This is a genomic window from Streptomyces sp. NPDC058955, from assembly GCF_042741435.1.
Classification (GTDB): Bacteria; Actinomycetota; Actinomycetes; order Streptomycetales; family Streptomycetaceae; genus Streptomyces.
In genome coordinates, this window is the sequence record NZ_JBHYKM010000023.1 from 19926 (window position 1) to 60624 (window position 40699).

At 74.0% G+C, this 40699-nt stretch carries 34 protein-coding genes and 1 tRNA gene; 18 read left to right on the forward strand and 17 right to left on the reverse strand.

Annotated features, from left to right (window positions below; translation table 11 throughout):
• Positions 1 to 20: 20 nt before the first annotated feature.
• From ACFW1I_RS12010 to ACFW1I_RS12020, 3 genes are all read right to left on the reverse strand, one after another.
• Positions 21 to 1172, reverse strand: a complete 1152-nt coding sequence (locus tag ACFW1I_RS12010; RefSeq protein ID WP_384669046.1) for a glutamate--cysteine ligase — start codon at positions 1170 to 1172, stop codon at positions 21 to 23.
• A gap of 163 nt (positions 1173 to 1335) precedes the next feature.
• Positions 1336 to 2220, reverse strand: coding sequence for a lytic polysaccharide monooxygenase (locus ACFW1I_RS12015; RefSeq protein ID WP_384669048.1), 885 nt, complete (start codon positions 2218 to 2220; stop codon positions 1336 to 1338).
• A 226-nt stretch (positions 2221 to 2446) separates the two neighbouring features.
• The gene (locus ACFW1I_RS12020) at positions 2447 to 3280 is read right to left on the reverse strand and encodes a lysozyme (protein ID WP_384669050.1); all 834 of its coding nucleotides are present in this window, start codon (positions 3278 to 3280) and stop codon (positions 2447 to 2449) included.
• A 285-nt stretch (positions 3281 to 3565) separates the two neighbouring features.
• Between ACFW1I_RS12020 and ACFW1I_RS12025 the strand changes: the two genes are divergently transcribed.
• Positions 3566 to 4093: a MarR family winged helix-turn-helix transcriptional regulator gene (locus tag ACFW1I_RS12025; RefSeq protein ID WP_384669103.1), complete on the forward strand. Its 528-nt coding sequence runs from the start codon at positions 3566 to 3568 to the stop codon at positions 4091 to 4093.
• Between the two features lie 24 nt (positions 4094 to 4117).
• Here ACFW1I_RS12025 and ACFW1I_RS12030 read toward each other — a convergent pair whose 3' ends face one another.
• Entirely contained in the window at positions 4118 to 4900 is a 783-nt protein-coding gene (locus tag ACFW1I_RS12030; protein WP_384669051.1) for a hypothetical protein, read from the reverse strand.
• A 359-nt stretch (positions 4901 to 5259) separates the two neighbouring features.
• Here ACFW1I_RS12030 and ACFW1I_RS12035 point away from each other — a divergent pair, with 359 nt between their 5' ends.
• The 5 genes from ACFW1I_RS12035 to ACFW1I_RS12055 all read left to right on the forward strand — a co-directional run bounded on the left by ACFW1I_RS12035 (position 5260) and on the right by ACFW1I_RS12055 (position 11137).
• Complete coding sequence (locus tag ACFW1I_RS12035; protein ID WP_384669053.1) at positions 5260 to 8244, forward strand: nitrate- and nitrite sensing domain-containing protein; 2985 nt, start codon at positions 5260 to 5262, stop codon at positions 8242 to 8244.
• On the forward strand, positions 8241 to 8753 hold the full coding sequence (locus tag ACFW1I_RS12040) for a roadblock/LC7 domain-containing protein (RefSeq protein ID WP_384669054.1): 513 nt from the start codon (positions 8241 to 8243) through the stop codon (positions 8751 to 8753). The genes ACFW1I_RS12035 and ACFW1I_RS12040 overlap by 4 nt, the downstream gene beginning before the upstream one ends.
• Before the next feature lie 5 nt (positions 8754 to 8758).
• Positions 8759 to 9166: a DUF742 domain-containing protein gene (locus ACFW1I_RS12045; protein WP_384669104.1), complete on the forward strand. Its 408-nt coding sequence runs from the start codon at positions 8759 to 8761 to the stop codon at positions 9164 to 9166.
• A gap of 70 nt (positions 9167 to 9236) precedes the next feature.
• On the forward strand, positions 9237 to 9863 hold the full coding sequence (locus ACFW1I_RS12050) for an ATP/GTP-binding protein (protein ID WP_384669106.1): 627 nt from the start codon (positions 9237 to 9239) through the stop codon (positions 9861 to 9863).
• Positions 9864 to 9901: 38 nt separating this feature from the next.
• Entirely contained in the window at positions 9902 to 11137 is a 1236-nt protein-coding gene (locus ACFW1I_RS12055; RefSeq protein ID WP_384669055.1) for a styrene monooxygenase/indole monooxygenase family protein, read from the forward strand.
• Here ACFW1I_RS12055 and ACFW1I_RS12060 read toward each other — a convergent pair.
• The 4 genes from ACFW1I_RS12060 to ACFW1I_RS12075 all read right to left on the reverse strand — a co-directional run bounded on the left by ACFW1I_RS12060 (position 11110) and on the right by ACFW1I_RS12075 (position 14645).
• A complete protein-coding gene (locus ACFW1I_RS12060; protein WP_384669056.1) occupies positions 11110 to 12429 on the reverse strand; it encodes an NlpC/P60 family protein in 1320 nt (439 codons plus the stop codon). The genes ACFW1I_RS12055 and ACFW1I_RS12060 overlap by 28 nt on opposite strands.
• Positions 12430 to 12518: 89 nt before the next feature.
• Entirely contained in the window at positions 12519 to 12848 is a 330-nt protein-coding gene (locus ACFW1I_RS12065) for a hypothetical protein (protein WP_384669058.1), read from the reverse strand.
• A 37-nt stretch (positions 12849 to 12885) separates the two neighbouring features.
• Positions 12886 to 13608, reverse strand: coding sequence for a TetR/AcrR family transcriptional regulator (locus ACFW1I_RS12070; RefSeq protein ID WP_384669059.1), 723 nt, complete (start codon positions 13606 to 13608; stop codon positions 12886 to 12888).
• Positions 13609 to 13709: 101 nt separating this feature from the next.
• Positions 13710 to 14645, reverse strand: coding sequence for a diiron oxygenase (locus ACFW1I_RS12075; protein WP_384669061.1), 936 nt, complete (start codon positions 14643 to 14645; stop codon positions 13710 to 13712).
• A gap of 171 nt (positions 14646 to 14816) precedes the next feature.
• Here ACFW1I_RS12075 and ACFW1I_RS12080 point away from each other — a divergent pair, with 171 nt between their 5' ends.
• Positions 14817 to 15938 (forward strand): ferritin-like domain-containing protein, encoded by a 1122-nt coding sequence (locus ACFW1I_RS12080; protein WP_384669062.1) that lies wholly within the window; start codon positions 14817 to 14819, stop codon positions 15936 to 15938.
• Between the two features lie 106 nt (positions 15939 to 16044).
• Here the strand turns inward: ACFW1I_RS12080 and ACFW1I_RS12085 are convergent, their stop codons facing one another.
• From ACFW1I_RS12085 to ligD, 8 genes are all read right to left on the reverse strand, one after another.
• The gene (locus ACFW1I_RS12085) at positions 16045 to 17694 is read right to left on the reverse strand and encodes a penicillin-binding transpeptidase domain-containing protein (protein ID WP_384669064.1); all 1650 of its coding nucleotides are present in this window, start codon (positions 17692 to 17694) and stop codon (positions 16045 to 16047) included.
• The gene (locus ACFW1I_RS12090) at positions 17691 to 19082 is read right to left on the reverse strand and encodes an FtsW/RodA/SpoVE family cell cycle protein (RefSeq protein WP_384669066.1); all 1392 of its coding nucleotides are present in this window, start codon (positions 19080 to 19082) and stop codon (positions 17691 to 17693) included. Before ACFW1I_RS12090 ends, ACFW1I_RS12085 begins: the two co-directional genes overlap by 4 nt.
• A 66-nt stretch (positions 19083 to 19148) precedes the next feature.
• Positions 19149 to 20435: an ATP-binding protein gene (locus ACFW1I_RS12095; protein WP_384669067.1), complete on the reverse strand. Its 1287-nt coding sequence runs from the start codon at positions 20433 to 20435 to the stop codon at positions 19149 to 19151.
• Positions 20432 to 21181 (reverse strand): hypothetical protein, encoded by a 750-nt coding sequence (locus ACFW1I_RS12100; protein WP_384669069.1) that lies wholly within the window; start codon positions 21179 to 21181, stop codon positions 20432 to 20434. Before ACFW1I_RS12100 ends, ACFW1I_RS12095 begins: the two co-directional genes overlap by 4 nt.
• A 60-nt stretch (positions 21182 to 21241) precedes the next feature.
• Positions 21242 to 21997 (reverse strand): NUDIX hydrolase, encoded by a 756-nt coding sequence (locus tag ACFW1I_RS12105; RefSeq protein ID WP_384669070.1) that lies wholly within the window; start codon positions 21995 to 21997, stop codon positions 21242 to 21244.
• A complete protein-coding gene (locus tag ACFW1I_RS12110; RefSeq protein ID WP_384669072.1) occupies positions 21994 to 24213 on the reverse strand; it encodes a PBS lyase in 2220 nt (739 codons plus the stop codon). The genes ACFW1I_RS12105 and ACFW1I_RS12110 overlap by 4 nt, the downstream gene beginning before the upstream one ends.
• Positions 24214 to 24619: 406 nt before the next feature.
• Positions 24620 to 25540 (reverse strand): DNA ligase, encoded by a 921-nt coding sequence (locus tag ACFW1I_RS12115; protein ID WP_384669073.1) that lies wholly within the window; start codon positions 25538 to 25540, stop codon positions 24620 to 24622.
• Positions 25537 to 26421, reverse strand: a complete 885-nt coding sequence (ligD, locus tag ACFW1I_RS12120) for a non-homologous end-joining DNA ligase (protein WP_384669074.1) — start codon at positions 26419 to 26421, stop codon at positions 25537 to 25539. The genes ACFW1I_RS12115 and ligD overlap by 4 nt, the downstream gene beginning before the upstream one ends.
• Positions 26422 to 26471: 50 nt before the next feature.
• On the opposite strand from ligD, the gene ACFW1I_RS12125 reads away from it, so the two are divergent.
• The gene (locus ACFW1I_RS12125; RefSeq protein WP_384669076.1) at positions 26472 to 27467 is read left to right on the forward strand and encodes a Ku protein; all 996 of its coding nucleotides are present in this window, start codon (positions 26472 to 26474) and stop codon (positions 27465 to 27467) included.
• Between the two features lie 384 nt (positions 27468 to 27851).
• A complete protein-coding gene (locus tag ACFW1I_RS12130) occupies positions 27852 to 29354 on the forward strand; it encodes a M4 family metallopeptidase (RefSeq protein WP_384669107.1) in 1503 nt (500 codons plus the stop codon).
• A 135-nt stretch (positions 29355 to 29489) separates the two neighbouring features.
• On the opposite strand, the gene ACFW1I_RS12135 is transcribed toward ACFW1I_RS12130, so the two are convergent.
• Positions 29490 to 29561, reverse strand: a tRNA-Arg gene (locus ACFW1I_RS12135).
• Positions 29562 to 29730: 169 nt separating this feature from the next.
• On the opposite strand from ACFW1I_RS12135, the gene ACFW1I_RS12140 reads away from it, so the two are divergent.
• The 9 genes from ACFW1I_RS12140 (at position 29731) to rpmE (ending at position 40617) form a co-directional block, all read left to right on the forward strand.
• Positions 29731 to 30192, forward strand: a complete 462-nt coding sequence (locus tag ACFW1I_RS12140) for a response regulator (RefSeq protein WP_384669108.1) — start codon at positions 29731 to 29733, stop codon at positions 30190 to 30192.
• A gap of 144 nt (positions 30193 to 30336) precedes the next feature.
• Positions 30337 to 31299 carry an ArgS-related anticodon-binding protein NrtL gene (nrtL, locus tag ACFW1I_RS12145; RefSeq protein WP_384669077.1) on the forward strand — a complete coding sequence of 321 codons (963 nt, stop codon included), beginning with the start codon at positions 30337 to 30339 and terminating at the stop codon, positions 31297 to 31299.
• A 15-nt stretch (positions 31300 to 31314) separates the two neighbouring features.
• Positions 31315 to 32706 carry a diaminopimelate decarboxylase gene (gene lysA, locus ACFW1I_RS12150; protein WP_384669079.1) on the forward strand — a complete coding sequence of 464 codons (1392 nt, stop codon included), beginning with the start codon at positions 31315 to 31317 and terminating at the stop codon, positions 32704 to 32706.
• A 136-nt stretch (positions 32707 to 32842) separates the two neighbouring features.
• The gene (locus tag ACFW1I_RS12155) at positions 32843 to 34192 is read left to right on the forward strand and encodes a homoserine dehydrogenase (protein WP_384669080.1); all 1350 of its coding nucleotides are present in this window, start codon (positions 32843 to 32845) and stop codon (positions 34190 to 34192) included.
• A gap of 6 nt (positions 34193 to 34198) precedes the next feature.
• Positions 34199 to 35269, forward strand: a complete 1071-nt coding sequence (gene thrC, locus ACFW1I_RS12160; RefSeq protein ID WP_384669082.1) for a threonine synthase — start codon at positions 34199 to 34201, stop codon at positions 35267 to 35269.
• A 321-nt stretch (positions 35270 to 35590) separates the two neighbouring features.
• Entirely contained in the window at positions 35591 to 36508 is a 918-nt protein-coding gene (gene thrB, locus ACFW1I_RS12165) for a homoserine kinase (RefSeq protein ID WP_384669083.1), read from the forward strand.
• A gap of 430 nt (positions 36509 to 36938) precedes the next feature.
• Complete coding sequence (gene rho, locus ACFW1I_RS12170) at positions 36939 to 38942, forward strand: transcription termination factor Rho (RefSeq protein WP_384669085.1); 2004 nt, start codon at positions 36939 to 36941, stop codon at positions 38940 to 38942.
• Between the two features lie 208 nt (positions 38943 to 39150).
• Entirely contained in the window at positions 39151 to 40248 is a 1098-nt protein-coding gene (locus tag ACFW1I_RS12175) for an LCP family protein (protein WP_384669086.1), read from the forward strand.
• A gap of 144 nt (positions 40249 to 40392) precedes the next feature.
• Complete coding sequence (gene rpmE, locus ACFW1I_RS12180) at positions 40393 to 40617, forward strand: 50S ribosomal protein L31 (RefSeq protein WP_030761597.1); 225 nt, start codon at positions 40393 to 40395, stop codon at positions 40615 to 40617.
• The last annotated feature ends 82 nt before the right edge of the window (positions 40618 to 40699 follow it).

The window sequence follows — 40699 nt, forward strand, 5'->3', positions numbered from 1 at the left end:
ACCGGGGGCCTCGCCCGTGCTCAGGCCGGGGTCGTACGCCGCACGGCCTCGACGATCACCGAGGCCAGCGAGGGGTCGCCGGCGTGGGAGGCCCGCTGGAGGTCCGCCCCGGTGCCCCGGGCGAGCAGCCGCTCCACGCCCGCCTCGGCGCGCTCCCGGTCGCCCGCGTCCTCCAGGGCGGGGCGGACGTGGTCGAGCAGGGTGTGCAGCACCTCGCCGGCCGGGGCCGGCCGCCAGCTCCGCGGGTCGAGCAGCTCGCCGCCGAGCCCGTACCGGCTGGCCCGCCAGGCGGCGAGCCGCAGCACCACCGTCGACACCGGGTCGGGCAGCCGCCCCCGTCGCCAGTCGCGGGCCGCGGTCTCCACCAGCGCGCGGCTCAGCACCGCGAGCAGGACGGTGTCCTCCACGTCCAGGCAGACGTCGCCGACCCGGATCTCCACCGTCGGGTAGCGGCGGGAGAGCCGGGCGTCGAAGTAGACCATGTGGTCGTCGACCAGCACGTCGCTGGCGAGCATCTCGCGGGTGGTCCGCTCGTACGCCTCCACGTCCCCGTACAGCTCGCTCGGGCCGGACATCGGCCAGCGCTGCCAGAGCTGGTGGCGCCAGCTCGCGTAGCCGGTGTCGACGCCCTGGAAGTAGGGGGAGTTGGCGCTGAGCGCGAGGAGCGGGGCGAGCCACGGGCGGATCCGGTCGAGCACCGCCACCCCCTCCTCGGGCGAGCCGAGGTGGACGTGGACGTGGCAGGCGCAGGCGTACTCCTCGTCGACGAGGTGGGCGTACCGGTCGTGGATCCGCCGGTAGCGGTCGTCCGGGGTGAGCAGGGGGCCGAAGTCCACGGGCGGGGTCGCGAGGGCCGCGACCGCCACCCCGGCCTCCTTGGCCGCCGCGGCGGCGGCGAGCCTGGCCCGCCGCAGCTGGTCGGCGAGCTGGGGGGTGGTGGTGCAGGGGGCGGTGCCGATCTCCAGCTGCTCGGCGTACAACTCGGGCTTCGCCGGTTCCAGGCCCTCGGTGCGCGGCCCGGCGTCGGCGTGCCAGGCGGCGATCTCGGTGACGGTGCCGGCGACGGGCTGCGGGAGCCCGGTCTCGGGATCGACCAGGAGGAGCTCCTCCTCCACCCCGAACGTGCGCAGCCCTTCCCCGCGGTGGTAGATCCACCGCTGCTGGTTCCGCATGGAGCGCTCTCCTTCACGGGCGGACGGTGGTGCGCTGACGGGCGTTCGAACGTGCTTTCTCCAAGGGTGTCCACGAACGTCCCGTCTTCCACCCGTCCTCGCACAGATGGCGCGAAAACGCCCCCCGGAGGTGGACTCCGGGGGGCCAGGCGGGGGAGTCCGCCTAGGAGGCGGAGGAGCCGCGGCGGCGGCCCAGGAGCAGGCTGCCCGCGCCGAAGACGGCGAGCGCGCCCGCGCCGGCCAGGGCGAGCGGCAGGGGGGAGCCGGGGGCGGCGGTGGCCTCGGCGGAGAGCGCCGGCGGCTGCTCGTCGCCGCCGTGGCCCGCGTGGCTCACCGTGGACAGCTCGGCGCCGGCGGCCAGTTCGGCCTCGGTGGGCGCCTCGGCCTTCAGCGCGGTGGTGGTGGCGGCGGCCGTGCCGAAGGTGACGTCCGAGCAGCTGTAGAACGCCTCGGGGCTGTCGTTGCGCTGCCAGACCATGTAGACGACGTGGCGGCCGGTGCGGGCCGGCAGGGCGCCGGTGAAGGAGTAGTAGCCGTCGGTGGCGGTGCGGGTGGTGTTGTACACGGCGACCGGGGTGGCGTCGAGGTCGGACCACTTGAGCGGCTGCGTCGGGTCGAAGCCCGCCTTGGTGACGTACATGGTCATCGTGCCGGAGTGGGCGGCCGTGGCGCGGATCTTGAAGCCGAAGGCGCCGGCGCTGACGGCGGTGGCGGGCCAGTCGGTGCGCGCCCAGTCGAGGGCCCGGTACTTCTCGCGGTTGGCCGAGCAGAGCTTGCCGTCGGGGATGAGGGCCCGGTGGTTGCCGTCGGCGTTGGCGATGTTGACCTCGTTCCAGTCGTAGAGCGGCTGGGTGCCGGAGTCGGCGACGAGGTCCTTGCAGACCTGCGAGTCGGGGCTCTCGGGGCCCTCGGCGTAGCAGGCGGCGACCCGGCTCACGGGGTTGAAGACGGCTCCGTGGGCGGCGGCGGTGGTGGGGGTGAGACCGACGAGCGCGGCGGCGGCGGACAGGGCGGCGACGCCGGCGGCGGTGCGGCGGGTGGACGGCATGCGAGGGCTCTCTCTCGTGCGTGGGGGAGTACGGAACGAGCAACGCGCGCGGGGCGCACGGAAGTTGAAACCCGGGCGACCGGGGTAGAGACTCGCATTGGTCCATACCAATGGGCAAGGGGGTGGGCGGAAAAAGCCCCTGAGCACGCGGAACGGCGGCCCCGGGGGAGCCGCCGCTTCCCCGGAACCGCCGTGTGTCGTGTTCTTCGCGCGCGCTGTGCGCGCGTCAGCCGTTCGCGAGCGCCTGGACCCGCGAGAGGTCGCCGTTGAAGTGGTTGTGGTCGCCGACCGTCGGGCCGGACGAGGTGTACTGCCACATCGTGTAGTACGGCCAGCCGGCCGGGAGTTCGCCGACCTCGGAGGCGTACCGCGCGATCCACAGCGGGTTGGTCGAGGCGAAGCCGGAGTAGTTGCCGGTGCACTGCTTCCACCAGCTGGTCGCCGTGTAGATGACGGCGTCGCGGCCGGTGCGGGCCTTGTACCGGTTGAGGAAGTCGCGGATCCAGGTGACCATCCCGGACTGGGTCTTGCCGTAGCAGGTGGCGCCGTACGGGTTCCACTCGATGTCGAGGACGCCGGGGAGGGTCTTGCCGTCCTTGGACCAGCCGCCGCCGTTGTTGACGAAGTAGTCGGCCTGGGCGGTGCCGGTCGTCGTGTCCGGGGTGGCGAAGTGGTACGTGCCCCGGATCATGCCGACGTTGTACGAGCCGTTGTACTGCTGCGTGAAGTAGGTGTTCTTGTAGTACGTGCCCTCCGTGGCCTTGACGTAGGCCCACTTCACGCCGCTGTTCCAGAGCGTGGACCAGGCGACGTTGCCCTGGTGGCTGGAGACGTCGACGCCCTCCGTCCAGGTGGCGAGGGTGGAGACGCCGCCGGAGTCGGTGACGCCCCGGCCGTCGTGCTTGAGGACGCCCATGCCCATGTGGGCGGTGCCGCGCGCGGGGACCGAGGCGCGGGCGCCCGGGTCGACGGCGCCGGCCTGGCCGGCGAGGGGCAGGACGAGGGCGGTGGCCGCGAGGCCGGCGAGCAGGGTGGTGGAGACGGATCTGCGCACACGCATGGCGTGACTCCCGAGGGGGCGATGGGGGTGGTGTGGACATGTCAGTCACGTGCTCGACGGCGACTCTACGCACGTAGACAGCCGGGGTGGAAGAGGGCCTGGGTTCCGCCGTTGGTCTACTCCTGCGAAATACTGAAGGAGCTGCGGCGATGCCCGCCGGAGCGGGAAACTTTCAGCCGACGAAACACGCGTGGGAGGTGCGGCGTGCGCGCAGGCGGTACGGCCGGTGAAGACGGCGTCACCCCCGGGGAAACCCCCGGCGACCCCGGCGCCGGGGCGGCCGGAATCGCCGGAGCCGGGGCGGCCGGAACCGCCGGAGCCGGTACCGCCGGGGCCGCCGGCGGCGGTTCCCTCGGTGGCCTCTCGTCCGAGCGCGCCCCCGCCGAGCGGGAGTTCCTCGCGCTGGAGCGGGAGCTCGCCGTGTTCCTGCGCCGCGCCCGCGCCCAGTCCGGCGAGATGGCCCGCGAGGTCCACCCGGAGCTGGAGTCCTCCGCGTACGGCCTCTTCGTCCGGCTCGACGACGCCGGACCCCAGCGCGCCACCGAACTCTCCGCCTACTTCGGCGTCGGCAAGGCCACCATGAGCCGCCAGTTGCGCGCCCTCGAACAGCTCGGCCTGGTCGCCCGCGACCCCGACCCCGCCGACGGCCGCGCCTCCCTGGTCCGGCTCACCGACGAGGGCCGCGACCGCTTCCGGCACGTCCGCGACGCCCGCCGAGAGCGGTACGTCCGCAAGCTCGCCGACTGGGACCGCGCCGAGGTCGCCGAACTGGCCCGGCTGCTCCACCACTTCAACCAGCGCTCGGAGGGCTGAACCGGCGGGGCGCCCCGGCCGGGGTCAGAACGCCACGTACACGCCCGTCGCGTCGTCGTGGGTCTTCCACCGGTGGACGCCGCCCGCCGCCGCGTCCGCCGTCTCCAGCGCCCGCACCCGCTGGAGCAGCCCCGCCGGGCCCTCCTTCGCCAGGACCCGGGCGCACTCCGTCCAGTCGCCCGCGCCGAACAGCTCCACCCAGCGGCTCGCCCCGTCCGTGAGCGCCGCCAGCGCCCGCACCTCCGCCAGCGGGGTCGTACCGGTCACCGCCCGCTCCGCCACCGAGGGGTCCGCGGCCGCCGTGAAGAAACCGTCCTCCCGGTTCCGCAGCCGGTCCGTCGCCTCGTGCGAGCGCAGCACCTCGCGCGGGATCCGGTCCAGCCGGTCGTCCCGCACCGCCCGGACCGAGCCGTCCGGCGCCTGGAGCAGCAGCACCGAGTCGGAGAGGACGAGGTGGTCCACCGCCTCCGCGTCCCACCGCGCGAGGACCACGGTCGCCTGAGGCGTACGGGCGTGAGAAAGGTCACAGGTGTCCGCGTGGAGCTCCGCGGTGCGCCGGATTGCCAGGGACAGGATCTCGGACAGCGTCAGATCGGCACGGGAAGCGGACAGTTCGGTCAAAGCGCCGCCGAGCCGCGCGGTGAACCACGGCACCGTGTGCACACAACCGTCATCACCCCGGGGAGGGGTCACCCCGTCCAGGAGGACCAGCGTCCCCCCGTCGCCCGAGGCGGGCAGAGCTGCGGCGGCCCAGTCCTCGTTGGGGCGTTCGGGGCTGCCGGGGAGGGTGGCGACTTCGCTGCGCATGATGTCCAGTGTGCCCGGCTCGCGCGCGCTCTTCACAACACCTGCAAAGGGCCGAAAATGGCCTGTACCAACCAGCGGTGGCCCGTCCGGACGGCGGAACCGTCAGCTCCGGCGAGCTGCGGGCGGGCATCCTGCCAAAGCCCGCCCCGAAGATCCAGCCGGGGCCCCGCACACGCCCCTGGCGGCGGCCACCGGAAGTTGTTCGCCAACTCAGGAGTGTTGTTCACTCGTTCGGGTGGCGGAGCGGCCGATGCCCGTCCCCTGCCGAGAAGCGCTGGAATGGTCGGAAGCCGTACCAGGGGTGGGGGCGGAACCTCGTGACCGGCCGTCACCTCTGCTGTGTGGCGGACGAGTCAAGAATGCGAGCACCGGTGCAGAAGAAGCGGCCTCGGAGCATGAACGGCGCGCGGAGCCAGACCCCCGGTGAGCCGCCGGCCCCCGGCACCCCGTCGAACACGGGAAGCACGCCGTCCGCCGGAACCGGAGCCCCGGCCGGCACCGCCGCGCCCGCTCCCGGCGCGCCCGCGCCGACCCCCGGCGGCCGCACCAAGCGCGTCCGCAACCGTCTCGTCGCCGGTGTCGCCCTCGTCGGCGTCATCGTCCTCGGCGCCGGCGCCCCCGCCGTCCTCACCGCCTCCACCGAACTGAACGAGTCCCGGCGCCTGGTGACCCTCGCCGAACTCGACCGGCAGGCCGTCACCCTCGCCCACTCCCTCGCCGACGAGCGCGACGAGGTCGTCGCCTTCGTCGCCGCCGGCCGCGACGAGCAGACCGGCCCGAAGAAGGACCGGCGGACCCTCACCCCCGCCAAGTCCACCCGGGTCGACCGCCAGATCGACGAGATCCGGTCCGCCGCCCCGGACGCGCTCCGCCGCGAACTGGCCGGCATCGCCTCCGTCCGCCGCGCCGCCGTCACCGGCAAGGGCACCGCCCTGGAGGCCCACAAGGCGTACAGCGACGTCATCGCCAAGCTCCAGGACCTCGCCGAGGAGCTCGCCGAGCGGACCCCGCCGCGCGCCACCGACCCCGGCGTCACCGGCACCGGCCGCGCCCCCGCCGACCTCGGCCGCGCCGTCGAGCAGGCGTCCGCCACCCGCGGCCTCCTCCTCGCCGCGCTCGCCGTCCCGCAGCCCGAGCCCAGCGGCGACCTCCACTACGACGCCACCACCGGCACCTACGTCGCCGACGAGCCGGAGGGCAAGGAGGAGGCCGAGCGCGCCCGCGACCAGCTGAGCGCCGCCGCCCAGCAGGCCCGCGTCCGCGAACTCGCCGCCCTCGGCGACTTCGACCGGTCCGCCGGACCCGCCGCCCGCGACTCCCTCGCCGCGACCGTCGCCGGACCCGAGGTCAAGACCGCCGAACAGGCCCTCGGCCGGCTCACCGACCAGCCCACCCTCTCCGAGGCCGAGACCCGCACCTCCCCGTCCGGCCTCGACGCGGCGCTCTCCGCCCGCGTCGAGCAGATGCGCGGCGTCGAGTCCGCCCTCGCCGCCAAGCGGGTCGAACGGCTCACCGCCCTGCGCGACGACGACGTCACCGCCCTCGAACTGCGCCTCGCCTTCCTCGGCGGCTGCCTGCTGCTCGCCGTCGGCGTCTCCACCTACGTCGCCCGCAGCCTCACCCGGCCGCTCGCCGTGCTCCGCCTCGGCGCCGCCCGGCTCGCCGGCGCACCGGACCCGGCCGCCGAGGAAGCCGTCCGCTTCACCGGCCGCAACGACGAGTTCGCCCAGGTCGTCCGCTCCCTCAACACCCTCCACGGACAGCTCGCCGCCCTCGCCGCCCGCACCGGCCGGCTCACCGACGAGCGGGCCGGACTGGTCGCCGCCCAGGAGGCGGCCCAGGCCGAACTCGCCGCCCAGCGCGCCGAGCTCCAGGGCCGGATCGCCGTGCTCACCGCCGACCTCGAACGGCTCCGGGGCACCGTCCAGCACACCTTCGTCAACCTCTCGCTGCGCAGCCTCGGCCTCGTCGACCGGCAGCTCGGCGTCATCGAGAAGCTGGAGGAGCGCGAGCAGGACCCGGACCGGCTCGCCACCCTCTTCAAGCTCGACCACATGGCGACGGTCATGCGCCGCCACAGCGAGAACCTGCTGGTCCTCGCCGGACACGAGCACGTCCACGGCCACACCGGCCCCGTCCCGCTGGTCGACGTGCTGCGCGCCGCCGTCAGCGAGATCGAGCGGTACGAGCGGGTCACCATCCAGTCGCTGCCGCCGCACGCGCAGCTCGCCGGCTTCGCCGCCGACGACCTCAGCCACCTCGTCGCCGAACTCCTGGAGAACGCCACGGCGTTCTCCCCGCCGGACGCCGAGGTCCAGCTCTCCGGCTGGCTCCTGGAGACCGGCGAGGTCATGCTCTCCGTGCAGGACTCCGGCATAGGGATCCCCGAGCACCGGCGCGCCGACCTCAACGCCCGCCTCGCCGCCGCCGACCCGGAGGCGTTCGAGGGCGAGGGGCTCGGCATGCGGGTCGTCGCCCTGCTCGCCGCCCGCCACGGCGTCGGCGTCGAGCTGCGCGAGCAGAAGCCGGGCGGCACCGCCGCCGTCGTGGTGCTGCCGCTGCCGCTGCTGCCGACCGCGCCGCCGGCCGCCGTCCCCGAGCCGGTACGGATCGCCGGCACCGGCACCGTACCCGTGCTCAACCTCCCCGGCTCGGAGGCCGAGGCCAACTCGAACGCCCTCCCGTCCCGCAGCCGCGACCCGCTCGTGGAAGCGGCGGAACGCGCCTTCCGCGAGGCCGAGTCCGAGCAGCCCGCCCCGGAGCCCGAGCCCGAGCCCGAGCCGGCGTACGAGCCCGAGCCCGAGCCGGAGCCGGCGTACGAGCCCGCCCCGGAGCCGGCGTACGAGGCCGAGACCACGGCCTACGCGCCCGAGGCCCCGGCCTACCAGCCCGAGGCGCCCGCCCCGGAGCCGTACGAGCCCGTCGGGACCGCCGAGCGGCAGCCCGTCGAGTCCGTCTCCGAGACGACACTCCAGGTGCGGCTGCCCGACCCGCCGCCCGAGCCGGACCGCCACGAGCGGGCCGCCGAGCCGCCGGTCACGCCCGTACCGGAGCAGGCCGGGCCCGTCGACGACCCGCAGGTGCCCGGACCGCGGCCCGCGCAGTGGGAGCGCGTGACCGACAAGGGCCTGCCCAAGCGGACCCCGCAGGTGGTCCGCGCCCCCTCCGCGCCCACCGCCCCCCGCCAGGGCTCGGTGGACGCCGAGGCGCTCCGCCGCCGTCTGGGCGGCTTCCACCGCGGCGCCGTGGCCGGACGCCGCGACGTCGAGGCGGAGATAGCAGCAGGAAGCACCGCGCGCACAGAGGAGATGACGGGGGACACAGTCGAGGAGGCACGCAGTTGACCGCCACGGGAACGAGCACCACGAGCACCACCGGCACGTACGGACCGAGCACGGAGGCCCGCAACCTGCAATGGCTGCTGGGCAACCTCGTGGAGGAGGTGCCCGGCGTCCGCTCGGTCGCCGTCGTCTCCTCCGACGGGCTCCTGCTGCTCTCCTCCGACCCCGACGAGCGCCCGGACCCGGCCGCCGACGCGGCCGCCCGCCCCCGGGGCCCGCGCGGCTCCAGCGCCGACCTGGCCACCATCGTCTCCGGCATCGGCAGCCTCACCGTCGGCGCCGCGCGGCTCATGGACGGCGGCGGGGTGAAGCAGACGATGGTCGCCATGGAGGACGGCAGCCTCTTCGTCATGTCGATCAGCGACGGCTCGCTGCTCGGCGTGCACGCCACCCCCGACTGCGACATGAGCGTCGTCGCCTACCACATGGCGCTCTTCGTGGGCCGGGCCGGACACGTCCTCACCCCCGAAGTCCGCAGCGAACTGCGCAAGTCCATGGAGAGCTTCCAGTGACCTCGCTGACCGCCGCCGCCCACCGGCTGCCCGTCCGCGGCGAGGGGCGGCGCCCCGCGCGCGTGCGCCCGTACTCGCTGACCGGCGGCCGCACCCGGTTCGGGCACGTGCTGCTCGTCGAGACCTTCGTCGCCGCCCTGGAAGCGCCGATCGCCCGCAAGGTCCTCACGGACGGCGGCCCCGGCCCCCGCGGGCTGATGCCCGAGATGCGGGCCATCGTCGAAATCTGCCGCCGGATGCGGACGGTGGCGGAGATCTCGGCCCTCCTCAAGATGCCGTTGGGTGTCGTCCGGGTGCTGCTCAGCGACCTGGCCGACCAGGGAAAGATCCGTGTGTACGGGACCGGTCACGGCACCGGCCAGCCCGACCGCGCGCTCCTCGAAAGGGTGCTGAGTGGACTCCGTCGTCTCTGACGCCACCGCCGTCGACACCGCCGTCGACACCCCCGCCGCCTCCCCGGCGGAGACCGTCCCCACCGCCGCCATCCCCGCCCAGCCCGGGCCCGCCACCGGGGAACCCGACCCCGAGGACGGCGCCCAGGACTGGCAGCTCGACCACACCCGCGCCCCGATCGCGACGAAGATCGTGGTCGCGGGCGGCTTCGGCGTCGGCAAGACCACCTTCGTCCGCGCGGTCTCGGAGATCACCCCGCTCCAGACCGAGGCGCTGATGACCCGGGCCAGCGAGGAGACCGACGACCTCACCGCCACCCCGGACAAGCTCACCACCACCGTGGCGATGGACTTCGGCCGGATCACGCTCGACAACGACCTGGTGCTGTACGTCTTCGGCACCCCGGGCCAGCAGCGCTTCTGGTTCATGTGGGACGACCTCGTGCGCGGCGCGATCGGGGCGATCGTGCTCGCCGACACCCGCCGGCTCACCGACTGCTTCCCCGCGCTCGACTACTTCGAGAGCTGCGGCCTGCCGTACGTCGTCGCCGTCAACCACTTCGAGGGCACCGAGAGGTTCGAGCCGGAGGACGTCAGGGACGCCCTGACGATCACCCCCGAGGTCCCCGTGGTGATCATGGACGCGCGCAAGCGCTACAGCGTCGTCGAGACCCTGCTCGCCATGGTCGAGCACGCGCTCTCCGCGACGCCCGAGTAGCCGCCCCCACCTCCCCGTTCTCGCCAGGAGCTCCACCCATGCGGAAGATACTCATAGTCGGCGCCGGACAGTCCGGTCTCCAGCTCGCCCTCGGCCTCCAGTCCCACGGGTACGAGGTCACCCTGATGTCGAACCGGACCGCGGACGAGATCCGCTCCGGCCGCGTCATGTCCACCCAGTGCATGTTCGACACCGCGCTCGGGCACGAGCGCGACCTCGGCCTGAACTTCTGGGAGTCCCAGGCCCCGAGGATCGAGGGCCTCGGCGTCTCCGTCGCCGGCCCCGAGTCCGCCCGTCTCATCGACTGGGTCGGCAAGCTCGACGGCTACGCCCAGTCCGTCGACCAGCGCGTGAAGATGGCCGGCTGGATGGAGACCTTCGCCCAGCGCGGCGGACAGCTCGTCATCCACGGCGCGGCCGTCGGCGACCTCGACTTCTTCGCCCGCCGCTACGACCTGGTGCTCGTCGCCGCCGGCAAGGGCGAGCTGGTCTCCATGTTCGGCCGCGACGCCGACCGCTCCCCGTACGCCGAGCCGCAGCGCGCGCTCGCCGTCGCGTACGTGCACGGCCTCGGCCCCCGCCCCGAGCACCCCGACTTCGACGCGGTCCGCTGCAACATCGTGCCGGGCGTCGGCGAGCTCTTCGTGATGCCGACCCTCACCCTCGGCGGCCGGGCCGACATCCTCTTCTGGGAGGGCATCCCCGGCGGACCCGTCGACGCCTTCCAGGGCGTCAAGGACCCCGCCGAGCACCTGGCGCTGACGCTGGAGCTGATGGAGAAGTTCCTGCCCTGGGAGTACGCGCGCGCCACCCGGGTCGAGCTGACCGACGCCGGCGGCACCCTCGCCGGCCGGTACGCGCCGACCGTCCGCCACCCGATCGGCCGGCTCCCCGGCGGCGGCCTGGTCCTCGGCGTCGCCGACGTCGTCGTCGCCAACGACCCGATCACCGGCCAGGGCTCCAACTCGGCGTCCAAGTGCGCCGCCGCGTACCTCGCCGCCATCGTCGAGCACGGCGACCGGCCCTTCGACGAGGAGTGGATGCGGTCCGCGTTCGACCGCTACTGGAAGACCGGCGAGCCGGTCACCAAGTGGACCAACGCCATGCTGGCCCCGCCGCCGGAGCACGTCCTCAACCTGCTCGGCGCGGCCGGACAGCTCCAGCCGGTCGCCGACCGCTTCGCCAACGGCTTCGACGACCCGGCCGACTTCGAGCACTTCTTCTTCGACCCGGAGAAGGCGTCCGCCTACCTGGCCTCGGTCGCCGGAGCCTGACCTCCGCCGCCGGACCCCGTGTCGTACCCCTCGTCCGAGCCCTCCCGGGCACCCTCCGGGAGGACCGGCGGGGTGTACGAGGCCAGGGCCGTGCCGCCGGGATCCGGCCGTACGGCCCCGAGCAGCGGGTTCGCCGCGACGGGGGAGACCTTCACCCGCCCGCCCGGACGCGGGGCCTGCACGACCAGGCCCTCGCCCAGGTAGAGGGCCACGTGCGTGGCGCCCGGGAAGTACACCACCAGGTCCCCGGGGCGCAGCTCGTCCAGCGCCACCCGGGGCAGCCGCGCCCACTGCTCCTGGCTGGTGCGCGGGATCTCCCGGCCGGCCGCCGCCCAGGCCCGCTGCGTCAGCCCCGAGCAGTCGTAGCTGTCCGGGCCCTCGGCGCCCCACTCGTACGGCTTGCCCAGCTCGCCGACGGCGAAGGCCAGCGCCTCCGCGCCCGCCCGGGACGGGGTGAGGGCGGGGTCGAGGACGCCGGAGTCGAGGAGTTCGCGCTGGGCTCCGGCCGTCTGGGTCCGCTCCAGCTCGGTCAGGCGCGCCAGCTGCTCGGCGGAGAGCGAGGCGAGCAGCCCCTCGACCTCGGCGAGCTTCCGCCGCACCTCGTCCCGCCGGGTCCGCTGCCGCGCGGCGAGCGTCTTCTGCCGGCCGAGCGCGGTGCGGGAGGCGGTGGCCAGTGCGGCGGCCCGGCGCTCGGCGGCCTGGAGCCGGGGCACGGCGGAGGCCCGGTCGCGGGCCGTGCGGTCCATCAGATGCCGTGCGTCGAGGGCCGACTGGGGGTCCGGGGCGAAGAGCAGCCGCAGCGGGGACGCGTAGCCGGTCCGGCCCTGGTACTGCTCCCGGGCCAGCCGCCCCGCCTCGGCCCGGCCCCGGGCGAGCGCGGTGCGGGCGGTCTCCAGGTCGGCGGTGACCCGCCGGGTGTCGGCGTTCTGGAGCCGCAGCGCCTCCTCGGCGGCGTTGAACCGCTCCGTGGCCTCCTCGGTCTGCCGGTAGAGGGTGCGCAGCCGGGTGAGCAGCGTCGCCACGGAGTCCCCGCCGGGGGGCGCGAGCGCGGCGGCGTCGTCGGCCTCCGCGGCAGGAGCGGCTTCCGCCTCCGGTACGGGCTCCGGCACGGTGTCGGGGTCCACCGGGCCGACCGGTTCCGCCGCCGGGTCCGCCCAGGCGACGGGCGCCGATTCGGCGGGCGGATCCGCCGCGGGCTCGGGCGGCACGGGCACGGCCGCCGCCGTGCCGGTCAGGGCCGTCAGCGCGGCCAGCGCTCCCGTACAGACCGTGCGCAGCAGCCTTCGCGACACGTCACCACCACCTCCAGAGCGGGCTCCGGAGGCATCATGGCGCGTCGATTCATCCGATTACCGTACGAAGCGGGGCGCGCCCTCCCGGCTCACCCGTTCGGCTCTCCGCCGGGCGCACCGGGCTTGCCGGGGCCGTCGGGCTCGTCGGGCCGGGGGCTCGGCTTGGACCACGGCCACTTCAGCTCGCGCCGCTCGCGGCCCTCGGGGGCGTACTCGTAGACCCAGCCGCGCTGGAGGCCGAGCCGCTTGGTGTGGCCCGCGGGCTCGCGCCGGTACGTGTACAGCACGGGCGGCCGGCCGTCGTGGGCCGGCACCGGCACCTCGTACCACTTCGGCGGGTGGCCGGTCGCGCCGAGCAGGATGGGCAGCACCCGCCCGTCGAGCGGGCCGCCGCGGAAGGGGGTGTTCTCGCTTCTCACCCCACCAGTCTCTCCCGGCCGCCCCCGGCGCGGGCGGTCAGAGCAGGTGCGCCGCCTCGCCGGCGAGCGGCACCAGACGGCGGGCGAGACCGGCGACCGGGCCGTCGGGGGTCTCCTGGGCGAGCAGCCGCCGGACGACCGCCGCGGTTTCCTGGTCGCTCGCGGAGCTCGCCACCAGGAGCGCGACGAGGTGGTCGACCAGCCAGTCGCGCAGCGCGCCGGCGTCCGGCCGCTTGCCGTCGCCGAGCCAGAGGAGGGAGGCCGCCTCGACGGCCGCGATCCAGGTGCGGACCAGCATCCCGAGCCGCCCGCCCGGCCGCTCCACGCCCAGGTGGAGGAAGATCTGCCCGGCCGCGGCCCGCCGCACCTCGTCCACGATCGCCGCGGTGTGCGCGGTCTCGACGACGCTCCCGCCGCGCAGCAGCGCGCTGAAGCCGGCGTCGTGGCCGTCCACGAAGGCCAGGTAGCGGTCGAGGACCCGGCCGAGCCGCTCGGTGGGCGGGCCCTCCGGCGGCTCGGCGAAGCAGCGGTTCAGGGCGTCGGCGGAGGAGCGCAGGGCGGCCTCGTACAGCTGCTGCTTGCCGCCGGGGAAGTAGCGGTAGACCAGCGGCCGGGAGACCCCGGCGGCCTCGGCGACGTCGTCGAGCGACACGTCCTCGGGGGCCCGGTGCGCGAAGAGCCCGAGCGCGGCCTCCAGGAGCTGGCCGCGCCGCTCCTCGACGCTGAGCCGGCGGTACGCGGGGGAGGCGGCGCTCGTCATGCCCGCAGCGTAACCCCGGTACCGTCCGCTCCGGCGCCCTGGCCGGAACCCGCCCCTCGGCGGCCCCTGGGGCCCTGGCCGGAACCCGCCGCCTGCGTCCCTCAGGCCAGCAGCCCCGACGAGCGCCACAGCCGGCGGCCCGGGCCGCGCAGCACCCCGATGTCGTCGAGGAAGTCCGTCAGGCGCCGGGCGCCGGACTGCATGACCTCCCGCCGGTGCCCGCTCGCCCGCACCTGGGCGACCGCCTCCCGCCGGTCCAGGCCCACCGCGTCGTACACCGCCGGATTGACGAAGCAGGTGGAGAAGACCCGGGCGGCCTCGCCGCAGCTGAGCCGGGTGAACTCCCGCTCCCAGCGCGGCGCCGTCACCATCTGGCGGCGCAGCTCCTCGCGGGCGTACCGCACGTGCCGGGCCTCCTCCACCACATGGATCCGGGTGACCCCGCGCACCAGCGGCTGGACCCGCTCGTCCGGGAAGGTCAGCCGCTGCATCCAGTCGAGGATCTCCTCGCCGAGCAGGGTGGCGGCGAAGGAACCGGGCGTGGTGGAGACGGTCTTCAGGACGCGGGCGAGGTTGTGGTAGACCCGCGGCACCGGGTACTCGCCGGTCCCGCTCTTGCGGATCAGCCGGGCGAACATCATGGAGTGGCGGCACTCGTCGGCGATCTCGGTGAGCGCGTACCCCACGTGATGGCTGGTCAGCGACTTGTCGTAGATGTGCCGGACGAGCAGCTGCATCAGGATGATCTCGAACCAGATGCCCAGCGAGGCGAGCGAGGCGGCCTCGTGGCGGGAGAGCGCGATCCGCTGCTCCTCGGACATCCGGTGCCACAGCGGGGTCCCGTAGAGCGAGACCAGCTCCGGCGGCCAGTACCACTTCCCGTCCTCGAAGGGCGCGTCCCAGTCGAGTTCGGCGTCGGGGTCGTGGGAGTGCTTGCGGGAGGACTCCAGGAGCCGTTCGGCGAGCCGCTCGCGGTCGCGGAGCGGCCCCAGCGCGTCCCGCAGCAGGGTGAGGTCGGGCTCGGTGAAGGGGCTCATGGCGAAGACACCTCGTGGGCGGAGGGTTCGGGTTACCGTCGGTCACTCGCTATCAGACTGCCCGTCAGCAAGCCCGTCAATCCCTTCCGCACGACTTGTTGACGCTTCGTCCAGCAACGTGTGAGCCTGCTGACGACGGCTGACGTGCCGTCAGGCCGGAAGGAGTGGTCGATGTCGACGCACGAGCTCTACGTGAACCCGCCGTCCGGACCCGGCCGGGAGATCCCGGCCACCGGAGAGGCCCGCTTCTCCTGGGAGTACGACATGGCCGAAGCCGGCCGTGACCGGCTCCTCGCCCTCTACCAGAAGGGCAAGGACAAGCAGTGGGACGGCGCCCGCCGCATCGACTGGGACCTCCAGGTCGACCCGTACGACCCGCTCGGCACCCCCGACGAGACGCTCGCCCTGTACGGCACCCGCCACTGGGCCAAGCTCACCGAGAAGGACAAGGGCGAGCTGCGCCGCCACTACGCCTCCTGGAACTTCAGCCAGTTCCTCCACGGCGAGCAGGGCGCCATGGTCTGCGCCGCCCGGATCGTCGAGTCCGCGCCCGACCTCGACGCCAAGTTCTACTCCGCCACCCAGACCATGGACGAGGCCCGGCACGCCGAGATCTACGGCCGCTTCCTCCACGAGAAGATCGGGATGCTCTACCCGATCGACGACCACCTCCAGGCCCTCCTCGACGACACCCTCCGCGACTCCCGCTGGGACATGCCCTACCTCGGCATGCAGGTGCTCATCGAGGGCCTGGCCCTCGCCGCCTTCGGCATGATCCGCGACACCACCGACAAGCCGCTGCCGAAGCAGATCCTCGCCTACGTCATGCAGGACGAGGCCCGGCACGTGGCCTTCGGCCGGATGGCGCTGCGCGACCACTACAAGCAGCTCACCGACGCCGAACTGCGCGAACGCGAGGAGTTCGTCATCGAGGGCTGCTACCTCATGCGGGACCGGCTGCGCGGGGTCGAGGTCCTGGAGAACTTCGGCGTCGGGCGGAAGGAGGCGGAGGAGTTCAGCGAGCGGAACGAGTTCCTGCACCTCTTCCGGAAGCTGCTGTTCAGCCGGATCGTGCCCTGCGTCAAGGACATCGGCCTCTGGGGCGAACGCCTCCAGAAGGCCTACCTCGACATGGGCGTCTTCGACCTCGGCGACTCCAACCTCGACCTGCTGATGACCCAGGACGAGGAGATCGCCGAGCGGCTGGACGCGGAACGCTTCGCGGCGGAGGAGCGCGAGCGGGTCGCCGAGGTGGAGCGGGCGATCGAGGACGGCGCGGCGGAGGAGGACTGACGGTCCGGGGTCCGCGCCGCCGTGACGCCCGGCCGCCCAGCGCGGCCGGCCCGAGGGGCGGGCCGGGGGAGCCGGCGGGCGCGGGCCGGGAGGGCCGGCGCGCCGATCAGCCCGTACCGCTCGCTCCGGGCGCTCCGCGAGGGCGGGCGGGGGGAGAGGGCGGGGCGTCCGCCGGCGGGGTGTCGGTGGGGCGTGGGCCCGGGCGAGTGCCCGGGGCGCCCCGGGGGCGGGGCGGGGACGCCTGCTCCGTCGCTCGCGCGCCCCGCGCGCCCGGCGCGCCGGACGCCCGGGCCTCCGCCTCCAGGCGCAGCGCCTCCCGCATCACGTCCCGGGCGATCGGCGCCGCGCTGCCGCCGCCGCTGATGTCCGTACGGGACGCCTCCGCGTCCTCCACGACCACCGCCACCGCCACCGCCGGCCGGCCCGAGTCCTCCGCCTGCGCCCAGGCGATGAACCAGGCGTACGGGGTCCCCGTGTTGCCGAGGCCGTGCTGCGCGGTGCCCGTCTTGCCGCCGACCCGGGCCCCGGGGATCGCCGCGTTCGCGCCCGTCCCCTCGTCCACCGCCCGCACCATCAGCCGCTGGAGCTGGAGCGCGGTCGACGGGCTCATCGCCTGCCGGTGGGTGCGGCGCGGGGTGCGGTCCACGGTCGTGCCGCCGGAGGTCGTCGTCCGGTCCACCAGGTACGGCTGCGCGATCTCCCCGGTGTTGGCGACCGCCGCCGCCACCATCGCCATCTGGAGCGGGGTCGCCGTCGTGTTGAACTGCCCGATCGACGACAGCGCCAGCTGGTCCGGGCTCATGTCCCGGTCGAAGTTGGACCTCGCCACCCAGGACGGCACCCGCAGCGTCGCGTCGTCGAAGCCGAACCGTTCCGCCGCCTCCACCATCCCGGCCAGTCCGACGTCCACGCCGAGCCCGGCCATCACCGTGTTGCAGGACCACTGGAGGGCGTACGCGAGCGAGGCGTCCTCGCAGCCCCGGGCCTCGTTCGGCAGCACCTGCCGGGTGCCGGGCAGCACGAAGGGGTCCGGGGTGTCCGTCGGCGCGTCCACGTCCCGCACCACCCCCGAGTCCAGCGCCGCCGCCGCCGTCACGATCTTGAAGGTGGAGCCGGGCGGATAGGTCTGCCGCAGCGCCCGGTTGAGCATCGGCTGGTTCGGCGAGGTGGTCAGCCGGGTCCAGGCGTCCTTCACGTCCGGGCCGGTGCCGGAGAGCACGCCCGGCTCGTACGAGGGGGAGGAGACCAGCGCCAGGATCCGGCCGCTCGACGGTTCGAGCGCGACGACCGCGCCGCGCTTGCCGTCGAGCCCCCGGTAGGCGGCCTCCTGCATCGGGGCGCGGATCGTCGTCACCACGTCGCCGCCGGGGGAGCGGCCCCGGGTGAGGTCGTTCCACAGCGGCAGCGGCGCCAGCATCGGGTCGGTGCCGGCGAGGATCGCGTCCTCCGCGTGCTCGACCATCGTGGTGCCGTACGTCTGGGAGGCGTAGCCGGTCACCGGCGCGTACAGCGGACCCCGGCGGTAGGTCCGCTCCCAGCGCAGCTGCTGGCCGCTGTCCCGGGAGCCGGTCACCGGCTTCCCGTCGACGACGATCGCGCCGCGCGGCTCGGCCCAGCGGGCGATGGCGCCCCGCCGGTTGGCCGGGTTCGCGTCCAGCTCCCCGGCCTCGACCAGCATCACCCGGGCCGCGTTGACCAGCAGCGCGACGAGCAGCAGCAGGCAGAGCGCGGCGGCCCGCCGGATGTACCGGATCACCGGCCGGCCTCCACCCGGGCCAGCTCGCCGGTCTCGGCGGTCTCCGGCTGCGGGGCCCGCGCCGAGTCGCTGACCCGGATCAGGAGGGCGACGATCACCCAGTTGGTCACCACCGACGAACCGCCCTGCGCCAGGAACGGCATCGCCATGCCGGTCAGCGGGATCAGCCCCATCACCCCGCCCGCGATCACGAAGACCTGGAGCGCCACGATCGACGCCAGCCCCACCGCGAGCAGCCGCCCGAAGGGGTCCCGCAGCGCGAGCCCGGCCCGGTAGCCGCGCGCCACGAAGAGCGCGTACAGCAGGAAGAGCGCGGTCAGCCCGACCAGCCCCAGCTCCTCCCCGGCCGTCGCCAGGATGAAGTCCGACTTGGCGGCGAAGCCGATGAGGACCGAGTGGCCGAGACCGAGGCCGGTGCCGAGCATCCCGCCGGCGGCGAAGGCGAAGAGCGACTGGGCGAGCTGCCCGGGCCCGTCCCCGGCCCGGATGGAGGCGTACGGATCGAGCCAGTCCTCCACCCGGCCGTGCACGTGCGGTTCGACGGAGCCGATGAGGAAGGCCCCCGCGCCGGCCAGCAGCAGCCCGATCGCGATCCAGCCGGTGCGCCCGGTGGCCACGTACAGCATGATCACGAAGAGGCCGAAGAAGAGCAGCGAGGTGCCGAGGTCCCGCTCCAGGACGAGGACGCCGACGCTCAGCAGCCAGATCGCCACGATCGGCCCGAGCACCCGCCAGGTGGGGAACTGGAACCTCCAGATCCGGCGCCCGGCGTACGCGAGCGCGCTGAGGTTGGCCGAGAGGTACGCGGCGAAGAAGACCGCCAGCAGGATCTTCGCGAACTCCCCCGGCTGGAAGGAGAGCCCGCCGATCCGGATCCAGATCCGGGCCCCGTTCACCGCCGGGAAGAAGATCGGCAGGATCATCAGGGCGAGCGCGGCGGCGACGGAGACGTACGCGTACCCCTGGAGGGCGCGGTGGTCGCGCAGCACGAGGACGACCACGATGAACAGCGCGACGCCGAGCGTCGACCACACCAGCTGCGTGGTGGCCGCCTGGTCGCGGGGGGTCTCCAGGTCCAGCCGGTAGATCAGCACCAGACCGAGCCCGTTGAGCAGCAGGGCGATCGGCAGCAGGAGCGGATCGGCGTACGGGGCCCGGAACCGCACGGCGAGGTGCGCGAGCAGCGCGAGGAGCCCGAGCCCCGCCCCGTACCGGGCGGCGTCCGGCGGCACCGCCCCGTCGTGGGCCAGGCCCACCGAGGCGTAGCCGCAGACGGAGATGAGGACGGCGCCGAGGAGCAGCACCAGCTCCACCCCGCGCCGCTTCGGACCCCGGACACCGGGCGGCGGCGCGCCCGGGGGCGCGTCCGTGGTCCGAGGTGCGGTCATGGTCGGCAACGTAGCAAGCCGTATGCCGTATGTCCCTTTTGTGTGACGGTGTGCCGTGAGGGCTGTTCATCCCTCCGGGCCGTCGTCCGCGAGCCGCACGTACTCCGGCAGCCGGATCCGCGCCTCCGCCCCGCCGTCCGGGACGTTGGCGAAGGCGAGCTCCGCCCCGATCACCCCCGCCTGCCCCACCGCGATCGTCAGGCCCAGACCGTGCCCCTTGCCGCCGCTCTCGGTGCGGAAGCGCTGCGGACCGGAGGTGAGGAGGTACTCCGGATAGCCCGGCCCGTGGTCCCGCACGGTCACCGCCGGCCCGTCCACGGTCACCACCACCGGCGGGCGGCCGTGCCGGTGCGCGTTGGCGACCAGGTTGCCGAGCACGCGCTCCAGCCGCCGCCGGTCGGTCTCGACCTCCGCGTCCCGGACGATCCGCACCTCCGTCGCGGTGCCCGAGGCGCGCACCACCCGCTCGACCAGCGGCCCGAGTTCGTGCACGGCCAGGTCGACGGTCTCGTTGCGGGCGTCGAGCCGGGAGATCTCCAGCAGGTCCTCGGTCAGCCCCCGCATCGCCCGCACCCGGTCCCGCACCAGCTCCGCGGGCCGCCCCTCCGGCAGCAGCTCGGCGGCGGCCGACAGCCCGGTCAGCGGGGTCCGCAGCTCATGGGCCACGTCCGCCGTGAACCGCTGCTCGCTCTGCAGCTTGCGCTGGAGCGAGGAGGCCATGGTGTCGAGCGCCCCGGAGACCGTCGCCACCTCGTCCTGCGGGCGCCGGGGGTCCTTCGTCCGCGGGTCGTCCACGCGCGCGTCCAGGTCGCCGGCGGTGATCCGGCGGGCCACCTGCGCGGTCGCGTGCAGCCGGCGGGTGACCCGGGTGACGGCCGCGACCCCGACGGCCAGGGTCGCCGCGATCGCGAGCACCGAGGAGCCGACGATCGACCGGTCGAGGGCGTCGATGGTCCCCGCGCCGAGGCTGTGGTCGAGCCGGACGGCGAGCGCGTGCCCGTCCGCCGGGCCCGCCGCCCACACGGTGGGCCGGCCCTCGTGGTCGGCGATCATGGTGCCGCGCTCGCCGCGTGCCGTCAGCCGCCGCAGCGGCTCCGGCAGCCCGTCCGGGTCGAGCCCGGCGGACGGCGGCAGCGGCTCGCCCGCCTCGTACAGCCGGGTCACCTCCACCAGCCGGGCCAGCGCCTTCTCCCGGGCGTCCCGCTCGGTCTGCCCGGTCACCGAGACGTGCACCAGCGTGCCGAGCAGTGCGGCCAGCGCGCAGCACATCACGGCGATGAAGACCGCGGCCTTCCAGGTGAGCGTCGCGGTCCAGGCGGGCGCCCGGGGCCGGCGGGCGCGGCGCGCGGTCACGGGACGGGCTCCGGACGCGGCGAGGTGCTGCGCGGGGCCGCCGTCGGCGTGCGTACGGGCACGATCTCGTCGCGCGCCGGAAGCATGCTGTGCTGCCGCTCGTCCCACGACCACGCGGTGCGGTACTCGTACCCGGGGATCCCCGCCGAGGCGGCCCGGACGATCAGGTCCCGGCCCGCCAGCTCCACGCTGATCACCTGCTCGACCGTGGACATCACCCGGGTGAGCCCGCCCCGCTCGACGAGGTACACCCGGACGGCGACCTGCTGCTCGGGCATCCGGATCCCGACGATCAGCTCGTCCCGGCCGTTCCCCGTGAGGTCCCGGTAGTACGGCGAGAGCACCGGGCAGGCCGCCGGCGCGGTGTCGCAGGCGAGGATCGCGCGGGCGGTCTCCTCGTACATCCCGTCGCCGCCGGTGTACGTGTCGGGGTGGGCGGCCACCTCGGCCCGGACCACCGCGACCGGGTCCACGGTCCGCACGTCGGCGCCCCGCACGGTGATCCCCGGCACCCGCTCGGTGTCCGTCTCCCCGTAGTCGACGGGCGGGTCCGAGGCGGGCGGCAGCTCCGGCCAGAGCCGCACCGGCCCCACCGCCGTCTCCACCGGCCCGTCGCTCCGGAGACCGCCGTCGCCGCCGCAGCCCGCCGTCGCCACGCCGAGCACGGCGACGGCGGCGAGGGCACGGACGGCGGTGCGGACGCTCACGGGGCTCCCGGGTCGGAGGGGCGGTCTCGGAAAGACCATATGTCCAAATGGAGAAGGACATCCCTCTTCGGGGGTGGAGCCCGGCGGACACCGCGCCCGTCAGGGGCCGTCGGGGGCGGGCACGGGCACGGCTCGGCGGACGTCGCGTCCGTCAGGCGTCGTCCGGGGCGGGCGTGGCCTGGCGGGGCCGCGCCCGTCGGGGGGGGGCGGGGGGGGGGGGCGGGAGCCTGCGGCCCGGGGGCGGCGGCCGCGGGGGGGGGGGGCGGTGCGGGCGGGGGGGGGGGGGGGGGCCCCGCCCGCCGGCGGGGGGGGGGGGGGGGTGGGCGGGGGGGGCCGCCCCGGTCGGCCGTCGCCGGGGGTCGGCGACGGCAGCAGGCGCAGCGCGTCCGCGGCCGGCGGGGAGAGGGGCACGTCCGGCAGGTCGGGCAGCGGGACCCAGGCCACGGCGTCGGTGGAGCCGCCGGTCTCGGCGACCACGGGCACTCCGGCTTCGGCCTCCTCCGCGCACTCCGGCCCCTCCGGCCCCTCCGCCGCCTCCGCCCCCTCCGCCGGCTCGACGGCGTAGAAGAGCGCGGTCAGATGCCAGGTGACGCCGTCCCGCCGGACCCCGTAGCTCCGCGCGTCGAGCAGCCGGACACCGGCCGCCTCCAGACCGGTCTCCTCCCGAAGCTCCCGGACCAGTGCCTCGACGGGCTGCTCGCCCGGGTCGACGCCCCCGCCCGGCAGATGCCACAGGCCCGGCGCGAAGACCGGCGAGGCGTCCGACAGGCGCGTCAGCAGCATCCGCCCCTCGCGCACCACGAGCGCGTACGCCGACACCCGGGCCCGGACCCGGACCGGGGCCGTCCCGGTCACCCGCCGTCCCCCTCCGCCTCGGCGTGGCCCACTCCCTCCGCCGCCCGGCCCCCCGGGCGGCCCGCACCCTCCGCCGCCCGCCCCTCGCGCCACGGGCCCGGTCGTTCCATCCGGGCCAGGGCCGCGCGGCACAGGGTCAGGAGCTTCTCGTCCTGGTGGATGTCATGGCTGCCGGAGGCGCCCTCCCGGGCGTTGTGCCGCCGGCGGCGGGTCAGCTCGGTGAGGATCGGCAGCTGGGCCTCCGCCGCGGCCGGGCCCATCTCGGCGAGGCACTCGGCGATGTCCACGCGCGCGTGCCGGTTCTCCTCCCAGGCCGCGAGCAGCACCGGCAGCGCCCGCCCCGTCTCCCCGGACACCCGCCACAGGGCCGCCGCGCACCGCACCCGCTCCCACAGGTCACGCGAGGTCAGCCCCGGCCGCAGCGCCCGCGCCGCCCCGGCCGCCGCCGGGCCGATCGCGCCCAGCGCCTGCGCCGCCGCGCACCGGTCGGCGCCCGACGAACCCGGCCGCAGCCACCGCACCAGCACCGGCACCACCGCGTCCGCGTCGCCCTCGACCTCCCACAGCGCGCGCGCCGCCGTCGTGGCGACCGTCGCCGAGTCCGAGGCCAGCAGCTCCCGCAGCTCCGGTACGGCCTCCCGGGCCGCGGGCCCGAACGCGCCGAGGGTCCGCGCCGCCGCCTCCCGCACCCAGTCGCGCCGGTACCCCGGCGCCCCGCGCAGCACCCGCAGCACCTCGGGCAGCGCCTGGCCGCCCCGTACCGCCGCCAGCGCGTACAGCAGCGGCGCCGCCCGGTCGTACAGGTCCTCGTCCAGCTCCACCGCCGCCAGCCGCCGCCGCAGCAGCGGCGCGAGCCCCGCCGCGGCCGGCCCGAGGCCGTCGACCGCGTACAGCAGTTCCCGCCGCACCTCGCCCGGGCCCTGGAGCGCCCGCGCGAGCAGCGGCACGGCACGGGCGTCGCCGCTCCGCGCCAGCGCCAGCAGCGCGCCGTCCCGCCCGGTCCTGCCGGTCAGCTCCGCGAGGCCGCCGGAGGTCGCCGGCGCCCCGCCCGGCCCCCGCGCCAGGACGTCCGCGAGTGCGTCGGCCGCCGGGGCCGTCCGCTCGAAGAGCCGCTCCAGGAAGGAGGTGGCGGCCTCCCGGAGCCGCGCGTCGGGGTCGGCGAGCTGCGCGCCGACGAGCCGCACGACCTCCTCGTACCGCCCCCGCCAGAGCCGTATCAGCCCGCCGCACAGCCAGATCGCGTCCGACCGCTGCCCCGGGTCGGGGCTCCGCAGCTGCGCCACGATCAGCGCGATCCGGTCGTCCACCCGGTCGTCCAGCGCGCCGTGCAGGGTCCGCAGCAGCTCCTCCGTCCACGGCGTCCGCCGCCCCGCCACGTGCTCCTCCAGCAGCTCGCGCACCTGCCCCACGAGCGTCACCGGCATCCGCGCGGGACCCGGCTCGCCGCCCCCGTCGTCCGGCTCCGGCGCCGTCCGGATCTCCTCCAGGAGCTCCGTCACGCGCCCCACGATGTCGTCCGGGATCCGACCGGGGGAGCACCGCGCGAGCTGCGCCAGCGCCGCGAGCCGCAGCCCCGGGTCCTGGGCCGCCCGCGCCAGCCAGCCCAGCCAGTCGACGGTCTCGGCGCGCAGCGAGGCGTGCCGCAGCGCGATCCGCCCCACCGCCTCGACCAGCGCGAGCCGCACCTCGGTGTCCGGCTCCACGGTCAGCCGCTCCCGCAGCAGGGTCAGCACGCGCGCGGGGTCCGGGTGCAGCGAGGCCAGCGCCACCGGCGCGGCGAGCCGCACCTCCGGGTCGGCGTCGTCGACCAGGCCGAGGAAGACGTCGGCGCCGGCGGCGACGGCGGCGGCCGCCATCGCGAAGTTCGCGGCCGGGACGAACCCGGCGTCGTCCCCGCCGGGCCCGGCCGGCCCGTCCAGGTCGTCGTCCTCGTCGTCGAGCTCGATCCCGCCGATGCTGGTGAGCAGTTCGACGATGCCGCCGCGGTCCTGGACGACGGGATCCGCGACCAGTTCGAGCAGGAAGGGGATGCAGGCGAGCGTGGAGTCGTACACGTCGCCCTGGTGGTGGACCGCGCCGTACATGCCGTCGAGGCCGGCCTCCCGCTCGGCGGGGTCCGGCGAGGCGAGACCGCGGAGCAGCGCCGGAACGTCGTCCGCGGGGCCGTACGCGTGCCCCAGCGAGGCCCAGTCGACCTCCTCGATCCCCGTGAGCATTGCCAGGCCGCCTTCCCCGTGAGCCCTCTACCAGGCAGCAAGTGTGCACCACAGGAAGGACATCGACGCCGAACCGGCGCCACCCGCCCCACGACCGGGGAACGTTGCGCTCGGTTTGCGCCATGTACGGTGCGCGGACCCGCCGTTGTGCGCGAAAAGGCCCCCACGCGCGTGCATGAGGGCCGGGTCGCACGCGCGCGTGAGGGTGGGTTGGCGCGTGCGGGTGAGGGCGGGGTCGGCACGTGCGCGGGAGGGACCGGGGCGGCACGTGCGGGTGGGACCGGGTGGCACGCGCGCGTGCGGACCGGTTTGGCACGTACGGGTGGGGCCGGCCGAAGCCGCGGCGGTCGGCCGGCGGGGGCCGGTGGTCGCACGCGCGCGTGGGGCCGGTGGGGGAGCGGGCGTCTCACACCCCCTCGCCCCGGAACCGTACGAACGCGGGGGCGCCGGCCTGCCGTCCGGCGACCTGCCGCAGCTCCACCGCCAGCGGACGGGCGAGCCGCAGCACCGGACCGTGCTCGGGATCGGTCTCCGCCGTCAGCCCGCCGCCGGCCTCCGCGACCCGCGCCCCGGCCTGCCGCGCCTGCACCGGGGTCAGCCGGGGCACCGTCGTCAGCGTCCGCCCGTCCGGCAGCCGGACCAGCAGCGCCCGGGGCCGCCCGGCCGGCCCCACCAGCCCGATCAGCTCCGCGTCCACGGTCTCGGAGTGCCGCACCTTCCGCCAGGCCCAGGTGGCACCGGAGCGGTACGCCGAGCCCATCGCCTTGGCCACCACCCCCTCCACGCCCGCCTCCCGCAGGTCCCGGAACCAGCCGCGCGCGGTCTCCTCGTCGCCCGTCGCCAGCACCCGCTGCAGCGGCGGCCCGGCCTCGCTCAGCGCCGCGCCCAGCAGCTCCCACCGGTCCCGCAGCGGCAGCGCCCGGACGTCCCGGCCGGGCACGGCGAGCAGGTCGAAGGCGATGTACGAGACGGGCACCCCGGTCCGTACCCGGTCGGCGTGCGAACGCAGCAGATCGGTGAAGCTCAGCCGCCCCTCGCGGTACGCGCACAGCTCCCCGTCCAGCACGATCCCGGGCGGCAGCGTGGCCGCCAGCGCCGCCGCGATGTCCGGGAACTCGGGGGCGAGGTCGCGCCGGGACCGCGACTGGAGCACCACCCGCCCGCCCTCCAGGACGAAGGCGAGCGCCCGGAAGCCGTCGAGCTTGAGCGAGTACTGGAGCTCCCGCGGCGGCGGCGCCTGCGCCGGGATCTCCTCCACCGACCGCGGCCGCATGACGTCCACCGGCGGCACGAGCACGACCCCGCCCCCACCGGCGTCGCCGTTCACGGCACGCCCCCCGCCCGCCCCGCGTCGAACAGGGGCCCCAGCAGCTCCCCGTACCGCTCCAGACGTGGCGCGATGTCGCCCATCACGAAGGCCAGGTCCGCCGGGTCCGCGCACGCCTCGACCTCCTCCCAGGTGACCGGCGCGGAGACGGTGGGCCGCTCCCGGGCCCGGAGGGTGTAGGGGGTGGCGGTGGTCTTGGCGGCGGCGTTCTGGCTGTGGTCGACGAAGACCTTCCCGGCGCGCAGCGCCTTCGTCATCCGGTGCGTGACCAGCCGCGGCAGCTCCGCCTCCGCCTCGACGGCGAGCCGCTTCGCGTACGCGGAGACCTGCCCGGACGGCGTCGGCACCACCGGGACCAGCAGATGGAGCCCCTTGGCGCCGGAGGTCTTGGCGAAGGCGGTCAGACCGTCCCCGGCGAGCCGTTCGCGCAGGTGGAGCGCGACCCGGCAGCAGTCGACGACGGTGGCCGGCGGCCCCGGGTCGAGATCGAGGACCAGCCGGTCGGCGACGGCGGGGGAGGCGGCGGTCCACTGCGGGGTGTGGAACTCCACGACCAGGTTGGACGCCCACACCAGCGACGGCAGGTCCTGGACCATCACCTGCCGGGCGCGCGGGTCCTCGGTGCGCGGCACGGGCGTGGTGGCCACCCAGGCGGGCGTACCGGGCGGCGGATTCTTGGTGAAGAAGAGCTGCCCGCCGGGCCCGTCCGGATAGCGCAGGAAGGAGACGGGCCGGTCGCGCAGATGCGGCAGGATCGCGGCCTCGACGGTGGCGTAGTAGTGCAGCAGCTCGCCCTTGGTGGTGCCCGTGGCGGGGTGGATGACCTTGCCGAGGTTGCTGAGCGTGATGCGCCGCCCCGCCACCTCTGTGATGGGCGTCATACGATGAGACTCCCATGTTTCCCGCCGGACCGGTACGAAGGGGACGAATCGTGCGATCGATCTGGAACGGCGCCATATCCTTCGGCCTGGTCAGCATCCCGATCAAGCTGGTGAACGCCACCGAGAGCCGGTCCGTCTCCTTCCGCCAGATCCACGCCGCGGACGGCGGCCGGATCCGCTACCGGAAGGTCTGCGAGCTGGACGGCGAGGAGGTCGGGCAGGCCGAGATCGGGAAGGCGTACGAGGACGCCGACGGGACCATGATCCCGATCACCGACGAGGACCTGGCCGCGCTGCCGCTGCCCACGGCCAAGACGATCGAGATCGTCGCCTTCGTCCCGGCCGGCGACATCGACCCGCTCCAGATGGACGCCGCGTACTACCTCTCGGCGAACGGGGTGCCGGCCGCCAAGCCGTACACGCTCCTGCGGGAGGCGCTGAAGCGCAGCGACAAGGTGGCGGTGGCGAAGTACGCCCTCCGGGGCCGGGAGCGGCTCGGCATGCTCCGGGTCGTGGACGACGTGATCGCCATGCACGGCCTGCTCTGGCCCGATGAGATCCGCGCGCCGGAGGGCGTGGCCCCGGAGACCCCGGTGACGGTCCGTGACGCCGAACTCGACCTGGCGGACGCCCTGATGGCCACCCTCGGCGAGGTCGACATCAGCACCCTCCACGACGACTACCGCGAGGCGGTGGAGGAGATGATCGCGGCGAAGGCGGCGGGCGGGGAGGGCGTGGCGCCCCCGGAGCCGGGCGAGGAGGGCGGCGGCGGCCAGGTGATCGACCTGATGGCGGCGCTGGAGAAGAGCGTCCGCGAGGCGAAGGAGGCCCGCGGCGAACCGGCCGCGGTCACGGACATCACGAGCCGCCCGGCGAAGAAGGCCCCGGCGAAGAAGGCGGCGGCGAAGAAGACGACGCCCGCGAAGAAGACGGCCGAGAAGGCGACGGCGGCGAAGAAGACGGCAGCCAAGAAAGCAACGAAGGCGACGAAGGCGACGAAGACAACGAAGACGGCGAAGGCGGCACCGAGGAAGCGCACCGCCTGACCCCGGGACGCCCCTGAACCACCATCGGCCCCCTGTCTCCCTCCCGGAGACAGGGGGCCGAATCATGCCCGAACCGCACCCGTACCGCACCCGAACCGCACCCGTACTGCGCCCGCACCGCGCCCGTACCGCACCCGAACCGCGCCCGCCCCGCGGTCGGTTGACATGCCGCATAGCGGACAGCCCACGCCGTCCTTCGGACAACAGATGGTCAAATTCTTGTTGCATACCTGTCAAAGATCCCGTTCTCCTGGCACGCTCCCCTCCGCGTCACCCCCCACATGAACCCCCACGCGTTTCAGCGAAGGAGCCCGCGTGATCCGCCAGCAGTCCTCGCACCGCCGGACCGTCGTCCGCACCGCCGCCCTCGCCGCCACGGCCGCCATGGTCGTCGTCGGAGTCCAGACCGGAACGGCCGGAGCCGCGGTCGTCAACGAGACCGGCACCGAGGCCGGGGCCACCGCCCTCGTCCTCAGCGCCCCCCAGCGGGCCGCCGCGATCCAGCAGGCCCAGTCGTCGGCCGCCGCCACCGCCCGCGCGCTCGGCCTCGCCGACAAGGAGAAGCTGGTCGTCCGCGACGTCGTCAAGGACGCGGACGGCACCGTCCACACGCGGTACGAGCGCACCTACGAGGGCCTGCCGGTCCTCGGCGGCGACCTCGTCGTCCACCAGAAGAAGAACGGCGCCCGCTCCACCACCAAGGCGACCTCGGCCCGCATCTCCGTGCCGACCACCGTGTCCGCCACCGAGGCGCGCGAAGGCGCCCGCAAGGTGATCTGGGCGGCCGGCGGCAAGCCCGTCCTCGCCTGGGAGACCGTGGAGATGGGCCACCAGCACGACGGCACGCCGAGCGAGCGCCACGTCATCACGGACGCCGCCACCGGCAAGGAGCTGCACTCCTACGAGGCGATCGAGACGGGCGTCGGCAACACCCAGTACAGCGGCCAGGTCACCCTCGGCACCTCGCCCGGTTTCACCCTCACGGACGCCGCCCGCGGCGGCCACAAGACGTACGACCTGAAGGGCGCCACCAGCGGCACCGGCACCCTCTTCACCAACTCCACCGACACGTGGGGCAACGGCCTGGCGAGCAACCGCGAGACCGCGGCCGCCGACGCCCACTACGGCGCGGCCGTCACCTGGGACTTCTACAAGAACGAGCTCGGCCGCAACGGCATCCGCGGCGACGGCGTCGCCGCCTACTCCCGCGTCCACTACGGCAACGCCTACGTCAACGCCTTCTGGTCCGACTCCTGCTTCTGCATGACGTACGGAGACGGCGCCGGCAACGCCAAGCCGCTGACCTCCCTCGACGTCGCCGGCCACGAGATGACCCACGGCCTGACCGCCTCCACGGCGAACCTCCGCTACAGCAAGGAGTCCGGCGGCCTCAACGAGGCCACCTCCGACATCCTCGGCACCTCGGTCGAGTTCTACGCCAACAACGCCACCGACGCGGGCGACTACCTCATCGGCGAGAAGATCGACATCCGCGGCAACGGCACCCCGCTCCGCTACATGGACAAGCCCAGCAAGGACGGCAACTCCGCCGACTACTGGTCCAGCAGCCTCGGCCGCCTCGACGTCCACTACTCCTCGGGCCCGGCCAACCACTTCTTCTACCTCCTGGCGGAAGGCAGCGGCACCAAGACCATCAACGGAGTCGTCCACAACTCCCCGACCTACGACAACTCCACCCTCACCGGCATAGGCCGCCAGAAGGCCTACCAGATCTGGTACAAGGCCCTCTCCACCTACATGACCTCCTCCACCACCTACGCCGGCGCCCGCACCGCCACCCTCTCCGCCGCGTCGGACCTCTACGGCGCGACCTCCCCCGAATACAACGCGGTCAACGCCGCCTGGAAGGCCGTCAACGTCAAGTGACGTAAACCCCCCGTGCCCCCGGCCCCGAACCGGGGGCACACCCCTACCCGGCCCCCACGCGCCACCCAGACAAGCAAAAGACCCCGTGATCAGCGTCTCCACTGATCACGGGGTCTTTCGGCACTTCCTGCGAAGTGCCCCCGGCAGGATTCGAACCTGCGCACACGGCTCCGGAGGCCGTTGCTCTATCCCCTGAGCTACGGGGGCGTTGTCGCTGCTTGGCGGCGACGGGTGAAACCTTACCAGCTCTCGCGGGGTGCCTGTGAACAGGTATTTCCGGGGCGTCACCAGGGGGGTGTTCGCTCGCACGGGTCGGAAGTGGGCAAAACCCGGACGCAGCCCCTCGGGGCGGCCTACTCTCGTTCACGTGTCAGGCATGTCCGGGCGGGTGCTCGTTGTCGACGACAACAAGGTCATCCGGCAGTTGATCAGGGTCAATCTCGAACTCGAGGGGTTCGAGGTCGTGACCGCGGCCGATGGCGCCGAGTGTCTGGACGTCGTGCATCGCGTCCGGCCAGACGTCGTCACCCTCGACGTCGTCATGCCACGGCTCGACGGCATCAAGACCGCCCAGCGGCTGCGGGAGGATCCGCGGACCCGGCATCTGCCCGTGGCCATCATCAGCGCCGGCGGGGAGGGCGAGGCCGCCCCGGCGGCGGACGCGTTCCTCGCCAAGCCCTTCGAGCCGGCGGAGCTCGTACGGGTCGTCCGGCAACTGCTGCACCGGGAGCCCCGGCAGCGGCGACAGGCCGGTGCGCCCGACGCGGGAGAGGAGCCGTCCGCAGGGGACGGTGGCCAGGGCAGACCCGCGGCCGGGAGCGTACGCCCCGGGCGGTGAGTGTCAGTTCCGTGTCGGTGTCGGTGTCGGTGTCGGTCGGGGAGGGTGGTTCCGACCTGGGGGTTTCCTGCTCGGGGGGCCGTGGGTGCCCGGATGGCGAAACCGGTTCGCGTTCCGACCCCCCTCCTCCCCTAGGCTGGGACCGTGACCCCCGCGGACCTCTCCCTCACCGTGCAGCACGCCGTGCGCCGTGCGGTCGCCGAGGGTGCGCTGCGGGTCGACGTCCCCCCGCGCGTGAAGGTCGAGAAGGCCCGGCCCGGAGGGGTGGGGGAGTACGCCAGCAGCGTCGCCCTCTCCCTCGCCCGGCCCGCCGGACGCCCCGCGCTCGACGTCGCCACCGTGCTCAAGGAGCGGCTGGACGGCGCCGCCGGGATCCTCGCCGTGGACATCACCGGGCCCGGCTTCCTGAACTTCACCCTCCGGCCCCAGGACGGCGCCGCGCTCGTCCGGGCCGTCCGGACCGCCGGGCTCGCCTACGGGCGGAGTGACGCGCTCGCCGGGGACACCGTCCGGTTCGAGCCGCCCGTCGAGGCCCGCGCCGCCGTGATCGTCGACTGTCTGACCGGGCTGCTGCGCGGCCAGGGCGCCGACGCCGGCGTCGAGGCCGGCGGCGAGCGGCCGTACGTCCACCCCGGTACGGACGAGACCGAGGCGCTCGGGACCGACGCCGCCCGGTGGCGGCTGCTGCGGGCCGCCCCGCACGACCGGCCCCTCGACGGGCCCCCGCTCCTCGTACGGCACGAGCGCAATCCGCTCTTCCGCGTCCAGTACGCCCACTCCCGCGCCCGGCGGCTCCTCGTCAACGGCCGGCAGTTCGGGGTCCTCCCCGACGACGGGACCGACGTCGAGCACCCGCTCCTCGGGCTGCTCCGCGACCACCCCGAGGTCCTCCTCGCCGCCGCCCGCCACCGCGCCCCCGACCGGGTCGCCCGGCACCTCGAAGCCGTCGCCGACGCGCTGCTCGGCTTCCAGCACAGCGTTCTGCCGCTCGGCGACGAGAAACCCTCGGCCGCCCACCGCTCCCGGCTCGCGCTCGCCGAAGCCGCCGGGACGGTGCTCGCCGGTGGCCTCTCCGTGCTCGGCATCAGCGCACCCGACCGGATCTGAAAGAGCTGACCAGACATGAGCCGTTCCGCCCACCCCGCCGGCCCCCGCCACGCCGACGTCCTCCCCGAGGGCCACTACACCGCGCCGCCCGCCGACCTGAACACGCTCGACCCCAAGGTGTGGGCGCGGACCGTCGCCCGCGACGAGCAGGGCGTCGCGACCATCGGCGGACTGCGCGTCACCGACCTCGCCGAGGAGTTCGGGACCCCCGCCTACTTCCTCGACGAGACCGACTTCCGCACCCGCTGCCGCGCCTGGGCCGACGCCTTCGGCCAGGACGCCGACGTCTTCTACGCCGGCAAGGCGTTCCTCTCCCGCGCCGTCGTCCGCTGGCTGCACGAGGAGGGGCTCAACCTCGACGTCTGCTCCGGCGGCGAGCTGTCCACCGCGCTCTCCGCCGGGATGCCCGCCGAGCGGATCGCCTTCCACGGCAACAACAAGAGCGAGGCCGAGATCCGGCGGGCCGTCGAGGTCGGCGTCGGCCGGATCGTCCTCGACTCCTTCCAGGAGATCGTCCGGGTCGCCCACATCGCCCAGTCGCTCGGCAAGCGGCAGCGCGTCCAGATCCGCGTCACCGTCGGCGTCGAGGCGCACACCCACGAGTTCATCGCCACCGCCCACGAGGACCAGAAGTTCGGCATCGCCCTCGCCGGCGGACAGGCCGCCGAGGCCGTGCGCCGGGCGCTGAAGCTCGACGGCCTGGAGCTCATCGGCATCCACTCGCACATCGGCTCGCAGATCTTCGACATGGCCGGCTTCGAGGTCTCCGCCCGCCGCGTCGTCCAGCTCCTCGCCGAGGTGCGCGACGAGCACGGCGTCGAGCTGCCCGAGATCGACCTCGGCGGCGGCCTCGGCATCGCGTACACCTCCGAGGACGACCCGCGCGAGCCGCACGAGATCGCCAAGGCGCTCGGCGAGATCGTCACCCGCGAGTGCGAGGCCGCCGGACTGCGCACCCCCCGGATCTCCGTCGAGCCCGGCCGCGCCATCGTCGGTCCGACCGCCTTCACCCTGTACCGGGTCGGCACCATCAAGCCCCTCGACGGGCTGCGCACGTACGTGAGCGTCGACGGCGGCATGTCGGACAACATCCGCACCGCCCTCTACGACGCCGAGTACAGCGTCAGCCTCGTCTCCCGCGTCAGCGACGCCGAGCCGATGCTCTCCCGGGTCGTCGGCAAGCACTGCGAGAGCGGCGACATCGTCGTCCGCGACGCCTTCCTCCCCGCCGACCTGGCGCCCGGCGACCTGATCGCCGTGCCCGCCACCGGCGCGTACTGCCGCTCCATGGCGAGCAACTACAACCACGCCCTCCGGCCGCCCGTGGTGGCGGTCCGCGACGGCGAAGCAAGGGTCATCGTCCGGCGCGAGACGGAGGAAGATCTCCTGCGTCTCGACGTCGGCTGATGAAATAGTCGGGTGGTGGAATCGATGTCTCAGGATCCGGACGGACGGCTGAATCGCCCGTCCGGTGAGTGAGACTGGTTCCCACCCCCGTCAGAACCGTAGAGATACGAATCAGAAGTACGAGAAACGAGGTCGGATGATGCGTACGCGTCCGCTGAAGGTGGCGCTGCTGGGCTGTGGAGTTGTCGGCTCCGAGGTGGCGCGCATCATGACGACGCACGCCGACGACCTCGCCGCGCGCATCGGCGCGCCGATCGAGCTCGCCGGCGTCGCCGTCCGCCGGCCCGACAAGGTCCGCGGCGGCATCGACCCCGCGCTGATCACCACCGACGCGACCGCCCTGGTGAAACGCGGGGACATCGACGTCGTCGTCGAGGTCATCGGCGGGATCGAGCCGGCCCGCACCCTCATCACCACCGCGTTCGAGCACGGCGCCTCCGTGGTCTCCGCCAACAAGGCGCTGCTCGCCCAGGACGGTGCGACCCTCTACGCCGCCGCCGAGCAGCACGGCCAGGACCTCTATTACGAGGCCGCCGTCGCCGGCGCCATCCCGCTGATCCGGCCGCTCCGCGAGTCCCTCGCCGGCGACAAGATCAACCGGGTGATGGGCATCGTCAACGGCACCACGAACTTCATCCTCGACAAGATGGACTCGACCGGCGCCGGCTACCAGGAGGCCCTGGACGAGGCCACCGCGCTCGGATACGCCGAGGCCGACCCGACCGCCGACGTCGAGGGCTTCGACGCCGCCGCCAAGGCCGCCATCCTCGCCGGGATCGCCTTCCACACGCGCGTGCGCCTCGACGACGTCTACCGCGAGGGCATGACCGAGGTCACCGCCGCCGACTTCGCCTCCGCCAAGCAGATGGGCTGCACCATCAAGCTGCTCGCGATCTGCGAGCGGGCCGCCGACGGCGGGTCCGTCACCGCGCGCGTGCACCCCGCGATGATCCCGCTGAGCCACCCGCTGGCCTCCGTCCGCGAGGCGTACAACGCGGTCTTCGTCGAGGCGGAGGCCGCCGGGCGGCTCATGTTCTACGGCCCCGGCGCCGGCGGTTCGCCGACCGCCTCGGCCGTCCTCGGCGACATCGTCGCCGTCTGCCGCAACCGTCTCAACGAGGCGACGGGCCCCGGCGAGTCCGCGTACACCCAGCTGCCCGTGAGCACCATGGGCGACGTGGTGACGCGGTACCACATCAGTCTCGACGTGGCCGACAAGCCGGGCGTCCTCGCCCAGGTCGCGACGGTCTTCGCCGAGCACGGCGTATCGATCGATACCGTGCGCCAGCAGGGCAGGAATGTAAGCAGCGGCGACGCAGTCGCCTCCGTTGAGGGTGGCGGCGGGCGACGGGAGGGCGGCGAGGCGTCCCTCGTCGTCGTCACCCACCGCGCGGCCGACGCCGCCCTCTCCGGGACGGTCGAGGCGCTGCGCAAGCTCGACACCGTGCGCGGTGTCGCCAGCATCATGCGTGTTGAAGGGGAGTAAGGACCCATGACCAACAAGGGCACCCACCAGTGGCGCGGCATCATCGAGGAGTACCGGGACCGCCTTCCGGTCACGGACACGACGCCGGTCGTCACGCTCCGTGAGGGCGGTACGCCGCTCGTCCCCGCTCAGGTCCTCTCCGAGCGCACGGGCTGCGAGGTGCACCTCAAGGTCGAGGGCGCCAACCCCACCGGTTCCTTCAAGGACCGGGGCATGACGATGGCCATCACCCGGGCCAAGGAGGAGGGTGCCAAGGCGGTCATCTGCGCCTCCACCGGCAACACCTCCGCCTCCGCTGCCGCGTACGCGGTGCGGGCCGGGATGGTCTCGGCCGTGCTGGTGCCCCAGGGCAAGATCGCGCTCGGCAAGATGGGCCAGGCCCTCGTGCACGGCGCGAAGATCCTCCAGGTCGACGGCAACTTCGACGACTGCCTGACGCTGGCCCGCTCGCTCTCCGAGAACTACCCGGTGGCGCTGGTCAATTCGGTCAACCCGGTCCGCATCGAGGGCCAGAAGACCGCCGCGTTCGAGATCGTGGACATGCTGGGCGACGCCCCCGACATCCACGTGCTGCCCGTCGGCAACGCCGGCAACATCACGGCCTACTGGAAGGGCTACACCGAGTACGCCGCCGACGGCATGGCCACCCGCCGGCCGCGCATGTGGGGCTTCCAGGCGTCCGGTTCGGCCCCGCTGGTGCGCGGCGAGGTCGTCAAGGACCCGTCGACCATCGCCACCGCGATCCGCATCGGCAACCCGGCCTCGTGGCAGTACGCGATCGCCGCGCGCGACGAATCGGGCGGCTTCATCGACGAGGTGACGGACCGTGAGATCCTGCGCGCCTACCGCCTGTTGGCCGCGCAGGAGGGCGTCTTCGTGGAGCCCGCCTCGGCAGCCTCGGTCGCCGGTCTGCTGAAGGCCGCCGAGCAGGGCAAGGTCGACCCGGGCCAGCGGATCGTCTGCACGGTCACCGGGAACGGCCTGAAGGACCCCGACTGGGCCGTCGCCGGCGCCCCGCAGCCGGTCACCGTCCCGGTGGACGCCGCGGCCGCCGCCGAGCGGCTCGGACTGGCCTGATCCCGACGCCCCGAACGGGGGAGTGGATGCTCGGGAGCGAGCGGAAACTCCCCCGACCGGGTGAGGCCCCTGGTCGAAACCCGATCAGGAACGTACATAGGCGCACAGGTTGGCGCGCGACACGCATCGTGCGCCTCCCGTGCGCCCTATGTCGCCACAGAACCTTCCTTCGATAGGCTGTACCGAACCCGCCCCGGCGCATGTGCGCGGTGTCGTCGCCGTGGTCGCCTCTTCGCGACCGAACGGCCGAAACGGCCCCCCGGGTTCCCCAGCACTTCTCTTGAACACCCCGTTGCCGCAGTCAAGGAGAGTCATCGAGCGATGGCCGGTCCCGCGTTCCGCGCCGCCGCCGTACGGGTGCGCGTCCCCGCCACCAGCGCCAACCTCGGCCCGGGCTTCGACGCCTTCGGCCTGTCGCTGGGCCTCTACGACGACGTCGTCGTCCGGGTCGCCGACTCCGGGCTGCACATCGACATCGCCGGAGAGGGCGCCGAGACGCTCCCGCGCGACGAGAAGCACCTGCTCGTACGCTCCCTGCGCACGGCCTTCGACCTGCTCGGCGGGCAGCCGCGCGGCCTGGAGGTCGTCTGCGCCAACCGGATCCCGCACGGCCGCGGCCTCGGCTCCTCCTCCGCCGCCATCTGCGCCGGCATCGTCGCCGCCCGCGCCGTGACCATAGGCGGGGACGCCAAGCTCGACGAGGCCGCCCTCCTGGAGCTGGCCACCGAGATCGAGGGCCACCCCGACAACGTCGCCGCCTGTCTGTTCGGCGGCTTCACCCTCGCGTGGACCGAGGCCGGCGCCGCGCGGGCGATCAGGATGGATCCCTCGGATTCCATCGTTCCGGTGGTTTTCGTGCCCGGGAAGCCGGTGCTGACCGAGACCGCCCGGGGCCTGCTGCCGCGCACCGTCCCGCACGTGGACGCCGCCGCCAACGCCGGTCGCGCCGCCCTCCTCGTCGAGGCCCTGACCCGCCGCCCCGAGCTGCTGCTCGCGGCCACCGAGGACCGGCTGCACCAGGAGTACCGGGCCCCCGCGATGCCGGAGAGCATCGCACTGGTGAACCGGCTGCGGGCGGACGGCGTGCCCGCGGTCATCTCCGGCGCGGGCCCCACGGTCCTCGCGCTGGCCGACAACGGGACGGCCGACAAGGTCGCCCTGCTCGCGGGCGAGGGCTGGGCCGCCAACCGGCTCGACCTCGACGCGTCCGGAGCGAGCGTGCTGCCGCTGGCGCCCTGACGGCGCGGCGGCGGACGCCGTACGGGACGCCGGGCAGCGTCCTGAACACGCGATTGCCGGTGAGTGAGAGGGGGAATGTTTGTTGGAGCCGGTAGTGTTAACCTCAAGTCTGCACCCGACCTCTTTGTGGAGCGGTGCGGAGTGTCCCCTCAGGGACCACCCATTCTTCCGGGAGCCTCCCCAACTGCCTGAGCAGCCTGCCTGAGCAGTTTCGAGCACGCTCCGGAACCGGCACGACACCCCTCGCTCTTTCCACGCGAGGGCCGAGCAGGGGGCGCTCGGGCCGGACCCACAGCACGTTTTCTCTCCTCTCGCCGCATCCCGGCGGGACCACCGCCCCGGACACGGTCCGCCAACCAGGACCGCTGCCGGACAGCACAACCGGTCGCCGAGCCACAGGGCCGACGTCCGCTCCAGGGAAGGACCCTTCGTGAGCGACACCACCGATCTGATGGGCGTGACTGCCGACGACACCGTCGACGCCGCCGCGCCCGCCGCAGGTGCTGCCAGTGGCGGCACCGCACGGCGCCGCCGCTCCGGCACCGGCCTCGAGGGCATGGTCCTGGCCGAGCTGCAGCAGGTCGCGTCCGGCCTCGGCATCAGGGGCACCGCGCGGATGCGCAAGAGCCAGCTGATCGAGGTCATCAAGGAGGCGCAGGCCGGTTCCGGCTCCGCCGCCCCCGCCAAGACCGAGGCCGCCGCCGAGGCCAAGCCGAAGCGCCGCGCCACCTCCAAGGCCCGCACGGGCGAGACCGCCGAGGCCGCCGAGCCGAAGGCGGAGAAGGCCGAGCCGGCCCCCGCCCAGCAGCAGATCGACATCCCGGGCCAGCCGTCGAAGTCCGCCGAGCAGGCCGACGAGCAGCCGGCCGGCGAGCGCCGCCGCCGCCGTGCCACCGCCCCCGCCGGTTCGCCGGAGGGTGCCGAGGGCGCGCAGGCCGTGAAGACCGAGACGCGTACCGAGGCCAAGGGCGAGCCGCAGGGCGACAAGGCCGAGGCCGCCGTCGACGGCGCCGAGGGCCGCAGCCGCCGGGACCGCCGCGACCGCCGCGACCGCCAGCGCGAGCGCGGCAAGGGCGACGACCAGCAGCAGGGCGGCGGCCAGCGCAAGGACCAGCAGCGCCAGGGCCAGGGCCAGCAGCAGGGCCAGGGCCAGGGTCAGGGACCGCAGGGCGGCGGCTTCCAGGACGACGACGACTTCGAGGGTGGCCGTCGCGGCCGGCGCGGCCGCTACCGCGACCGCCGCGGGCGTCGCGGGCGCGACGAGTTCGCCGCCGGCGAGCCGCAGGTCTCCGACGACGACGTCCTGATCCCCGTCGCGGGCATCCTCGACATCCTCGACAACTACGCGTTCATCCGGACCTCCGGCTACCTGCCCGGTCCGAACGACGTGTACGTCTCCCTCGCCCAGGTCCGCAAGAGCGGTCTGCGCAAGGGCGACCACCTCACCGGCGCGGTCCGCCAGCCGAAGGAGGGCGAGCGCCGCGAGAAGTTCAACGCGCTGGTCCGCCTGGACTCGGTCAACGGCATGGCGCCGGACTCCGGCCGCGGCCGCCCCGAGTTCAACAAGCTGACCCCGCTCTACCCGCAGGACCGGCTCCGCCTGGAGACCGACCCGGGCGTGCTGACCACGCGGATCATCGACCTCGTGTCGCCGATCGGCAAGGGCCAGCGCGGTCTGATCGTGGCCCCGCCGAAGACCGGCAAGACCATGATCATGCAGGCGATCGCCAACGCGATCACCCACAACAACCCCGAGTGCCACCTGATGGTCGTCCTGGTCGACGAGCGTCCGGAAGAGGTCACCGACATGCAGCGGTCGGTGAAGGGCGAGGTCATCTCCTCGACCTTCGACCGCCCGGCCGAGGACCACACCACCGTCGCCGAGCTGGCCATCGAGCGCGCCAAGCGCCTCGTCGAGCTGGGTCACGACGTGGTCGTCCTGCTGGACTCCATCACCCGCCTGGGCCGCGCGTACAACCTCGCGGCGCCCGCCTCCGGCCGCATCCTGTCCGGTGGTGTCGACTCGACCGCGCTCTACCCGCCGAAGCGCTTCTTCGGTGCCGCGCGCAACATCGAGGACGGCGGCTCGCTGACCATCCTGGCCACCGCGCTGGTCGACACCGGCTCGCGCATGGACGAGGTGATCTTCGAGGAGTTCAAGGGCACCGGCAACATGGAGCTCAAGCTCGACCGGAAGCTCGCCGACAAGCGGATCTTCCCGGCCGTCGACGTCGACGCCTCGGGCACCCGCAAGGAGGAGATCCTCCTCGGCAGCGACGAGCTCGCCGTCACCTGGAAGCTCCGCCGCGTGCTGCACGCGCTCGACCAGCAGCAGGCCATCGAGCTGCTCCTGGACAAGCTCAAGCAGACGAAGTCGAACGGCGAGTTCCTGCTGCAGATCCAGAAGACGACGCCGGGCGGCAACAACGACTGAGGTCGAGGAGACCTCGGTCACACGACGGAGGTCGGCCCCACGGCCGTAACCCGTTCGTGACCTGCGCGAACACGGTGCCCGCCACTCATCGAGTGGCGGGCACCGTGCGTTGCCGACAGCTCGCTCACCGAAACCTCACAGGTCCGTATGCAACCCTTTCGGGTGCTTCGCCGTCACAAAAGGTGAACCATAGGCCCGAGGGAAGACGATGACCGAGCAGATCCAGAGCGGGCGCGCACGCGGAGGCGCCACCGGACGCCGCCGCAAACCGCCCGCCAAGCGCCGCCGACGCACGGGCATAGCCGTGTCCGGCGCCCTCGCCGTGCTCGTGCTGGCCGGCGCCGGACTCGGCTACGTGTTCCTCAAGCTCGACGGGAACCTCCAGGGCGTCGACATCAACGCCCAGCTGGGCGCCGACCGCCCCAAGAACGTCGACAACGGCTCGATGGACATCCTCGTCCTCGGCTCCGACTCCCGCTCCGGCGACAACGGCGCCTACGGCAAGGACGAGGGCGGCGCCCGCTCCGACACCGCGATGGTCGTCCACGTCTACGAGGGCCACAAGAAGGCGAGCGTCGTCTCCATCCCGCGCGACACCCTCGTCGACCGCCCCGCCTGCACCGACGGGCAGGGCACCGAGGTCGCCGGCGAGAGCCGCGCCATGTTCAACACCGCGTACGAGGTCGGCGGCCCCGCCTGCGCCGTCAAGACCGTCGAGGCCATGTCCGGCATCCGCATGGACCACTACATCGAGGTCGACTTCACCGGCTTCAAGAAGCTCATCGACACCCTCGGCGGCGTCGAGATCACCACCACCCGGGCCATCAAGGACTCCAAGAGCCACCTCGACCTGGAGCCCGGCACCCACACCCTCGACGGCGAGCAGTCCCTCGGTCTCGTCCGCACCCGCAAGAGCGTCGGCGACGGCAGCGACCTCGGCCGCATCCAGCTCCAGCAGGCGTTCATGAAGGCGTTCATCGAGCAGGTCAAGGGCATCGGCCTCGGCACCAACCCCAAGAAGCTCCTGGACGTCGCCGACGCCGCCACCAAGGCCATCACCCCGGACTCCGAGCTCGACACCGTCCAGGAGCTGATGGGCTTCGCCCAGGGCCTCACCGGCATCTCCGCCGGAAACGTCCACATGGTGACACTTCCCGTCCAGTACGACCCCGCGGACCCCAACCGGGTCGTCCCCGTCGAGGAGAAGGCGCAGCAGGTCTGGACGGCCCTGGAGGGCGACCGCCCGATCCCCGCCTCGGCCACGAAGGACACCGCCACCGGCAAGGCCGAGGGCGTCGTCCGCTAGACCCGCGGCCCCCGGGAATACCGCCGCCCGCACCCCGGTTTGGGGAGATGCGGCCGGTCCTGGCAGACTGGTACGTCGGCCCCGGTTCACGTCCGCCGCAACCCGCGGCGACGACCCGGCGCCCTCCCGGAACTAGGAGACACCTTGAAGCGCGAGATCCACCCCGAGTACGTCGAGACCCAGGTCAGCTGCACCTGTGGCGCGTCGTTCACCACCCGCAGCACCCTGACCGAGGGCACCATCCGTGCCGAGGTCTGCTCCGAGTGCCACCCGTTCTACACGGGCAAGCAGAAGATCCTCGACACGGGTGGCCGCGTCGCCCGCTTCGAGGCCCGCTTCGGCAAGGCCGCCGGCTCCGCCAAGAAGTAGCGAGCCCCCGCGCCCGGCCTGGGGCCCCCCCCCCCCGGGGGGGCCGGGCCCGGGGGGGGTGGGGGGGGGTGGCACAGACAGA

Excerpts from the sequence above, each read along its gene's own strand:
- ACFW1I_RS12010 (WP_384669046.1), bottom strand. The coding sequence starts at position 1,172 with ATGCGGAACCAGCAGCGGTGGATCTACCACCGCGGGGAAGGGCTGCGC.
- ACFW1I_RS12015 (WP_384669048.1), bottom strand. The coding sequence starts at position 2,220 with ATGCCGTCCACCCGCCGCACCGCCGCCGGCGTCGCCGCCCTGTCCGCC.
- ACFW1I_RS12020 (WP_384669050.1), bottom strand. The coding sequence starts at position 3,280 with ATGCGTGTGCGCAGATCCGTCTCCACCACCCTGCTCGCCGGCCTCGCG.
- ACFW1I_RS12030 (WP_384669051.1), bottom strand. The coding sequence starts at position 4,900 with ATGCGCAGCGAAGTCGCCACCCTCCCCGGCAGCCCCGAACGCCCCAAC.
- ACFW1I_RS12035 (WP_384669053.1), top strand. The coding sequence starts at position 5,260 with ATGCGAGCACCGGTGCAGAAGAAGCGGCCTCGGAGCATGAACGGCGCG.
- ACFW1I_RS12055 (WP_384669055.1), top strand. The coding sequence starts at position 9,902 with ATGCGGAAGATACTCATAGTCGGCGCCGGACAGTCCGGTCTCCAGCTC.
- ACFW1I_RS12070 (WP_384669059.1), bottom strand. The coding sequence starts at position 13,608 with ATGACGAGCGCCGCCTCCCCCGCGTACCGCCGGCTCAGCGTCGAGGAG.
- ACFW1I_RS12075 (WP_384669061.1), bottom strand. The coding sequence starts at position 14,645 with ATGAGCCCCTTCACCGAGCCCGACCTCACCCTGCTGCGGGACGCGCTG.
- ACFW1I_RS12080 (WP_384669062.1), top strand. The coding sequence starts at position 14,817 with ATGTCGACGCACGAGCTCTACGTGAACCCGCCGTCCGGACCCGGCCGG.
- ACFW1I_RS12090 (WP_384669066.1), bottom strand. The coding sequence starts at position 19,082 with ATGACCGCACCTCGGACCACGGACGCGCCCCCGGGCGCGCCGCCGCCC.
- ACFW1I_RS12100 (WP_384669069.1), bottom strand. The coding sequence starts at position 21,181 with ATGGTCTTTCCGAGACCGCCCCTCCGACCCGGGAGCCCCGTGAGCGTC.
- ACFW1I_RS12110 (WP_384669072.1), bottom strand. The coding sequence starts at position 24,213 with ATGCTCACGGGGATCGAGGAGGTCGACTGGGCCTCGCTGGGGCACGCG.
- ligD (WP_384669074.1), bottom strand. The coding sequence starts at position 26,421 with ATGACGCCCATCACAGAGGTGGCGGGGCGGCGCATCACGCTCAGCAAC.
- ACFW1I_RS12130 (WP_384669107.1), top strand. The coding sequence starts at position 27,852 with ATGGTCGTCGTCGGAGTCCAGACCGGAACGGCCGGAGCCGCGGTCGTC.
- ACFW1I_RS12140 (WP_384669108.1), top strand. The coding sequence starts at position 29,731 with ATGTCCGGGCGGGTGCTCGTTGTCGACGACAACAAGGTCATCCGGCAG.
- lysA (WP_384669079.1), top strand. The coding sequence starts at position 31,315 with ATGAGCCGTTCCGCCCACCCCGCCGGCCCCCGCCACGCCGACGTCCTC.
- ACFW1I_RS12155 (WP_384669080.1), top strand. The coding sequence starts at position 32,843 with ATGATGCGTACGCGTCCGCTGAAGGTGGCGCTGCTGGGCTGTGGAGTT.
- thrC (WP_384669082.1), top strand. The coding sequence starts at position 34,199 with ATGACCAACAAGGGCACCCACCAGTGGCGCGGCATCATCGAGGAGTAC.
- thrB (WP_384669083.1), top strand. The coding sequence starts at position 35,591 with ATGGCCGGTCCCGCGTTCCGCGCCGCCGCCGTACGGGTGCGCGTCCCC.
- ACFW1I_RS12175 (WP_384669086.1), top strand. The coding sequence starts at position 39,151 with ATGACCGAGCAGATCCAGAGCGGGCGCGCACGCGGAGGCGCCACCGGA.